56 protein-coding genes and 7 tRNA genes (2 of these 63 running past the window's edge) are annotated in these 56135 nt (G+C 60.9%); 40 read left to right on the top strand and 23 right to left on the bottom strand.

Annotated elements, in window-relative coordinates:
* The 15 genes from murG to osmB all read left to right on the top strand — a co-directional run.
* A protein-coding gene (murG, locus tag B6S08_RS13915; protein WP_094201409.1) for an undecaprenyldiphospho-muramoylpentapeptide beta-N-acetylglucosaminyltransferase crosses the window boundary here: on the top strand, window positions 1-225 show its final stretch. The gene continues 843 nt to the left of window position 1, outside the view; the window shows 225 of its 1068 coding nt (coding positions 844-1068); its start codon lies off the left edge, out of view; the stop codon is at window positions 223-225.
* A 13-nt stretch (window positions 226-238) separates the two neighbouring features.
* Window positions 239-1696, top strand: coding sequence for a UDP-N-acetylmuramate--L-alanine ligase (gene murC / locus B6S08_RS13910; RefSeq protein ID WP_094201408.1), 1458 nt, complete (start codon window positions 239-241; stop codon window positions 1694-1696).
* Window positions 1693-2613: a D-alanine--D-alanine ligase gene (locus B6S08_RS13905; protein ID WP_240919718.1), complete on the top strand. Its 921-nt coding sequence runs from the start codon at window positions 1693-1695 to the stop codon at window positions 2611-2613. The genes murC and B6S08_RS13905 overlap by 4 nt, the downstream gene beginning before the upstream one ends.
* A gap of 1 nt (window position 2614) precedes the next feature.
* Window positions 2615-3385: a cell division protein FtsQ/DivIB gene (locus B6S08_RS13900; protein WP_094201406.1), complete on the top strand. Its 771-nt coding sequence runs from the start codon at window positions 2615-2617 to the stop codon at window positions 3383-3385.
* Window positions 3345-4601 (top strand): cell division protein FtsA, encoded by a 1257-nt coding sequence (gene ftsA / locus B6S08_RS13895; protein ID WP_094201405.1) that lies wholly within the window; start codon window positions 3345-3347, stop codon window positions 4599-4601. The genes B6S08_RS13900 and ftsA overlap by 41 nt, the downstream gene beginning before the upstream one ends.
* A gap of 47 nt (window positions 4602-4648) precedes the next feature.
* A complete protein-coding gene (gene ftsZ / locus B6S08_RS13890) occupies window positions 4649-5785 on the top strand; it encodes a cell division protein FtsZ (RefSeq protein ID WP_094201404.1) in 1137 nt (378 codons plus the stop codon).
* Window positions 5786-5892: 107 nt separating this feature from the next.
* Window positions 5893-6816 carry a UDP-3-O-acyl-N-acetylglucosamine deacetylase gene (gene lpxC, locus B6S08_RS13885; RefSeq protein ID WP_094201403.1) on the top strand — a complete coding sequence of 308 codons (924 nt, stop codon included), beginning with the start codon at window positions 5893-5895 and terminating at the stop codon, window positions 6814-6816.
* Between the two features lie 409 nt (window positions 6817-7225).
* On the top strand, window positions 7226-9958 hold the full coding sequence (gene secA / locus B6S08_RS13875) for a preprotein translocase subunit SecA (protein WP_094201401.1): 2733 nt from the start codon (window positions 7226-7228) through the stop codon (window positions 9956-9958).
* Between the two features lie 231 nt (window positions 9959-10189).
* Window positions 10190-10885, top strand: a complete 696-nt coding sequence (locus tag B6S08_RS13865; protein ID WP_094201399.1) for a chemotaxis protein — start codon at window positions 10190-10192, stop codon at window positions 10883-10885.
* A 148-nt stretch (window positions 10886-11033) separates the two neighbouring features.
* The gene (locus B6S08_RS13860) at window positions 11034-12692 is read left to right on the top strand and encodes a methyl-accepting chemotaxis protein (protein WP_245849869.1); all 1659 of its coding nucleotides are present in this window, start codon (window positions 11034-11036) and stop codon (window positions 12690-12692) included.
* Between the two features lie 86 nt (window positions 12693-12778).
* Window positions 12779-13528 carry a 1-acylglycerol-3-phosphate O-acyltransferase gene (locus B6S08_RS13855; RefSeq protein ID WP_094201397.1) on the top strand — a complete coding sequence of 250 codons (750 nt, stop codon included), beginning with the start codon at window positions 12779-12781 and terminating at the stop codon, window positions 13526-13528.
* Window positions 13525-13878 carry a ribonuclease E inhibitor RraB gene (rraB, locus tag B6S08_RS13850; RefSeq protein ID WP_094201396.1) on the top strand — a complete coding sequence of 118 codons (354 nt, stop codon included), beginning with the start codon at window positions 13525-13527 and terminating at the stop codon, window positions 13876-13878. The genes B6S08_RS13855 and rraB overlap by 4 nt, the downstream gene beginning before the upstream one ends.
* Before the next feature lie 69 nt (window positions 13879-13947).
* Entirely contained in the window at window positions 13948-16212 is a 2265-nt protein-coding gene (locus B6S08_RS13845) for a DUF6351 family protein (protein WP_094201395.1), read from the top strand.
* Between the two features lie 29 nt (window positions 16213-16241).
* The gene (locus B6S08_RS13840; protein ID WP_094201394.1) at window positions 16242-16643 is read left to right on the top strand and encodes a hypothetical protein; all 402 of its coding nucleotides are present in this window, start codon (window positions 16242-16244) and stop codon (window positions 16641-16643) included.
* A gap of 110 nt (window positions 16644-16753) precedes the next feature.
* Window positions 16754-16981, top strand: coding sequence for an osmotically-inducible lipoprotein OsmB (gene osmB / locus B6S08_RS13835; RefSeq protein WP_094201393.1), 228 nt, complete (start codon window positions 16754-16756; stop codon window positions 16979-16981).
* 29 nt (window positions 16982-17010) lie between these two features.
* On the opposite strand, the gene B6S08_RS13830 is transcribed toward osmB, so the two are convergent.
* Window positions 17011-17490 (bottom strand): CAP domain-containing protein, encoded by a 480-nt coding sequence (locus tag B6S08_RS13830; RefSeq protein ID WP_245849868.1) that lies wholly within the window; start codon window positions 17488-17490, stop codon window positions 17011-17013.
* 207 nt (window positions 17491-17697) lie between these two features.
* Here B6S08_RS13830 and B6S08_RS13825 point away from each other — a divergent pair, with 207 nt between their 5' ends.
* A complete protein-coding gene (locus B6S08_RS13825) occupies window positions 17698-18996 on the top strand; it encodes a methyl-accepting chemotaxis protein (protein WP_094201392.1) in 1299 nt (432 codons plus the stop codon).
* Between the two features lie 75 nt (window positions 18997-19071).
* On the opposite strand, the gene B6S08_RS13820 is transcribed toward B6S08_RS13825, so the two are convergent.
* The 3 genes from B6S08_RS13820 to pepA are packed head-to-tail and all read right to left on the bottom strand — an operon-like array spanning window position 19072 to window position 23885.
* Complete coding sequence (locus tag B6S08_RS13820; RefSeq protein WP_094201391.1) at window positions 19072-21924, bottom strand: valine--tRNA ligase; 2853 nt, start codon at window positions 21922-21924, stop codon at window positions 19072-19074.
* A 4-nt stretch (window positions 21925-21928) separates the two neighbouring features.
* Window positions 21929-22372, bottom strand: coding sequence for a DNA polymerase III subunit chi (locus B6S08_RS13815; protein ID WP_094201390.1), 444 nt, complete (start codon window positions 22370-22372; stop codon window positions 21929-21931).
* Window position 22373: 1 nt separating this feature from the next.
* Window positions 22374-23885, bottom strand: coding sequence for a leucyl aminopeptidase (gene pepA, locus B6S08_RS13810; RefSeq protein WP_094201389.1), 1512 nt, complete (start codon window positions 23883-23885; stop codon window positions 22374-22376).
* A 160-nt stretch (window positions 23886-24045) separates the two neighbouring features.
* Between pepA and lptF the strand changes: the two genes are divergently transcribed.
* Together lptF and lptG are read left to right on the top strand one after the other, a co-directional pair.
* The gene (gene lptF / locus B6S08_RS13805) at window positions 24046-25155 is read left to right on the top strand and encodes an LPS export ABC transporter permease LptF (protein ID WP_211284238.1); all 1110 of its coding nucleotides are present in this window, start codon (window positions 24046-24048) and stop codon (window positions 25153-25155) included.
* Window positions 25155-26225, top strand: a complete 1071-nt coding sequence (gene lptG / locus B6S08_RS13800; protein WP_094201388.1) for an LPS export ABC transporter permease LptG — start codon at window positions 25155-25157, stop codon at window positions 26223-26225. Before lptF ends, lptG begins: the two co-directional genes overlap by 1 nt.
* Window positions 26226-26297: 72 nt before the next feature.
* Here the strand turns inward: lptG and B6S08_RS13795 are convergent, their stop codons facing one another.
* Entirely contained in the window at window positions 26298-26789 is a 492-nt protein-coding gene (locus tag B6S08_RS13795; protein WP_094201387.1) for an RDD family protein, read from the bottom strand.
* 175 nt (window positions 26790-26964) lie between these two features.
* On the opposite strand from B6S08_RS13795, the gene B6S08_RS13790 reads away from it, so the two are divergent.
* From B6S08_RS13790 to B6S08_RS13775, 4 genes are all read left to right on the top strand, one after another.
* Window positions 26965-27049, top strand: a tRNA-Leu gene (locus B6S08_RS13790).
* Between the two features lie 132 nt (window positions 27050-27181).
* Entirely contained in the window at window positions 27182-27682 is a 501-nt protein-coding gene (locus B6S08_RS13785; protein WP_094201386.1) for a pyrimidine dimer DNA glycosylase/endonuclease V, read from the top strand.
* A gap of 88 nt (window positions 27683-27770) precedes the next feature.
* Window positions 27771-29111 carry a 23S rRNA (uracil(1939)-C(5))-methyltransferase RlmD gene (rlmD, locus tag B6S08_RS13780; protein ID WP_094201385.1) on the top strand — a complete coding sequence of 447 codons (1341 nt, stop codon included), beginning with the start codon at window positions 27771-27773 and terminating at the stop codon, window positions 29109-29111.
* A gap of 56 nt (window positions 29112-29167) precedes the next feature.
* Window positions 29168-29374, top strand: a complete 207-nt coding sequence (locus B6S08_RS13775) for a hypothetical protein (protein WP_094201384.1) — start codon at window positions 29168-29170, stop codon at window positions 29372-29374.
* 95 nt (window positions 29375-29469) lie between these two features.
* On the opposite strand, the gene B6S08_RS13770 is transcribed toward B6S08_RS13775, so the two are convergent.
* The 4 genes from B6S08_RS13770 to rsmC form a co-directional block, all read right to left on the bottom strand.
* Window positions 29470-29555 (bottom strand) — tRNA-Leu (locus tag B6S08_RS13770).
* 71 nt (window positions 29556-29626) lie between these two features.
* Window positions 29627-29712: transfer RNA gene (locus B6S08_RS13765), tRNA-Leu, on the bottom strand.
* Between the two features lie 47 nt (window positions 29713-29759).
* Window positions 29760-29845, bottom strand: a tRNA-Leu gene (locus tag B6S08_RS13760).
* Window positions 29846-29967: 122 nt separating this feature from the next.
* Window positions 29968-30987 (bottom strand): 16S rRNA (guanine(1207)-N(2))-methyltransferase RsmC, encoded by a 1020-nt coding sequence (gene rsmC, locus B6S08_RS13755; RefSeq protein WP_094201383.1) that lies wholly within the window; start codon window positions 30985-30987, stop codon window positions 29968-29970.
* Between the two features lie 290 nt (window positions 30988-31277).
* Here rsmC and dapA point away from each other — a divergent pair, with 290 nt between their 5' ends.
* Window positions 31278-32150 carry a 4-hydroxy-tetrahydrodipicolinate synthase gene (gene dapA, locus B6S08_RS13750; RefSeq protein WP_094201382.1) on the top strand — a complete coding sequence of 291 codons (873 nt, stop codon included), beginning with the start codon at window positions 31278-31280 and terminating at the stop codon, window positions 32148-32150.
* Window positions 32151-32203: 53 nt separating this feature from the next.
* Here the strand turns inward: dapA and hfq are convergent, their stop codons facing one another.
* Window positions 32204-32572 carry an RNA chaperone Hfq gene (gene hfq / locus B6S08_RS13745; RefSeq protein WP_094201381.1) on the bottom strand — a complete coding sequence of 123 codons (369 nt, stop codon included), beginning with the start codon at window positions 32570-32572 and terminating at the stop codon, window positions 32204-32206.
* Between the two features lie 130 nt (window positions 32573-32702).
* Between hfq and B6S08_RS13740 the strand changes: the two genes are divergently transcribed.
* Entirely contained in the window at window positions 32703-33875 is a 1173-nt protein-coding gene (locus tag B6S08_RS13740) for an MFS transporter (protein ID WP_094201380.1), read from the top strand.
* A 67-nt stretch (window positions 33876-33942) separates the two neighbouring features.
* Here the strand turns inward: B6S08_RS13740 and B6S08_RS13735 are convergent, their stop codons facing one another.
* The 7 genes from B6S08_RS13735 to mutY form a co-directional block, all read right to left on the bottom strand.
* On the bottom strand, window positions 33943-34152 hold the full coding sequence (locus B6S08_RS13735; protein WP_014291396.1) for a cold-shock protein: 210 nt from the start codon (window positions 34150-34152) through the stop codon (window positions 33943-33945).
* Between the two features lie 256 nt (window positions 34153-34408).
* Window positions 34409-35386, bottom strand: coding sequence for a hypothetical protein (locus tag B6S08_RS13730; protein WP_094201379.1), 978 nt, complete (start codon window positions 35384-35386; stop codon window positions 34409-34411).
* Between the two features lie 132 nt (window positions 35387-35518).
* Window positions 35519-35594, bottom strand: a tRNA-Phe gene (locus B6S08_RS13725).
* Between the two features lie 33 nt (window positions 35595-35627).
* Window positions 35628-35703: transfer RNA gene (locus tag B6S08_RS13720), tRNA-Phe, on the bottom strand.
* 32 nt (window positions 35704-35735) lie between these two features.
* A tRNA-Phe gene (locus B6S08_RS13715) sits at window positions 35736-35811 on the bottom strand.
* 94 nt (window positions 35812-35905) lie between these two features.
* Window positions 35906-36181, bottom strand: a complete 276-nt coding sequence (locus B6S08_RS13710) for an oxidative damage protection protein (RefSeq protein ID WP_094201378.1) — start codon at window positions 36179-36181, stop codon at window positions 35906-35908.
* Window positions 36181-37245, bottom strand: coding sequence for an A/G-specific adenine glycosylase (mutY, locus tag B6S08_RS13705; RefSeq protein ID WP_245849871.1), 1065 nt, complete (start codon window positions 37243-37245; stop codon window positions 36181-36183). The genes B6S08_RS13710 and mutY overlap by 1 nt, the downstream gene beginning before the upstream one ends.
* A 147-nt stretch (window positions 37246-37392) precedes the next feature.
* Between mutY and B6S08_RS13700 the strand changes: the two genes are divergently transcribed.
* A complete protein-coding gene (locus B6S08_RS13700) occupies window positions 37393-38571 on the top strand; it encodes an aminotransferase-like domain-containing protein (RefSeq protein WP_094201377.1) in 1179 nt (392 codons plus the stop codon).
* Window positions 38572-38612: 41 nt separating this feature from the next.
* Here B6S08_RS13700 and B6S08_RS13695 read toward each other — a convergent pair whose 3' ends face one another.
* Complete coding sequence (locus B6S08_RS13695) at window positions 38613-39080, bottom strand: Lrp/AsnC family transcriptional regulator (protein ID WP_094201376.1); 468 nt, start codon at window positions 39078-39080, stop codon at window positions 38613-38615.
* 24 nt (window positions 39081-39104) lie between these two features.
* Complete coding sequence (locus B6S08_RS13690; RefSeq protein ID WP_094201375.1) at window positions 39105-40292, bottom strand: M24 family metallopeptidase; 1188 nt, start codon at window positions 40290-40292, stop codon at window positions 39105-39107.
* A gap of 36 nt (window positions 40293-40328) precedes the next feature.
* Here B6S08_RS13690 and B6S08_RS13685 point away from each other — a divergent pair, with 36 nt between their 5' ends.
* Window positions 40329-40544: a hypothetical protein gene (locus B6S08_RS13685; protein ID WP_094201374.1), complete on the top strand. Its 216-nt coding sequence runs from the start codon at window positions 40329-40331 to the stop codon at window positions 40542-40544.
* A gap of 67 nt (window positions 40545-40611) precedes the next feature.
* Complete coding sequence (locus tag B6S08_RS13680) at window positions 40612-41877, top strand: dicarboxylate/amino acid:cation symporter (RefSeq protein ID WP_094201373.1); 1266 nt, start codon at window positions 40612-40614, stop codon at window positions 41875-41877.
* 61 nt (window positions 41878-41938) lie between these two features.
* Here B6S08_RS13680 and B6S08_RS13675 read toward each other — a convergent pair whose 3' ends face one another.
* Window positions 41939-42370: a PACE efflux transporter gene (locus tag B6S08_RS13675; RefSeq protein WP_094201372.1), complete on the bottom strand. Its 432-nt coding sequence runs from the start codon at window positions 42368-42370 to the stop codon at window positions 41939-41941.
* Window positions 42371-42461: 91 nt separating this feature from the next.
* Between B6S08_RS13675 and B6S08_RS13670 the strand changes: the two genes are divergently transcribed.
* Window positions 42462-43352 carry a LysR family transcriptional regulator gene (locus B6S08_RS13670; protein ID WP_094201371.1) on the top strand — a complete coding sequence of 297 codons (891 nt, stop codon included), beginning with the start codon at window positions 42462-42464 and terminating at the stop codon, window positions 43350-43352.
* Here the strand turns inward: B6S08_RS13670 and ygfZ are convergent.
* Complete coding sequence (ygfZ, locus tag B6S08_RS13665) at window positions 43334-44275, bottom strand: CAF17-like 4Fe-4S cluster assembly/insertion protein YgfZ (RefSeq protein ID WP_169716408.1); 942 nt, start codon at window positions 44273-44275, stop codon at window positions 43334-43336. The two genes, B6S08_RS13670 and ygfZ, sit on opposite strands and share 19 nt — an antisense overlap.
* Before the next feature lie 78 nt (window positions 44276-44353).
* Here ygfZ and B6S08_RS13660 point away from each other — a divergent pair, with 78 nt between their 5' ends.
* Complete coding sequence (locus tag B6S08_RS13660; RefSeq protein WP_094201480.1) at window positions 44354-44617, top strand: FAD assembly factor SdhE; 264 nt, start codon at window positions 44354-44356, stop codon at window positions 44615-44617.
* Window positions 44586-44969, top strand: a complete 384-nt coding sequence (locus B6S08_RS13655; RefSeq protein WP_094201369.1) for a protein YgfX — start codon at window positions 44586-44588, stop codon at window positions 44967-44969. The genes B6S08_RS13660 and B6S08_RS13655 overlap by 32 nt, the downstream gene beginning before the upstream one ends.
* Here B6S08_RS13655 and nadB read toward each other — a convergent pair.
* A complete protein-coding gene (gene nadB, locus B6S08_RS13650) occupies window positions 44957-46582 on the bottom strand; it encodes an L-aspartate oxidase (RefSeq protein ID WP_094201368.1) in 1626 nt (541 codons plus the stop codon). The genes B6S08_RS13655 and nadB overlap by 13 nt on opposite strands.
* Before the next feature lie 181 nt (window positions 46583-46763).
* On the opposite strand from nadB, the gene rpoE reads away from it, so the two are divergent.
* The 10 genes from rpoE (at window position 46764) to pdxJ (ending at window position 55188) form a co-directional block, all read left to right on the top strand.
* Entirely contained in the window at window positions 46764-47342 is a 579-nt protein-coding gene (gene rpoE, locus B6S08_RS13645) for an RNA polymerase sigma factor RpoE (RefSeq protein ID WP_094201367.1), read from the top strand.
* Window positions 47343-47355: 13 nt separating this feature from the next.
* The gene (locus B6S08_RS13640; RefSeq protein ID WP_094201366.1) at window positions 47356-47919 is read left to right on the top strand and encodes a sigma-E factor negative regulatory protein; all 564 of its coding nucleotides are present in this window, start codon (window positions 47356-47358) and stop codon (window positions 47917-47919) included.
* 9 nt (window positions 47920-47928) lie between these two features.
* Window positions 47929-48924 (top strand): MucB/RseB C-terminal domain-containing protein, encoded by a 996-nt coding sequence (locus B6S08_RS13635; RefSeq protein WP_245849867.1) that lies wholly within the window; start codon window positions 47929-47931, stop codon window positions 48922-48924.
* Entirely contained in the window at window positions 48921-49367 is a 447-nt protein-coding gene (locus B6S08_RS13630; protein ID WP_094201365.1) for a SoxR reducing system RseC family protein, read from the top strand. The genes B6S08_RS13635 and B6S08_RS13630 overlap by 4 nt, the downstream gene beginning before the upstream one ends.
* A 97-nt stretch (window positions 49368-49464) precedes the next feature.
* The gene (lepA, locus tag B6S08_RS13625; protein WP_094201364.1) at window positions 49465-51261 is read left to right on the top strand and encodes a translation elongation factor 4; all 1797 of its coding nucleotides are present in this window, start codon (window positions 49465-49467) and stop codon (window positions 51259-51261) included.
* A 2-nt stretch (window positions 51262-51263) separates the two neighbouring features.
* Window positions 51264-52178 carry a signal peptidase I gene (gene lepB, locus B6S08_RS13620; protein ID WP_094201363.1) on the top strand — a complete coding sequence of 305 codons (915 nt, stop codon included), beginning with the start codon at window positions 51264-51266 and terminating at the stop codon, window positions 52176-52178.
* On the top strand, window positions 52178-52846 hold the full coding sequence (rnc, locus tag B6S08_RS13615) for a ribonuclease III (RefSeq protein ID WP_094201362.1): 669 nt from the start codon (window positions 52178-52180) through the stop codon (window positions 52844-52846). The genes lepB and rnc overlap by 1 nt, the downstream gene beginning before the upstream one ends.
* Window positions 52843-53748: a GTPase Era gene (gene era / locus B6S08_RS13610; RefSeq protein WP_094201361.1), complete on the top strand. Its 906-nt coding sequence runs from the start codon at window positions 52843-52845 to the stop codon at window positions 53746-53748. The genes rnc and era overlap by 4 nt, the downstream gene beginning before the upstream one ends.
* A 2-nt stretch (window positions 53749-53750) precedes the next feature.
* Window positions 53751-54458: a DNA repair protein RecO gene (gene recO, locus B6S08_RS13605; RefSeq protein WP_094201360.1), complete on the top strand. Its 708-nt coding sequence runs from the start codon at window positions 53751-53753 to the stop codon at window positions 54456-54458.
* Window positions 54451-55188 (top strand): pyridoxine 5'-phosphate synthase, encoded by a 738-nt coding sequence (gene pdxJ, locus B6S08_RS13600; RefSeq protein WP_094201359.1) that lies wholly within the window; start codon window positions 54451-54453, stop codon window positions 55186-55188. Before recO ends, pdxJ begins: the two co-directional genes overlap by 8 nt.
* A gap of 51 nt (window positions 55189-55239) precedes the next feature.
* On the opposite strand, the gene barA is transcribed toward pdxJ, so the two are convergent.
* Window positions 55240-56135, bottom strand: partial view of a two-component sensor histidine kinase BarA gene (barA, locus tag B6S08_RS13595; protein WP_094201358.1) — the 3' end only. The gene runs 1801 nt beyond the window's last position; the window shows 896 of its 2697 coding nt (coding positions 1802-2697); its start codon lies beyond the right edge, outside the window; it ends in the stop codon at window positions 55240-55242.

The following is a 56135-nucleotide window of genomic DNA, read 5'->3' as shown; positions in this document are numbered from 1 at the left end:
GCGGTGGACGACCACCAGACCAAAAACGCGCAGGCGCTGGTGAGCGAAGGCGCGGCCCTGCTGATGCCACAACAAGCCCTGACCCCGGCGGCACTGGCGCAGCAACTGGAACAACTGGCCGGCAACCGGGAGCGGCTGCGGGACATGGCCGGCAGGGCCCGGCAACTGGCAATTACCGATGCGGCGGCGCGGGTGGCGGACTGCCTGCGCGGCCTGGCGACATAAACGAGAGACTGGCATGACCAAGGTTGAACTGGCAAAACTGAGAAGCATGATTCCGGAGATGAGACGGGTCAGACGCATTCATTTTATCGGCATTGGCGGTGCCGGTATGGGCGGTATTGCCGAAGTGCTCGCCAATGAAGGCTATGCCATTACCGGCTCCGACATCGCCTACAACCCGGTCACCGACCGGCTGCAGGCCATGGGCGCCACCATTTTCCTGGGCCATGACGCCCAGCAGGTGGCCGGGGCCAGCGTGGTGGTGGTGTCCACCGCCATTCAGGCCGACAACCCCGAGCTGCTGGCGGCACGGGATCTGCGCATTCCGGTGGTGCGCCGAGCCGAGATGCTGGCGGAGCTGATGCGTTTTCGCCACGGCGTGGCGGTGGCCGGTACTCACGGCAAGACCACCACCACCAGTCTGGTGGCCAGCATCTACGGTGAGGCCGAGCTGGATCCCACCTTTGTTATCGGTGGCCTGCTCAATAGCGCCGGCTGCAACGCCCGCCTGGGCTCCAGTCGTTACCTGATCGCCGAGGCGGACGAAAGCGATGCGTCCTTCCTGCACCTGCAGCCCATGGTGTCGATCGTCACCAATATCGAAGCGGATCACATGGACACCTATGGCGGCGACTTCAGCAAGCTGGAAGGTACCTTCGTCGACTTTCTGCACAATCTGCCCTTCTATGGCCTGGCGGTGCTGTGTATCGACGACAGCGTGGTGCGGGGCCTGTTGCCGCGCATCGGCCGCCAGTTCGTCACCTATGGCTTCAATCCCGAGGCCGATTACCGGGTGGAAGACTTTCAACAGAGCGCCGATCACAGCACCTTTCGCGTGTGCCGCCCCGACGGCAGCTGCCTGGACGTTCAGCTCAACCTGCCGGGCCGGCACAATGCCCAAAACGCGGCGGCGGCCATCGCCGTGGCCTGTGAAGACGGCATCGAAGACGGGGCCATTCTGGCGGCGCTGAAAAAATTCGAGGGGGTGGGCCGGCGCTTTCAACAGTATGGCGAGTTCGACACCGGTCGTGGCCGGGTCAAGCTGGTGGACGACTACGGCCATCACCCGAGTGAAGTGCGCGCCACCCAGAATGCGGTGCGGGCCGGCTGGCCCGAGCGCCGGCTGGTGACCATCTACCAGCCTCACCGTTATACCCGCACAAGGGACCTGTATGAGGATTTTGTCGACGTACTGTCAAAAAGCGATGTGCTGATCCTGCTGGAAGTGTACAGTGCTGGCGAATCACCCATTCCCGGCGCCGACAGCCGGGCGTTGTGCCGCAGCATTCGCAGCCGGGGTCAGGAGCCTATCTATGTGGCCACTCCCGACGAGGTGCCGGCCGTGCTGGCGGAGCTGATGCAGGAAGGTGACATTGTACTGACCCAGGGGGCCGGCAACGTGGGCGCCCTGGCGCGCAAACTGGGCGGCCTGAAACTCTCGGCCGAGGCGATGAAGCTGCAAGGGGAGCAATGATGGAACAATTCGGCAAGGTTGCTGTGCTCTTTGGCGGACGCTCCGCCGAGCGGGAAGTGTCACTGCGCTCCGGTGCCGCCGTGCTCGCCGGCCTGCAGCGCGCCGGGGTCGATGCCCATGGCGTTGACACCAAAGACTATCCGCTGGCACGGCTGAAGGAAGAGGGCTTTGACCGAGCCTTTATTGTGGTGCATGGCCGAGGCGGTGAAGACGGCACCCTGCAGGGCGCCCTGGAACATCTGGGCATTCCCTATACCGGCTCCCGAGTGCTGGGCGCGGCCCTGGCCATGGACAAGATTCGCACCAAGCAGGTGTGGCGGGCCATGGGGCTGCCCACCGCCGACTTTGACATCGTGCGCCGTAAGGACTTTCAGCCCGCCATGGCCGATGCGCTGATGGCGCGTTTTGGCGGGCCCGTGTTCGTCAAGCCGTCTCACGAAGGTTCCAGCATCGGCATGGCCCGGGCGGAAAGCGCCGCCGAGCTGCGCGCGGCCATTGATGCCGCCTTTGAGTTTGACGACGAAGTGCTGCTGGAGCGCTTTATCGACGGCGACGAATATACCGTCAGCATTCTGGGAGAGCGCGCGCTGCCGGCCATTCGCCTGCGCACGCCCCATACCTTTTACGATTATTCGGCCAAGTACCAGTCCGGCGACACCGAGTATCTCTGCCCCTGTGGCCTGAGCGAGCCGGAAGAGCAGGCGCTGGGCGAGCTGTGCCTTCAGGCCTTTGACGCCGTGGCCGCCAGCGGCTGGGGCCGGGTGGATCTGATGCGGGGTCGCAGCGGCCAGTGGTGGCTGCTGGAGGTCAATACGGTGCCGGGCATGACCGAGACCAGCCTGGTGCCCAAGGCGGCTCGAGTGGCCGGACTCGATTTTGATCAGCTGGTGGTGCGCGTGCTGGGAATGGCGGACTGAAATGAGCGAGGTCGTGGCCACCCGTACCCGGCTGGGTTTTTTGTCCGGCCTGGTGTTTTTTCTGCTGGTACTGGGCACCTTGCTGTGGGGCCTGTGGCAGCTGGTGATGTGGGCGACGGCGGCCAATCAGGTGCCGGTGAACAGCCTGATTATTCAGGGCGAGCACCGTTTCGTGAGCCGTGATGACATGCGCGAATCGGTGCTGGCGCTGCCCGAGGTGGGCAACTTTTTTGCCCTGGAGGTGGATCGGGTGCAGCAGCAGCTGCAGGCACTGCCCTGGGTATACAGCGCCTCGGTACGCAAGCAGTGGCCCGACACCCTGCGGGTCTACATAGTGGAGCAGCCGGTGGCGGCGTTCTGGAACGAGCAGGATCTGGTCAACCGCCACGGCGAGGTGTTTCACGCCGATAGGGGCGAGCTAGAGCTGGTGAGCCTGTCGGGACCGGATGAAGAAGCGCCCAGGGTGCTGGAAGAATATCAGCGCCTGCGCATGTTGTTGGGTGAGCAGGGGTACCGTATCAGCCGCGTTCACCTGACGCCGCGCTTTTCCTGGGAGCTGACCCTGAGTGACGGGGTGCGGCTGATACTGGGGCGGGACGATATTGAAGCCCGTCTGCAACGATTTGTGAATGTCTATCCGGGCATTGCTGGACGCGAGCGAGTGGCCTATCTCGACCTGCGTTACGATACCGGGTTGGCAGTGGGATGGAAGCAGGACGAAGAGACAGAGAATGACCAAGAGCGCGGAACGAAATCTGATCGTCGGGCTTGATATCGGCACGGCCAAGGTCACTGCCCTGGTGGGCGAAGTGCTGCCGGACGGTGATCTCAATATCATCGGCCTCGGCAGCCATGCGGCAAAAGGCATGGACAAGGGCGGCGTGAACGATCTTGAGTCGGTGGTCAAGTCCCTGAAACGGGCGGTGGATGAGGCCGAAATGATGGCCGACTGCCAGATCACCTCCGTTTACCTGGGCTTGTCGGGCAAGCACATCGAATGCCGCAACGAAACCGGCATGGTGCCCATTTCCGACGAGGAAGTGACCCAGGAAGACATGGACAATGTCATCCACACCGCCAAGTCGGTGCGGTTGTCCGACGAGCACCGGGTGTTGCACGTGATTCCCCAGGAGTACTCCATCGATTTTCAGGAGGGGATTCGCAATCCCATTGGCTTGTCCGGTGTGCGCATGCACGCCAAGGTGCACCTGATTACCTGTCACAACGACATGGCGCGCAATATTGAGAAGTGCGTGGAACGCCTTGGCCTGCGGGTGGATCAACTGATTTTCAGCGCCCTGGCGTCCAGCTATGCGGTGCTGACCGAGGACGAGAAGGAGCTGGGCGTGTGTGTGGTCGACATCGGCGGCGGCACCATGGACATGGCGGTGTTCACCGGCGGCGCCCTGCGCCACACCAAGGTGATTCCCTATGCCGGCAGCACGGTGACCAGTGACATCGCCTACGCCTTTGGCACGCCGCCGCTGGATGCGGAAGCCATCAAGGTACGTCACGGCTGCGCCTTCAGTCGCCTGGTGAGCAAGGAAGACAGCATAGAGGTGCCAAGCGTGGGCGGGCGACCGGCCCGTAGCCTGCAGCGCCAGACCCTGGCCGAGGTGATCGAGCCCCGCTACAGCGAGCTGCTCGGCATGATCAACCAGGAGCTGGCCAAGGTGCAGGGCGAGCTGAAAAAGGCCGGGGTCAAGCATCAGCTGGCCGCCGGCCTGGTGCTGACCGGCGGCGCCGCCCAGATCGAAGGACTGGTGGAATGCGCCGAGCAGATTTTTCAGTGCCAGGTACGGGTGGGCCAGCCCGGCGGTATCAAGGGATTATCGGATTATGTTGAGACACCGGTGTACTCCACCGCCGTGGGGCTGCTGCAATACGGCAAGGAGCACCAGTCGATGCCTCAGCAGGAATACAGCGGCAAGTCCAGCGTCACCGGCCTGTTCCGGCGGGTGGGCAACTGGCTGCGTGGCGAATTTTAAGTCCGGCACAAGCACGCCGGAACCAAAGCGGAGAGAGGGTGAATCCTATGTTTGAACTGATGAATGATCACGAGCAGGAAGCCGTCATTAAAGTGGTCGGTGTAGGCGGCGGCGGCGGTAACGCCGTGGAGCACATGGTGCGTGAAAACCTGGAAGGCGTGGAATTCCTGGCGATCAACACCGATGCCCAGGCATTGCGCAACGCCAGCGCCCATCACACCCTGCAGGTCGGCAGCGCCATTACGAAGGGCCTGGGCGCGGGAGCCAATCCGGAAGTAGGGCGCGATGCGGCACTGGAAGACAAGGATGCCATTCGCGATCTGCTCGACGGCGCCGACATGGTGTTTATCGCCGCCGGCATGGGTGGTGGTACCGGCACCGGTGCCGCCCCCGTGGTGGCCGAAGTGGCCAAGGAGCTGGGCATTCTGACCGTGGCGGTGGTGACCAAGCCATTCGCCTTTGAAGGCAAGAAGCGCATGAACTACGCCCAGCAGGGCATCAACGAGCTGGCCAAGCACGTCGACTCGCTGATCACCATTCCCAACGACAAGCTGCTCAAGGTGCTGGGCCGGGGCATTTCCCTGCTGGACGCCTTCAAGGCCGCCAACAACGTGCTGCTGGGCGCGGTACAGGGCATTGCCGAACTGATCACCCGCCCGGGTCTGATTAACGTCGACTTCGCCGACGTTCGCACCGTGATGCGGGAAATGGGTACCGCCATGATGGGTACCGGCCACGCCACCGGTGAAGACCGGGCCGAGGAAGCCGCCGAGAAGGCCATCTCCAGCCCGCTGCTGGAAGACGTGGATCTGGCCGGTGCCCGTGGCATTCTGGTCAACATCACCGCCGGTCTCGACATGAGCATCGAGGAGTTCGAAACCGTGGGCAACGCGGTCAAGGCCTTTGCCTCCGAGAACGCCACCGTGGTGGTGGGTACCGTACTGGATCCGGAAATCACCGACGAGCTGCGGGTAACCGTGGTGGCCACCGGTATCGGTGCCGAGCGCAAGCCCGACATCACCCTGGTGAAATCCGGCAACAGCCAGGAAAGCAGCCCCCGTCGCCCCGATCTGGGCCACGAGGAGCAGTCCGGCAAGCTGGCGGTGAACGCCGACAATACTCAGGTCAAGACCGATCTGGACTACCTGGATATTCCGGCCTTCCTGCGCAAGCAAGCCGACTGAGCCTGGTTGAAAAAGCGCCTCATTGGCGCCGGCGGGCAAAGCTGTGTTAGGATGTATGGCCATTTTAATATGGTTCGAATCGTGCTATCTGACTGACGGACAATTCCATGATTAGACAACGAACTCTGAAAAATACCGTGCAGGCCACCGGAATCGGCCTGCATTCCGGTCACAAGGTGCAGATGCGCTTTGTACCCGCGCCGGCCAACACAGGTATTGTGTTTCGTCGTACCGATCTGGAGCCGCAGGTTGAGATTCGGGCCGACGCCGATCTGGTGAAGGACACCATGCTGTGCACCGCGCTGGTCAACGACGCCGGTGTGCGGGTGTCCACCATTGAGCACCTGTCTGCCGCCCTGGCGGGTCTCGGCATCGACAACCTCTATATCGAGGTGGATGCGCCCGAGGTGCCGGTGATGGACGGCAGTTCCCATCCTTTTATTTACCTGCTGCAGTCCGGCGGCATTCACGAACTAAACGCGCTCAAGCGGTTTATTCGTATCAAGCAGCCGGTGCGGGTAGAGGACGGCGACAAGTGGGCCGAACTGCGTCCCTTCAACAAGGGCTTTCGAATGGATCTGACCATCGACTTCAAACACCCGGTGTTTGAAGGCCAGAGCCAGCACCTGGTGCTGGATTTCTCCGGCGCTTCCTTTGTGAAGGAACTGAGCCGGGCCAGAACCTTTGGCTTTATGCGTGACATCGAGTACCTGCATTCCCAGAACCTGGCCTTGGGCGGCAGCCTGGAAAACGCCGTGGTACTGGATGACTACAAGGTGCTCAACGACGACGGCCTGCGTTACCCCAACGAGTTTGTGAAGCACAAGATGCTGGACGCCATCGGCGACCTGTACATGTGCAACCACAGCATTCTGGGCGAGTTCCGGGCCTACAAGACCGGTCACGCCCTGAACAACAACCTGTTGCGGGCGCTGCTGGCCCAGACCGAAGCCTGGGAAATGGTCACCTTTGGCGACGAGCGCGCCGAGTCGCCCATTCGTTACTACGACACCGCTTTTCAGCCCGCCTGATAAACCTGGCTTGCACGCCGGCATCTCTCCGCGCCGGTGTGCACCTTGCTCACGGGCCCGGTAACGGGCCCGTGTTGTTTTTGTGTCAGGCGCGTCGGTTTTCTCCGCACCCAAAGCCTGATTGTGTCGCTTTTGGCACCCACACCCTTGAATCCCGGCACTTTCAACACCATATCAATTCCGTTTCGAGCATGCTTCGGTGAACCTGGATTCGAAAGCGCGGGCCCGAAGAGCCATGCGTTCACGGCGACCAGCCCTTTTACCTGACGCCTTGTCGGGTTACATTGACATACTCAACCGCCCAAAGTCCGGGGCCGGCAGGAAGGCGTCATGTGCTTTCCGCCCATGTTATCGTTATGGCCTCGCCGGCGCGCGGGGCGTCTTTTTTCAACATCACTATTGGCCAAGCATGATTACCAGACTTTTCACTCGCATCATTGGCAGCCGCAACGACCGAACCCTCAAGCGACTGCGCAAGGTAGTAAACGAAATCAACGCCATGGAGCCGAAGTTCGAGGCCCTGTCGGACGCCGAGCTCCAGGGCAAAACGGTGGAATTCCGTGCCCGCCTGGAGCAGGGCGAAAGCCTGGAGCAGATTTTGCCCGAAGCCTTTGCGGTGGTGCGCGAGGCGTCCAAGCGAGTGTTTGGCATGCGCCACTTTGACGTGCAGATGATCGGTGGCATGGTGCTCAACAACAACCAGATTGCCGAAATGAAGACCGGTGAGGGCAAGACCCTGACCGGTACCCTGCCGGTGTACCTGAACGCCCTCAGCGGCCGGGGCGTGCACGTGGTGACGGTGAACGACTACCTGGCCCGGCGGGACGCCGAAGGCAACCGGCCGCTGTTTGAATTCCTGGGCCTGACCGTGGGCTGCAACCTGCCCGGCATGAGCCATCAGGAAAAACAGGCCGCCTACGCCTGCGACATTACCTACGGCACCAACAATGAATTCGGTTTCGACTACCTGCGCGACAACATGGCGTTTTCGCCCCAGCAGCGGGTGCAGCGGCCGCTCAACTACGCCCTGGTGGACGAGGTGGACTCGGTGCTGATCGACGAAGCCCGTACCCCGCTGATCATCTCGGGGCCGGCAGAAGACAGCTCCGAGCTGTATATGCGCATCAACACCCTGATCCCCAAGCTGGTGAAGCAGGACAAGGAAGATACCGAGGAATACACCGGCGACGGTCACTACACCGTGGACGAAAAGAACAAACAGGCGCTGCTGACCGAAAACGGCCAGATCTTCGTGGAAGACGAGCTCAAGCGCATGGGCCTGCTGCAGGAGGACGACTCGCTGTTCTCCGCCGGCAATATTACCCTGCTGGCCCACGTCAACGCCGGCCTGCGGGCCCACACCCTGTTTGAGCGCAACGTCGACTACATCGTGCAGAACGACGAGGTGGTGATCGTCGATGAGCACACCGGCCGTACCATGGCGGGTCGACGCTGGTCCGAAGGCCTGCACCAGGCGGTGGAAGCCAAGGAAGGGGTGAAGATTCAGAACGAAAACCAGACCCTGGCCTCGATTACCTTTCAGAACTACTTCCGTCTTTACGACAAGCTGGCGGGCATGACCGGCACCGCCGATACCGAAGCCTTTGAATTTCAGCATATCTACGGCCTCGACACCGTGGTGATCCCCACCAACAAGCCGATGATCCGTAAGGACATGGGTGATCTGGTATACCTGACCGCCGCCGAGAAATACCAGGCCATCGTCGCCGACATCAAGGACTGCGTGGAGCGGGGCCAGCCGGTGCTGGTGGGTACGGTTTCCATCGAAAACTCCGAGCTGATTTCCACCATTCTCGACAAGCAGGGCATTCGGCACCAGGTGCTCAACGCCAAGTTCCACCAGAAGGAAGCGGAGATCATCGCTCAGGCCGGCCGTGCCGGCACCGTGACCATCGCCACCAACATGGCCGGCCGCGGAACCGACATCGTGCTCGGCGGCAGCTGGCAGGCCGAGATTGAAACCCTGGGCGATGGGGCTACCGATGCTCAGATTGCCGCTATCAAGGCAGACTGGCAGCAGCGCCACAAGGCGGTGCTGGCCGCCGGTGGCCTGCATATTATCGGCACCGAACGCCACGAGTCCCGTCGCATCGACAACCAGTTGCGCGGCCGGGCCGGTCGTCAGGGCGATGCCGGCTCCAGCCGCTTCTACCTGTCGATGGAAGATGCCTTGATGCGCATCTTTGCCTCGGATCGGGTGACCGGCATGATGAAGAAGCTGGGCATGGAAGAAGGTGAGGCCATCGAGCACCCCTGGGTGACCCGGGCCATTGAAAACGCCCAGCGCAAGGTGGAAACCCGCAACTTCGACATTCGTAAAAACCTGCTTGAATTTGATGACGTCGCCAACGATCAGCGCAAGGTGGTGTATGAGCAGCGTAACGAGCTGCTCGACTCCGGTGACATTCGCGACACCATCGCGGTGATTCGGGAAGACGTGCTGACCGACGTGGTCAACGAATACATTCCGCCCCAATCGCTGGAGGAAATGTGGGACGTGCCCGGCCTGGAGCAGCGCCTGCAGAGCGACTTTGCCCTGGAGCTGCCCATCGGTGAGTGGCTCCAGCAGGACGACAAGCTGCACGACGAGCAGATCCTGGAGCGGGTGCTGGCCGCGGCGACCCAGGCCTACGAAGAAAAAGAAGCCGTGGTCGGCGCAGAGGTGCTGCGCCAGTTTGAAACCTCGGTGATGCTGCAAACCCTCGACAACCTGTGGAAGGAGCACCTGGCGGCCATGGATCACCTGCGTCAGGGTATTCACCTGCGTGGTTATGCCCAGAAGAACCCCAAACAGGAGTACAAGCGCGAGTCCTACGAACTGTTCACCCAGATGCTGGAAAACCTCAAGCGTGAGGTGGTGAGCATTCTCAGCCGAGTGCGGGTGCAATCCCAGGAAGAAGTAGAAGAGGTCGAGGCCAAACGCCGTGAGGCCGCCGAGCGTCAGCCCCAGAGCTACAGCCACGCCGAGGCGGAGAATCCGCTGGCCGGTGAGCAGCAGGCCGCCACCACCGAAGGCGAGGCCACGCCCTTTGTACGGGAAGGCCAGAAGGTGGGGCGCAACGACCCTTGCCCCTGTGGTTCGGGCAAGAAATACAAGCAGTGTCACGGCAAGCTCAGCTGAGCCGTACCCCGCCATGATGCAGGGCCGCCCTTTGGGCGGCCCTTTCATTTTGTACTGCCTTTTGGTGGTTGCTGTGAACGATGTGACTGCCAAATGTGAACGGTGCGGGCTTTTCTTGCATATTGTCCTGCCGGCCCTCCCTTCGGTTCCCCTGCTGCGGTTCTTGGCCCATAATTTTCCTCCTCGTGCGCGGGGAACAATAACAACAACACGGGACAAGAAGAGGGCGAAATGAAACACAACGTCATAGGGCGGCTGGCCGCCGTGGTGCTGCCGGCGCTGACGCTGATCGGTGCCGCGGCGCTGTGGCTGCTGCTACAGTCTCAGCAGCAGCTGGTGCTGGCGCAGCAAACACGGTTTGATTATTTCGAATCGGCCAACCAGATTCGGCTGCTGTCGGGCCAGCTCAGTGCCCGCATTCGCAATTATGTCACCACGGGTTCGGAGCGGGATCTGTCACTCTATTACCATGTGCTGGCCGTGACCGAAGGGCGTCATGCCCGTCTCAATGGCAAGACCCTGTCCAATGAGCAAATGCTGCAGAATATGGAGCTGACCCGGGAAGAGCTGAGCTTGCTGGAACGGGCGCGGCAGGCCACCCTGACCCTGGCCCGGCTGGAAGAGGAGGCGGTTCGGCTGATGGCGTCGGGGCGCGAGCACCAGGCACGGCAAAAGGTGTTCAATCCCGATTACGATCGCTACAGCGAGATCATGAGCGATTCGGTCAACCAGTTTATCACCCTGCTTTTGGAACGGCTGGAGCGCAATATTCAGCGGGAGCAACGGCACAACCGGCTGACCATGGCGGTGCTGGCGGGGTTGCTGCTGTTGATGATGGCGGCCAGCCTGTGGCTGGGCTGGCGCCTTTGTGAGCGGGGGGAGACACGGCGGCGACTGTCTCTGGCCGGCCATCGCGGCCGGGATTGAGAGGGATGTCGCAACCGAAGACAGAGATTAAATGGTTCCATGTGAGCCTTTTTGTTTTCAATTCCGCTTCATTTAAAGCAAAATTCCGCCGTCTTGAATAAATGGGTGCGGCATGATTGCGAGAGGGGATGAAAGAATGAAGGGCAAAATGACCCTGAAGAGCGTGATTCGTCAGATCATAGGGGTGGCCCTGGGGTTTGCACTGATACTGGCCGGCGCGCTCTTTTTTTTGTTACAGGCGCAGAGCGAGCTGGGCTCGGCACAGGAAAAGCGTTACGACTATTTTAACTCGGCCAACCAGATGCGCATGATGTCAACCGAGCTGACCGGGCGCATTCGCAATTATGTTTCCACGGGCGCGGAGCTGGAGCTGAGTGCCTATCAACGGGTGATGGACATCACCGAAGGGCGGGCGGCCCGTATCGATGGCCGGCTCCTGTCCAACAAGGACATGATCGGTGGCCTAGCGCTGACTCGGGACGAGTTGAGCACGCTGGAGCAAGGCCGTCAGGGCACCGTCACCATGGCCCGACTGGAAACCCAGGCCATGGAGCTGATGGCGGCAGGTCGACAGCAGGAAGCCGCGCAGGTCGTGTTTGGTCCCACCTATGAGCAGGCGCGCAGCCAGATGCAGGAGTCGGTCAACACGTTCACCAAGTTGCTGCTGGAGCGGCTGGAGCGTGAAGTCAGGCATGCCGAGGCACAAAAACAGAACATGGTGATCGTCATGGTCATCATGTCGGTGCTGCTGGTGCTGCTCAGTCTGCTGCTGGGCTGGGTGCTGCGGCGGACCGTGTTGCAGCCACTGGGGGCCGAGCCGGCGGAAATGGAACGGATCGCCAGCGCCATTGCCGCCGGTGATCTCGGGGTGCAATTCATGCCCAACGCCAGTGGCGTCTATGCCCGGTTGCAGCACATGAGCGACAAGCTGCGTGAGTTGATCGGCCAGATCAACATGTCCAGTTCGGGGCTGGCCTCGGCCGCCGAGGAGACCTCGGCGGTGTCGCTGCAGACCAGCACCAACCTGGAGCGTCAGCAGCAGGATACCGAGCAGGTGGCCACCGCCATCAATCAGATGTCCGCCACGGTGCAGGAAGTCTCGCAAAATACCACCCAGGCCGCCGAGTCGGCGAAGTCGGCGTTTGAAGCCGCCGAACAGGGACGGCGAGTGGTGCTGCAGACGGTGGAGCACATTCAAACCCTGTCGGAAAATGTCGGCAACACCAGCCTGGTGGTGCAGTCACTGGCCGACAGCAGCACGCAAATCAGCACCGTCGTCGAGGTGATTCAGGAAATTGCCGATAGAACCAACCTGCTGGCACTCAACGCCGCCATTGAGGCGGCCCGGGCCGGTGAGCAGGGCCGAGGCTTTGCGGTGGTGGCGGCCGAGGTGCGCAACCTGGCCGAACAGACCCAGCAGTCTTCCCAGGAAATTGTGGCCACCGTGGCCCGGCTGCAGGGAGACGCGGAAAAAGCCAGGATGGCCATGGACAGCGGCCGTCAACGGGCCGAGAACACCGTAAGCCGTGCCCGTGAGGCGGAGCAGGCACTGGAGCTCATCAGCTCCGCCGTGCAGATTATTCACGATATGAACACGCAAATTGCCAGTGCGGTGGAAGAGCAGGCCTCGGTCACCGAAAACATCAGCCGCAACGTCACCAGTATTCACGGCATGGGCGTCGAAAACGCCGCCGGCGCCGATCAGACCGCCAGCGCCAGCCGAGAGCTGGCAACCCTGGCGGAACAACTGCAACTGGCGGTGAGCGGCTTCAGGCTGGAACAGGGAGGCGGCCCCCGACTCAGATAGGGGCCCGCCGGCGGCTGAGTCCTCCGGCCTTGTTCCCTTGAGGGGCGGTCAGTATACTGCCGTGTCTCAAATTGCGAGGAAAGTTCATGTTAAAGCTGTTGCGGATACTGTTGCTGGGCCTGGCCATGGTCGTTGTGTTTGTGCTCGGTACCCTGGTGTGCCTGGTGCGCCCCCGCCACCCGAACAACGTGCATCTGCTCGGTCGCCTGTTTCATCTGGCCTGCCCGATTATCGGGCTCAAGGTGCGCATTCGCGGGCGTGAAAATGTGAAGGGGCTTGAGTCCGCCATCTATATCGCCAATCACCAGACCAACTGGGATATCATTACCCATCCGGGGGTGGTCATGCCCCGTACCGTGGCCATCGGCAAGAACAGCCTGTTCTGGATTCCCCTGTTTGGCCAGCTGTTCTGGCTCAGTGGCAACCTGCTGATCAACCGTGAAAACAAGGCCAAGGCCGCCAGCACCATCGGCAAGGTAGTGGACAAGGTGCGCCACAACCGGCTGTCAATCTGGATGTTTCCGGAAGGCACCCGCAGCAAGGGCAAGGGGCTGCTGCCGTTCAAGACCGGCGCCTTTCACATTGCCCTGCAGGCTCAGGTGCCGCTGGTGCCCATTGCCTGCTCCAGCTATTTTGGCCAGGTGGATCTCAACCGTTGGGACAACGGCGAGGTGCTGATCGACATCATGCCGCCGGTGGATGTCAGCGCCTGGGAGCCCGCCCAGATGCGGGATCTGCTCAAGCATTGCCGCAAGCAGATTGCCGATCGTATCATTGAGCTGGACCGGCAGGCCCGCCGCCCCGAAACACTGACTCAACCCGGAGCCGAATCATGAGCCAAGCCAACGACTGGCGTGCGGAAACCCGCGAGATCATCGAATCCCTGCTGAGCGACGGCAGCAATCCCGACGCCGAATACATCATAGAGCACCATTTTTCCGGCCAGAATTTTGCCAAACTGGAAAAGGCGGCAGTGGACTGTTTCAAGGCCGGCTACGAAGTGACCGACGCCGAGGAGCTGACCCTGGAGCGGGGCCAGACCCTGCTGTGCTTTGACGCCGTGGCCGACAGCGCCCTGGACGAGGAGCAGATCATGCAGCAGGTGGCCGAGCTGCTGCCCATCGCCGAGAAATACGGCATCGATTACGATGGCTGGGGCACCTACTTCGAGGAAGCCGAAGAATAACAACGGCGGGCGGGGGCTGACGGGCTCGGCTAAGCTTGATCCATATATGCATGGATCAAGGAGAGTACCATGTTCCGTAGTCGCCCCCCCCTGTTGTTATTCCTGCCTGTTCTGATTTTCCTTTCCGGCTGCAGCGAGCTTCAGGCCCGTCTGGGCCGGCACCTGTTGCCGGATCCGCCCGAGGTGGTCGTTGAAGCGCTGCCCCCGGGCTATGATCCCGCTCACCCGCGGCCGCCTTATGCCGGCCCCCATGCCTCACTGGTGCAGCTCGATCTTGCCGCCTTTGACTTTCCGGTGCAGCCCGGTGAAACCGGCCCCATCGATACTTCCCTCGGCCCGCTGCAATATCCGTTTTCCTGCAATACCGAAGAATCGGGCCTGGGCCAGCCGCTGGTAGATAATCAGGAGGGCATCGGCACGCCGGTGTACGCCGAGGAAAACGGCGTCAAGAACACGCAAAAGCTGCTGGGCCACAGCAAAGACTGTTTGCTTAATACCCGTCTCGACTACTACTACCGGGTCAAGGACAAGAATGATTTCCGGTTATTGCCCGAAGGTGATTACCCGGAGAACATGGACTGGATAGAGCACAATGGCGAGCGCATTCCCTTTGTGCTCAGGGTAGAGCAGGGCACCATCAACCGCTTCGTGTATGTGCTCGCCATGCTGGCGGACCCCAGCGCGCCGGTGACCGACACCCACAGCCCCTACTGGAACAACAAGCTTATTTTCCACTTCAAGGGCGGGGTCGGCATCGGCAAGCGCCAGGGCAAGATGAGCCTGGGGCGGGTGGGCAGCCGGCTGATCACCCAGCTGGCCCAGGGTTATGCCATGGCCGGCTCCAGTGGCAACGTCACCAGTAACCACTACAACATGTGGCTGGCGGCCAATACCGCCGAAATGGTCAAGGCGCAGTTTGTGGCCCGTTATGGCCGGCCCGATTACACCGTGGGCATTGGCGGCTCCGGTGGCGCCGTGCAGCAATACCTGTTTGCCCAGAACAAGCCCGGCCTGCTCGACGCCCTCATTCCCCAGTACAGCTACCCGGACATGATCACCCAGAGCATCTGGGCGCTGGACTGCGAACTGTTTGAGTATTACTTCGACGTAACCGCCCGGGAGAACAAGCGTTGGCGGGTGCAGGAAAACCGTGGCCTGGTGATGGGCGTGGCGGCCAGCAGCGAGGTGGAACACGAGTTCAAGAAGTATTACCGCTGGGCGCGCATGGCCGGGCTGGGACTACGCCTGCCCGGGCTGCCACCGGGGGCGACCGAGTGCTCCAAAAGCTGGCGCGGGCTGGCGCCGTTGACCAACAACCCTCATTACTCCCATCGGACCCATTACTATGCGCCGGCGGTGGTGGCCAGGGAACGCTTCAGCCACTGGCACGATCTGGGCCATGTATACGGGGTGGATGAAAACGGCTATGCCAACCGAACCCACGACAACACCGGGGTGCAGTATGGCCTGGAGGCCCTGAAACAGGGGGACATCTCGTTTGCCGAATTCTTTCACCTCAATGCCAATATCGGCAGCTGGAAACCGCCGGTGCAGATGGTGCAGGAAAGGCTGTGGGTGCTGACCGGCGACGACAGCCTGTCCGGGGTATCCATCTGGAGCGATCACAACATGCAGAAAACCCCCGGCAGCCCGGTGCCGCTGTGGGTGTTTGAGCGCAACCGGGCCGATCTGGTGAAAACCGCTCCGCGCAGCCGGGGCAATCACGACGCCATTGCCGCCGCCTACCGCTCCGGCCACGTGTTCCTGGGCAATATCAACATTCCGGTGATCGATCTGCGCCATTACCTGGATCCCGAGCTCGACATGCATCACTCCTATGCCAGCCAGTCGGTGTGGCTGCGCATGAAGGCGGCCAGGGGCAATGTTGACAACATGGTGATCTGGCAAAGCGGCAAACCCTACAACCCCAGCGATCGGGCCTTTGAGGTGCTGGATGAATGGCTTACCAGCGGCCAGCGCCCCGCCAGTGCCCAGGATGCCTGCTGGACCGACACCGGTGAGCTGATCGCCGCGGGCGATGGCGTATGGAATGGCCCCTGGCGCGGTGATGCCGACATGGGCGCCTGTCTGCAGCGTTACCCGGCCTATCGTTCGCCCCGCAACGTGGCCGGTGCCCCGCTCACCGGCGAGGTGTTCCAGTGTGCCCTGATCCCGGTTAGCGCCGCCGTGGAGCGGGGTTTGTATGGCGGTCTCGACTTGCGCCCGCACCTGACCATGTTGCAGACGGTCTTTCCCGACGGGGTCTGTGACTTCACCCAGGGCGATCAGGGACGCCCCGGCAATGAAGAGATGGGACTCAAGGCCATGCTATAGTGGCGCAAATCGTTGCCGGGAGCGCCGCCATGTATCCACCGCCGGATCCCCACATGCAGTTGTGGGACGAGTACAAGTACCGCCACGACCACATCTGGCAAAAGCTGTTTCGCATTACCGTGGCCGTGGTGTTGCTGGGCGCCGTGCCTTACCTCAAGCCCGAAATCACCCAGGTGCTCAAGGGCTGGATACTGATAGCGCCATTGCTCGGCACCGTGCTGAGCCTGATCAGCCTGGCGCTGATGCACTTTGAGCTGACGTTGTTTGCCAAGATCGCCCAGGCTCACCGGGCCCACCAGGAGGAGCTGGGCCTGGTACGGCACAGCCGGCATAACTATTTTCGTTATCTGGTGATGACCTATGTCGGTTTTCTACTGCTGGTCAGCATGGCCAACGTGGTTGTGGTGCGGTTGTTGTGGCTGGCCCTCTGACTGCTGCGACAACCTTCAGCATACGGCCGGAGTGTCATCATGAAAGGGGAGCGTTCAGCGCTTACACTGAAAGTGAGGACAGTGACCCTAACCTACAGAGGTAAAGTACCATGATGATCGATGGCAAAATGAAGGCGGCCACACTGGCGACCGTGCTGTTGCTGGGGCTGGCGGGCTGCAGCAATATGTCCCAGCGGGATCGCAATACCGCCATTGGCGCCGGTGCCGGCGCCGTGGGCGGCTCGGTACTGACCGGCGGCAGCACCATGGGAACCCTGGGCGGGGCCGTGGTGGGCGGAGTGATCGGTAACCAAGTGGATACCGACGACGATGATTAATCCGAAGTAAAGGGGCCAGTCGGCCCCATTTACCAGGCGCTTTCCCCCAGGTAGTTGCCTGGCGGATAGTAATTGCATACCAGTATCATCATGTTGTTGCAGGTGGCGGTGGCACAACCCAGCTCTCGAGTATCGGGCCAGACCATCTGGGTGTAGTGGCCCACCAGCGGCACCAGCTCGCGGCTCAGGGGCTGTCCGGAATAATGGCGCTGTTCATCCTTCCAGCTTTGCACCCCGTCCAGCTCATCGTAAAACCCCAGCGTGCCCATAAACAGGTTTTCGCCAAAGCCCGAACCCCGGCTGTGCTCAATATCGCAGCGCCGGCTCAGCACTTGTGCCCAACCCGCTGCCTGTTGTTCGGCCCGGGACGACCATGCCAGCGAACCAGCACCCACCTCGGCCCGGGCTCTGTTGTGGGCGTCCAGCAGGGCCTGTTTCATGTTGTTGGGCAGCCCCGGCATACTGACGGTCAACAGTAGCCAACACCAGCCATACTTCAGATAACCCATGGTACTTACTCCCGTCTCAAGTTATCAGGGTAAGTGCCAGCGGAATAAAGTTCCAGCGGCCGAGGACGTGCGTCAAATGAAACGTTATGGAGGATGGGCTATCGGGTTTTGTTCTATCCTGTAAACTCGGAAACAAAAGGATTGATATGAGTCTGCAAGATGCCACCTTTCGATATATCGATATATTGGTCTCGGGGGAGAGTGCCCATGTTCAGCAATGGAAAGCTAAAGCAGGAACTGCTGCAGTACAAAGAGCAAAATCAGCATTTTAGCGCTTTACTGCGGGCCATTCGGGCTCATGTGGCCGTCATTGAGTTCACGCCAGATGGCGAGGTGCTTAATGTCAATGAGGATTTTTTGAAGGTGGTGGGCTATACCCTGGAGCAGGTGAAAGGCAAACATCATCAGATGTTCTGTGAACCTGGGCTGGTCGCATCACCGGAATATCAGACGTTCTGGCAGCGCCTGCGGGCAGGAGAACACCAGCAGGGCACGTTCCCGCGGATAACCCATGATGGCCGTAAAATCTGGCTTCAGGCAACCTACTTTCCGGTACAGGATGAAACGGGGCGGGTGCTGAAAATTCTGAAGATCGCCAGTGACATTACCGAAAAGCAGCATCAGTTGATTCGGCAGCAGGCGGTACTGACGGCGCTGGACAGATCCATGGCGGTGATCGAGTTCAAGGTGGATGGCACCGTCCTCAGCGCCAACGACAACTTTCTGTCGTTGATGGGCTATCATCTCGAGCAGGTGGTGGGTCAGCATCATCGTCTGTTTTGCGATGAGGACTTCTACCGGGATCACCCTCATTTCTGGCAGGAGCTGGCGGCCTGTGAGCACAAGTCGGGTCGCTTCAAGCGGGTCAACGCCAGCGGTGAGGAGATCTGGCTGGAGGCCACCTACAACCCCATTCTGGATGAGCAGGGGCGGGTCGAACGGGTGGTCAAGTTCGCCAGCGACATCACTCGGCGAGTACTGCAGTCCCGCCGCAATCAACAGGCTTCGGAGCAGGCCTGCGAGATTGCGGTGAAGACCTCCAACATAGTGGAGCAGGGCAGTAATACCCTGCAGACCTCGGTGCACCTCTCCACCCGCGTGTCCCAGGATCTGGAGCAGGCCATGGGGATCATCAGCCGGCTCAATGAACAGGCGCGCAATATCGAGGACATAGTGGCCACTATCAGCAGCGTGGCGGATCAGACCAACCTGTTGGCGTTGAATGCGGCCATAGAGGCGGCCCGGGCCGGCGAGCAGGGGCGGGGCTTTGCGGTGGTGGCCGACGAGGTACGCCAGTTGGCGGGCCGCACCAGCCGGGCCACGGCGGAAATCGCCCAGGTGGTGCAACAAAACCGGGAGCTGACCGCCCAGGTGTCCGAGGCCATCCTGGAGGTCAGTGGGGTGGCAGAGCAGGGCAAGCAGCAGGCCCAGGAGGTGGAAAGCTTTATGCATGAGATCCACCAGGGCGCGTTGGCGGTGCAACAGACGGTGGCGGTGTTGTCCTGATCCCGGGCGGAAAAACCTCATAAAAAAAGCCCCGGCCACGGCCGGGGCTTTTACATTAGGGCATGGTTGCCATGATCACAGGCTGGCGATCTGTTCCTGCTGCTGTTGCAGCTTGGCCAGGGTGGCCTGGTAGTCGGCCAGTTTTTCCTGCTCCTTGGCCACCACGTCGGCGGGGGCCTTGGCCACAAAGCCCTGGTTGTTGAGCTTGCCTTCCAGACGCTTGATCTCGCCCTGTACCTTGCCCAGCTCCTTTTGCAGGCGCGCCAGCTCGGCGTCCTTGTCGATCAGGCCGGCCATGGGCAGCAGCAGCTCGGTGTCGCCGATCAACTGCTTGGTGGACACCGGCGCTTCCTCGTCGGCGGCCAGCAGGGTGATGGACTCCAGCTTGGCCATGGCCTTGAGGAAGGCATCGTTGTCGGTGGCACGGCGGGCGTCATCCCCGGCGGGGCGCAGCAGCACGCTCAGGGCCTGGCCCGGGGGAATGTTCATCTCGGCGCGCAGGTTGCGAATGGACACGATAAAACGCTTCACCCACTCCAGATCGGCCATGGCTTGCTCGTCCTGCTCGGCGGCATTCACCTCCGGGTAGGCGGCCAGCATGATGCTGTCGCCACCGCGACCGGCCAAGGGGGCAACCCGCTGCCAGATCTCCTCGGTGATGTAGGGCATGATCGGATGGGCCAGACGCAGCAGGGTTTCCAGCACCTCGATCAGGGTCTTGCGGGTGGCGCGCTGCTCGGCCTCGGAGCCGTGCCACAGCACCGGCTTGGTGAGCTCCAGATACCAGTCGCAGAACTGGTTCCAGATAAACTCGTACAGGGCGCTGGCGGCGCGGTCAAAGCGGTAACCGTCGAGGGCGCTGCGCACGTCGGTTATGGTGGCCTGCAGCTGGGCGCGAATCCAGCGATCCGCCAGGGAGTATTGCAGTTCGCCGCCGTTCTGGCCGCAGTCCTGCTCTTCGGTGTTCATCAGCACGTAGCGTGACGCGTTCCACAGCTTGTTGCAGAAGTTGCGGTAACCGTCCAGGCGCTTCATGTCCCAGTTGATGTCACGGCCGGTGGACGCCATGGCGCACAGGGTAAAGCGCAGGGCGTCGGTGCCGTGGGCCTCGATGCCGTCGGCGAATTCCTTGCGGGTGCGCTTTTCGATCTTGGCGGCCAGCTGGGGCTGCATCATGTTACCGGTGCGCTTGGTGACCAGGGACTCCAGGTCTATGCCGTCGATCATGTCGAGGGGATCGAGCACGTTGCCCTTGGACTTGGACATCTTGTCGCCGTTCTCGTCGCGAATCAGGCCGGTGACGTAAACGGTCTTGAAGGGTACCTGGGGCTTGCCGTTTTCGTCCTTGATGAAGTGCATGGTCATCATGATCATGCGCGCCACCCAGAAGAAGATGATGTCAAAGCCGGTGACCAGCACGCTGGACGGATGGAAGGTGGCCAGCTCCGGGGTCTTGTCCGGCCAGCCCAGGGTGGAGAAGGTCCACAGCGCCGAGCTGAACCAGGTGTCGAGCACGTCGTCGTCCTGGCTCAGCACCATATCATCACCCAGGTTGTGGGTGGCGCGCACTTCGGCCTCGTCCCGGCCCACATAGACCTTGCCGGACTCGTCGTACCAGGCGGGAATGCGGTGTCCCCACCACAGCTGGCGGGAGATACACCAGTCCTGAATATCGCGCATCCAGGAGAAATACATGTTTTCGTACTGCTTGGGTACGAACTGAATGTCACCGTTTTCTACCGCCTCGGTGGCTACCTTGGCCAGGGGCGCGGCCCGCACGTACCACTGGTCGGTGAGCATGGGTTCGATCACCACGCCGCCACGATCACCGTAGGGCACGGTGAGATCGTGATCCTTGATGCTGTCGAGCAGCCCAAGGGTTTCCAGCTCGGCCACCACGGCGGTGCGGGCTTCAAAGCGGTCCAGACCCTGATAGGCGGCGGGTAGCTCGGGGCTGTAGACGTCGCTCGGCTCGCCGGTGGTGGTAAATACCTCGGCTTCGTTGCGAATGGCGGCGTCAAAGGTGAGCACGTTGATCATCGGCAACTGATGACGCTTGCCCACCTCATAGTCGTTGAAGTCGTGGGCCGGGGTGATCTTCACGCAGCCGGTGCCCTTTTCCATGTCGGCGTGATCGTCGCCCACGATGGGAATGCGGCGGTTGACGATGGGTAGGATAATGTCCTTGCCGATCAGATCCTTGTAGCGGGGATCTTCCGGATTCACCGCCACCGCGGTGTCGCCCAGCATGGTTTCCGGGCGGGTGGTAGCCACCACCAGGTAGTCCTTGCCATCGGCGGTCTTGACGCCGTCGGCGAGGGGATAGCGGAAGTGCCACATGTGGCCCTTCTTGTCCTTGTTTTCCACTTCCAGATCGGAGATGGCGGTGTGCAGCTTGGGATCCCAGTTCACCAGGCGCTTGCCACGGTAGATGAGGTCGTCTTCATACAGACGCACGAACACTTCCTTGACCGCGTTGGACAGGCCGTCATCCATGGTAAAGCGCTCACGGTCCCAGTCCACCGAGGCGCCCAGGCGACGCAACTGCTGGGTGATGGTGCCGCCGGATTCCTTTTTCCAGTCCCAGATCTTGTCGATAAAGGCGTCACGGCCATAGTCGTGGCGGGTCTTGCCTTCCTCGGCGGCAATCTTGCGCTCCACCACCATCTGGGTGGCGATGCCGGCGTGGTCGGTGCCCACCTGCCACAGGGTGTTTTTGCCCTGCATGCGCTGGTAACGGATCAGGGTGTCCATGATGGAGTCCTGAAAGGCGTGCCCCATGTGCAGGCTGCCGGTGACATTGGGGGGCGGAATCATGATGCTGTAGGCATCTTTGCTGGTGTCGCCATGGGGCTTGAAGTAGCCCTTGTTTTCCCATTGCTGGTACAGGGCCTGCTCGATGGCGTTGGGATTAAAAGTCTTTTCCATGGTGTTATACATCTTGAGTTGGAAGTGGTACCGGCTTGGTGGTCAGCTCAAAGCCGGCCTGACGGTAGGCCTTGAAGCGCTCCCGAGCCTGCTGTTTTCCGGGGTCGGAGGCCGGCACAAAGTCGTGCAGCTGACCAAAGCGGCGGGCAAAGGCGGGGGCCTCGGGCGCCAGGTTGATCAGCACGGCACGGCCGCCCTGGGGCGGTTGCCAGCCAATCACCACGGGTGCGCCCTGGCGCGGGCCTTCGCCCTGCAGGTTGTGAGCCACAAAGCTGTCGGCTTCCTGTTGCCACAGGCGCTCGTCAATGGCTTCGGCCTGGGCCTGATCTGTGGTGTGAATAAACACTCCCAGGCCCTGGCGGTAGCAGTCGGTGGCCAACTGGCACACCCACTGCTCCAGCAGGCCGGCGTCGTCGTTGGGCAACAGGTGAAAACAGCCGGTGCTCATTTTATTCTTCGACGTTCAGGGCGCCGGCGCGGTTCAGCAGAAACTGGGTCAGCAGGGGCACCGGACGGCCTGTGGCGCCCTTTTGCTTGCCGCTTTGCCAGGCGGTGCCGGCTACATCCAGGTGGGCCCAGTTGTATTTCTTGGTGAACCGGCTCAGGAAGCAGGCGGCGGTAATGGTGCCCGCCGGCCGGCCGCCGATGTTGGCCATGTCGGCAAAGGGGCTTTCCAGCTGCTCCTGGTATTCATCGCTCATGGGCAGGCGCCAGGCTCTGTCACCGGCTTGATCGGAGGCATTGAGCAGCTCGTGGGCCAGGGGGTTGTGGTTGGCCAGCAGTCCTGAGGTGTGGTGCCCAAGAGCGATGATGCAGGCCCCGGTGAGGGTGGCCACGTCGATCACCGCTTCCGGCTCAAAACGTTCCACAAAGGTGAGGGCGTCGCACAGCACCAGCCGGCCTTCGGCGTCGGTGTTGAGCACTTCCACGGTTTGGCCGGACATGGTGGTGAGAATGTCGCCGGGGCGATAGGCGTTGCCGTCGGGCATGTTTTCACAGCCGGCCAGTATCGCCACCACGTTCACCGGCAGCTGCAGTTCGGCCAGGGCGTGCATGGTGCCCAGCACCGAGGCGGCGCCGCCCATGTCGTATTTCATTTCGTCCATGCCTTCGGCCGGCTTGAGCGAAATGCCGCCGGCGTCAAAGGTAAGCCCCTTGCCCACCAGGGCTATGGGGCGGGCGCTGGGGTCAGGGTGCCCCTTGTATTCGATCACCGACATCATGGCTTCGTTATGGGAGCCCCGGGCCACCGCCAGGTAGGCGTTCATACCCAGTTCGGCCATTTCTTCCTCGCCGATCACCCGGGTGCTGATATTGTCCCAGGCGTCGGCCAGCTGGCGCGCCTGAGAGGCCAGGTAGGCCGGGTTGCACACATTGGGCGGCATGTTGGCCACGTCGCGGCATACGCGCACGCCCCTGGCCACGGCCTGGCCGTGGGCAATGGCACGTTCGCCTATGGTCAGCTCTCGTCGCGTGGGCACGTTGAACACCAGCTTGCGCAGCGGGCGGCGTGGTTCGGCCTTGTTGGTCTTAAACTGATCGAAGCTGTACAGGCTGGCGAGAGTGGTTTCTACCGCCTGGCGCACCTTCCAGTAGGTGTCGCGGCCTTTGACGTGCAGCTCGGTCAGAAAGCACACCGCTTCCATGGAGCCGGTCTCGTTCAGGGTGCTGATGGTCTTGCGAATGATCTGCTTATACTGGCGTTCGTCGAGCTCACGCTCCTTGCCGCATCCCACCAGCAGCACCCGTTCGCCCAGTACGCCGGGTACCTGATGCAGCAGCAGGGTCTGGCCGGCCTTGCCTTCCAGATCGCCGCGGCGCAGCAGCGAGCTGAGGTAGCCGTCGCTGACCTTGTCGAGCTGCTCGGCCACCGGCGACAGCCGGCGCGGTTCAAATACGCCCACTACTATGCAGGCACTGCGCTGTTTCTCGGGACTACCGCTTTTTACACTGAACTCCATGGATTCTCCTGAGCCTGAAGACAATGGGCGCCGAATGAACGATAATGACGGGCATCGCTGAAGGCGCCGGATTTCGCACAGTTAATATGCGAAAATCGTGATTTTACGCTTATTGTTAAGCGTTTCCATTAAAAAAGACAAGTTTACACTGGGATTAACGGTGATTGCATTCCGCTATTTGTTTCGGGAAACCCTGAAGACTCAGCTGGCCGTGCTGTTTGTGCTCTTGCTCATCTTTATCAGCCAGAATTTTATCGACGTGTTGGGCAAGGCTGCCAGCGGTGAGATTCCCGGCGCGCTGGTGGGCAGGCTGCTGCTGCTTAACCTGCCGGAGATGGCCACCCTGATGCTGCCGGTCAGCCTGTTTATCGGCATTCTGTTCGCCCATGGCCGGCTTTACGCCGAAAGCGAGATGACGGTGATGAAGGCGGTGGGCATGGGCCCTCGCAGCATCATGCGCGCTACCCTGGTACTGGCCCTGCTGTGGACGGCGGTGGCGCTGTTCAATTCGCTCTGGCTCAACCCCTGGGCCAAGACTCAGGTCTATCAGCTGCGGGAAGAGGTCAAGGCCGATCCGGGTTTTGCGGTGTTGCGCGAGGCCCGCTTCATGAGCCTGGATGGCGGCCGTATCGTGGGATATGTGGAAGAGCTGGAAGAAGGTGAGGAAGGCAACCGGCTTAACCGGCTGTTTGTGGTGCAGCAGGGGCAGGCCCAGCGCGCCCCGGCCATAGTGGTGGCCGACGGCGGCCGCCTGCACGAGCGGGATGACGGCCAGTGGCTGACCCTGGAACAGGGCTATCGCTATAGCGGTACCCCTGGCAACCGGGAGTTCGACGTGGCCGAGTTTGATGAATACAGCGCCTATATTCGGCCTTCTGAGGTGGAAGCGGTGCAAAGCCGGATTGAGGCCATGCCCAGCCTTGCCTTGCTGGGCATGGAAGAGTTGCCTCAGCGCGCCGAGCTGCAATGGCGGCTGGCGCTGCCGCTATCGATGCTGGTACTGACCCTGGTGGTGGTGCCGCTGGCGGTGGTCAATCCCCGCCAGGGGCGCTATGCCAAGCTGCTGCCGGCCATTCTGCTGTATCTGGCTTACTTTCTGCTGCAAAGTGCGTCTCGTTCGGCGATGGAGGGGGGCAGTCTGCCGCCGACGCCCGGCCTCTATACGGTACCGCTGGCGTTTCTGCTGCTGGTGGCGGTTCCCCTTAATCTGGCGGAAACCGCCTGGTGGAACCGCACGCGGGAAAAACTCACACGGAGCAAGGCTGCCTGATGTTCAATATTCTCGATCGTTACATTGGCCGCACCGTGTTGATGGCCATGCTGTTGTGTGAGTTTTTGCTAGTGGGCCTGTCGGCCATTATTCGTTACGTGGAGCAGTTACGCAGCGTGGGTGAGGGCAGTTATACCCTGCTTTCCGCCTTCTACTATGTGCTGTTGTCCATGCCCAAGGAAATTGTGCTGTTCTTTCCCATCGCCGCCCTGCTGGGCGGGCTGATCGGCCTGGGCCAGCTGGCCAGTTCCAGCGAACTGGTGGTGATGCAGGCGGCAGGCAATTCCCGTTTCAACATCGTCACCAGTGCCCTGAAAACCGCGGTACCTATGATGCTGGTGATCATGCTTATCGGTGAATACCTGGCCCCGGCCACCAAGCTGGCGGCGGACGACCTGCGTACCCAGGCACGCTCCGACGGCCAGGTGGTGTTGTCGGTGAACGGTGTCTGGGCCCGGGACAGCGAGGCCTATATCAATATTGGCCAGGCCCGGCGCGATGGTACCCTGAGCAACATTACCCTGTATTATTTCGACGATGACCTGCGCCTGCAGCGCATTACCCAGGCCGCCACCGCCGACTATCAAAACGGTGAATGGACCCTGCTTAACCTGACCGACACCATCTTCAACCACGGTGAGTCGGTCCTCACCGAGCAGCAGGCCAGCCGGCGCTGGCAAACTACCCTGACCCCCGACAAACTGGGCGTGGTGGCGATAGAGCCCGACGAGCTGTCGATGCGAGGGTTGTGGGAATATCAGGACTACCTGGAAGACAACGGTCAGGACGGCAGCCTCTATGAGCTGGCATTCTGGCGCAAGGCGTTGCAGCCGGTGATGGTGGTGGCCATGATGTTGCTGGCCTCTTCCTTTGTGTTCGGCGCCCTGCGCAGCGTGACCATGGGGGCCAGGCTGCTGATGGGCATTCTGTTCGGCTTTGGCTTTTATGTGGCCAACGAGGTGTTTGGCCCCATCAGCCTGGTCTATGAAGTGCCGCCGGTGCTGGGCGCACTGGGCCCCAGCCTGCTGTTTATCGGTGTGGCGCTGTTTCTGCTTAACCGCCGGGCTTAAAAGTGAGGGGTGAGGAGGCAGGGGAGAGGCGTGTTTTTGCTCCTCACCCCTTACCCTTCACCCCTCACAACATCAGCGGCTCAGCAGTTCCTTGTTCTGCTCCTTGGTGAGCACCACCGTCTCACAGTGGGCGAGCTTGTCCTGCAGTGCCAGTTTACTGCCCGGATTCAGCCACACCCAGAAATTGCCCAGACCCAGCAGCGCCGTGACGGCGCGTACCAGACACTGGCCCAGGCGCAACCGTGAGCCGTCGGTATTCTGCACCCTGAGGCGCCATGCACGCATGCCCAGGGTCTGGCCGCTGGTGCGCCAGAACCAGCAGTAAAAGCCCAGCACCACTCCCAGCAAAATCAGCTGATAGCCGCGGCTGGCGCTCAGCAGGGCGGCGGTATCTTCGTGCTCACCCAGGCCAATCCAGCCCAGGTGCAGCGCCAGGGCGGTAAGCCCGAAACAGATAAACCCCGCCACCATCAACAGCGCCACCACTACCAGAAAATCGTACAGCCAGGCACCCAGGCGACGCATCACCCCCGCCCGGGGCAAACCCGCATAAGAAGAAGCCACCAGTCATGTTCCTTTGATGAATCAAGGTGGGCATTCTAGCAAAAGCGGCGGCGTGGAAAAGCCAAAGCGTGGCGCACAAATAATGCTCACTCGACACCGGCCGGTGCACAATCCGGTTGCGGGGCGAAGGGGGACGGGTATAATGCAACCGCTCACTCATGGTGAGTCTACCGGTGGCAGTGTGATGGAATTGGTAGACATGAGTGATTCAAAATCACTTGCCTTCGGGCGTGCCGGTTCGAGTCCGGCCACTGCTACCAACAAATAACCCGATATCATCGGGTTTTTTTGTGCCCGTTTTTCCGCTTTTGCTGACCACCTCGTGCTATCAAGCGTTGCACCACCGGCCCTTCGCTCTCACAATGGTTTTGTGTTCAAGCGGGACCATACTTGTGAATATTTTCATCCTGGACAATGACATAGAGCGCTGCGCCCGGTATCACTGCGATCAGCATGTGGTCAAGATGATACTGGAAAGCGTGCAAATCCTGTGCACGGCCCTCAACAAGAAAGGCTTTGAGACTCCCTATAAGTCCACCCATGTGAAGCACCCCAGCGTGCTCTGGGTTGAAGCATCGTACGACAATTTTCAGTGGCTGAGCCAGCTCACTCTTGCGCTGAATGCCGAATACCGCTATCGCTACCGCAAAGAGCAGGATCACAAGTCGATGCCGGTGCTGGCGCAAATACAGCAATTGAAATATCCGGCCATTGGCCTGACCGAATTTGCTCAGGCCATGCCGGATCAGTACAAGGTTCCCAATGATGCGGTACAGGCCTATCGCAACTTCTATCTGGGCGAAAAGATGAAATTTGCCCGCTGGACCCGGCGGGACATTCCCCACTGGGTGCAGATGGCAGATGGCCAAGCCAGGGTGAATCGGTATTGGTAACCGGCGGGCTGTTGCACGAGCGGCGGCTCGGGTAAAATTGCCCGCTGTCCGGCGTCGGCCGGTTTTCGTAGTTACCAGAGTGCATATCATGTTCAAGACCGGCCAGTTGCTTACCCTTTCCGTTCACAGCCTTACCGACAAGGGGGATGGCATTGCAACCCATGACGGCAGACCCGTTTACGTGGCCGGTGCCCTGCCCGGCGACGAGGTGGAGGCAAGGGTCACCCTGGCCAAACCCCGTTACGCCCAGGCCGAGATCAGGCGCGTACTGACCCCGGCGCCGGGGCGGCGCGCCGACTTTTGCCCGCACACCGAGTGCGGAGGCTGCCAGCTCAGGGTGATGGACTACGCCACTCAGCGCGAGCTCAAGCGGGAGCTGCTGCTCGGTGCGCTGCAGGAGCAGGGGCTGACCTGCCCGGTGGGGGAGACCCTGGGCATGAGCGAGCCCTTTCATTACCGCAACAAGGCGCAATATGCGGTGCAGCCCGGTCCGACCATCGGCTTTTACGCCAAGCACAGTCACCGGCTGGTGGAAGTGGATCAGTGCCGGGTGCAGGCACCGGTAACCGCCGAGATTACCGCCCTGGTGCATCAGTGGATGCGGGATTTGGCGGTGCCGGCCTTTAATGAAGCCCATCACAGTGGCTGTGTGCGTTATGTGATGGTGCGGGACGGCGTGCACAGCGGTGAGCTGATGGTGGTGCTGGTGGTGGCGGAAGAGCCGGCAGCGAAGGCGCTGACGGCGCTGGTTGAGCAGCTTGCTCAGGTTCCGCGCATGGCCAGCATTCAGCTGTGCCTGAACGATGCCGCCGGCAACCGCATACTGAGCGAGCAGGTACGCACCCTGTGGGGCAAAGAGACCATCAGCGATCGTCTCGGCGAGCTGGATTTCGATATTTCGGCGTTGTCGTTTTACCAGATCAATCCGCGCCAGACCGAAACCCTGTACCGGGAAGCGGTGCGGCTGGCGGCGCTGTCCGGCAGCGAAACCGTGTTTGATCTCTACAGCGGCATCGGCACCATCAGCCTGTTTCTGGCGCCCCATGCCGCACATGTGCACGGCATCGAGATCGTGCCCGAGGCGGTGGCCGATGCCGAGCGCAATGCCGCGCGCAATGACATCGACAATGTCAGCTTTCACTGCGGGGCCGCCGAGCAGCTGGTGCCGGCGCTTTATGCACAGGGAACCGGCGCCGATGTGGTGGTGGTGGATCCGCCGCGCAAGGGCTGTGATCAGGTGCTGCTCAACACCTTGGCGCAGATGCGTCCGGCGCGGCTGGTGTATGTGTCGTGCAACCCCAAAAGCCTGGCGCGGGATGGGGCCTGGCTGAGGGAACATGGTTTTACCCTGGCCGAAGCCACTCCGGTGGACATGTTCCCCCATACCATGCATGTGGAAACCGTGGCCCTGTTCACATTGCACAAATAACCCCTTGCCAGTAACGCAACTGATAACTATTATCACCTTAAATAAAGGAGGTGGTCATGGTGGTGTTACTGGTTTTGGGGTGGTTAACCATGGTGTGGTGGGTGCCGGCGTCGTCACTCACCCTGTGGCTGAGTGCGGGCTTTGCGTTGTTTGCGCTGGTGCTGGCCATGCCGTCGGTGAGCAGGCACTGGTACTGGTTGCCGGTGGGTGGTCTGGCCGGGCTGGGAATGACCCTGGGGATGATGCTGAGCGATTACGCCTGAACGACTAACAGCAAGGGTGCGAGAAACAGAACGATGTTTCAGAAGATAATAAAATCAGGGGAGATATTAAGAAATAATTACTGAAGCAACAATCGTGGTGCGAAGGGGGGGACTTGAACCCCCACGTCCGAAGGACACTAACACCTGAAGCTAGCGCGTCTACCAATTCCGCCACCCTCGCATACCTGATTGTTCGGCTGTTTTACATGGGCCACCATGCTGATATTTGAGCCGTTCGCAAGCCGTTAAGCTTGGTGCGAAGGGGGGGACTTGAACCCCCACGTCCGAAGGACACTAACACCTGAAGCTAGCGCGTCTACCAATTCCGCCACCCTCGCATGCTCAAATTGTTCGGCTGTTTTAAATGAGGCCGTCATTTTCTCAGTGGTGCGAAGGGGGGGACTTGAACCCCCACGTCCGAAGGACACTAACACCTGAAGCTAGCGCGTCTACCAATTCCGCCACCCTCGCCCGTGCTGAGGACTGCGAATTCTATAGATTTTTTACCGGTCGTCAATACGCTTTTTTTAGAAAAAACATAAAAAAACGGCCTTGCCGGCCGTTTGTATAAAAAAGTGTCAGTTTTGCCATGTTCAGGCTGTTGCCCGATAGATTTTGAAGCGGCCGTTGGCGGCCAGGGTTTCGCAGTGGCCAAAGCCCTGTTCAATCAGATCCGGGTAGGGCAAAAAGGCGTTGGCCACCAGCAGTAGGCTGCCACCGGGTTTGAGGTAACGTTTGGCGTCACACAGCAGGGTTTCGGTGGTGTCGTAAAAGGTCTTTAAGCCGGCATGAAAGGGCGGATTGCTGATAATGCAGTCAAAGTGGCCTTGCACTTCACCAAGGCCATCGGAAGGGTATACCTTTGCCTGCAGGCCGTTTTCGGCCAGGGTCAGTCGGCTGGCTGCCAGCGCCAGGGCATTGATGTCGATCTGCTCCAGCTCTATGCCGGGATTGCGCTTGAGCAGGCTGGCGCCAATCACCCCGGCGCCGCAGCCAAAGTCCAGCACTCGGCCGTGAAGGGCGCCGGCATTGTTCAGCAGCAGCCGAGTACCCGCATCCAGGTGGTCTGCACTGAACACCCCGGGCAGGGTGCACACGGTCAGGTGCTCTTCCTCCAGTGGGTAGCGGCCGACCCAGTCGTCGGCGGCAAAGGCCGGGGCAGGGCGGCTCAGCACCGCCTGGTAGAGGCTGGCGCGACGAGCGCTGTCGACCTTGTTAACCTGTTCACACCAGGGTGCCAGCAGCTTGGGGGCCGCCTTGACGCCGCCCTTGTTGTCACCGGCAATAAATACCGGGGCGCCGGGGGGCAGCAGGGGCAGGCAGGCGGCCAGCAGATAGTGCGCCTCGGCCTTGGCCTTGGGCATCAGCAGCAGCAGGCCGGCGGCTGGGGTGGCCGTGGGCGCGGCGCCAAATTCCGGCTGCATGTCATTATGGCTGCTCAGCCACTGAAAATAGCGAAAGTCGGTGGTAAACACACGGGGGGCCGGACCGTGCGCTGCCAGCAGCCCCGGCAGATCGTCTTCCAGCAGGCCGCACACCAGCAGCGGCTGGTGGCAAAGCATGTCCAGATTGCGGCTCAGCATTTCGCTGACCGGGGTCAGGGCCTCATACATGTGGTGTTCCTGCTTTAATTGGCAAAATCCGCATTATACATGGGGAGTCCCCCCTTGACATTTGCCGGTGGTTGGCAAAAGATGCAGTTCAAGGTTCATACAGGTGTTATTCATGGTGTCCATCGTCAAACGCATACCGGCAAAACCGCTTAAACGTAAAGCGGCCCTTTTCCCTGCGTGACCGACGCCTGACTTGCCCAGACCCGTCTTTGTCAAAACCCCGGTTACGCACATGCGCCCGGGGTTTTTTAATTCAAAATTCAATCCTCTGCTCAGGAGAAGGAGTTTCCATGTTTCGCGGTTCTTTAGTTGCCCTGCTTACCCCCTTTGACGGTGACCGTCTCGACGAGGCAGCCCTGCGCCGCCTGGTTGACTGGCACATCGAGGAGGGTACTCACGGCCTTGTGCCGGTGGGCACCACCGGGGAAAGTCCTACCCTGACTCACGATGAGCACTGCCGTGTGATCGAAATCGTGGCCGAGCAGGCCGCGGGTCGAGTACCGGTCATTGCCGGCGCCGGCTCCAACAACCCGGTTGAAGCCATTGAGTACAGCATTTGTGCCCAGGAGGCCGGTGCCAATGCTACCCTGCATGTGGCCGGTTACTACAACCGCCCGAATCAGGACGGTCTGTATGCCCACTTCAAAATGCTGCACGACGCCACCGAACTGCCGATTATCGTGTACAACATTCCGCCCCGTGCCGTGGTCGACATTCAGCCCGCTACCCTGGCGCGCATGGCCGAACTGCCGCGTATTGTGGGTGTGAAGGACGCCACCGGCGATCTGAGCCGTCCCTGGGCCGAACGGCAGCTGATTAAAAAGCCCTTTGCCTGGCTGTCGGGTGAAGACGGCACCGCCGTATCCTATAACGTGGGTGGGGGGCAGGGCTGTATTTCGGTCACCGCCAATGTGGCTCCCCGACAGTGTGCCCAGTTGCAGGAGCTGACCCTGGCCGGCAAGTGGGAAGAGGCCCGCGCCCTGCAGGACCGGCTGCTGCCGCTGCACCAGGTGCTGTTTGCCGAGCCCAACCCGGCCTGTCCCAAATATGCCCTGTCCTTGCTGGGGCTGGCCAGTGAGCACTGCCGCATTCCGGTGGTCCCGCTGCAGCAAGATACCAAGGCGCGTATTCGCCGAGTGATGGAAGAGCTGGAACTGATATAAAAAATGGCCGCGCAAGCGGCCATTTTTTTGGTCTGAACAACCCCGCTGACGTATTACTGATCGTCGCTGCCGTTGTCGTGGCCGGCGTGATCGTCCCGCTGGCCATGGTGATCATGGTGGTTGTCGTAGCGCGGGCGACGGGGCTTGTTGATGATAACGCCGGTGCGCGGCGGACGGCGGCTGGCCGGAGAAATGGTGGAAATCTTGGCCTTGTAGATCAGCTGTTGCTGGCCACGGGGATCGGACAGCAGAATGCTGTACTGGTCAAAGGCACTGATCATCCCTTCAAGTTTGATACCATTGGTAAGGAAAATGGCGCAGTGGGTCTGGTTCTTGCGCAACCAGTTCAGTGCCGCATCCTGCCCGTTACCCAATGAAAAGGCTTGTTGCAGCGATTGGGGGTTCGATGATGGGGCGGTCATGTCGGTCAGTCCTTTTTGTTATTTTTCAACCTTGATTGTGCTTAATGAACGGCCGCCTTGTCAAAGCAAAGCGCAAATTAAATGCCCGCTGTCGGCGGCATTTGCAACGATTTTCTCAAAAGGAGTCAAAGTGCCCTCTTCTGTTTCCGGCACCACCATCATGGTGCTGGCCTGCCTGATTGTCAGCATTGGCCAGTTCAGCCTCGGGCTGGTGTTTCCCATTCTGCCCGGTATCAGCCAGGCCCTGGCCGAGGATCCGGAGCGGGTGCAGTGGCTGATCTCCGCCTATCTGCTGGCCTTTGGCCCGGTGCAATTGCTCTATGGGCCGCTCAGCGATGCGCGAGGCCGGCGCCCGGTGCTGCTGGGAGGCCTGGCCTTGTCTCTGGGCGGGGTGGGATTGTGTCTGTTGCCCGGCGTCAACTTTGAATGGCTGCTGGCGGGGCGGCTGCTGCAGGGGCTGGGGGCGGGGTGTGGGGCCGTGGTGTCCCGGGCCATGTTGCGTGACAGTTTTGAAGGGCCGGCACTGCGCAATGCATTGTCGTACATGGCCATGGCGGCGGCCATTACCCCGGTAGTGGCGCCGGCGCTGGGAGGCATCTTGGGTGATCTGAACGGTTGGCAAAGTGTGTTTGCCGCCATGCTGCTTTATATCGGCCTGCTGTGGCTGGTGCTGCTGGCGCGCTTTCGGGAGACCCATCAAGGGCCACGTCTTGAACTGCACCCTGGGCGCATTCTGGCCGGCTATGGCCGATTGCTGACAGAGCGTCACTTTCTCGGACACGGCGGCATGCTCTGGGGCCAGTTCGCCCTGATGATGACCTCGATTTCTGTGCTGCCCTATGTGATGCAGCATCAAATCGGCATGAGTGCGGCGGAATATGGCCGCTGGGCACTGCTGCCGGCATTGGGGCTGCTGCTTGGCGGCATTATCAACAACCGTATTCAGTTCTGGGTTCGGGCTGAACAGGTGCTGCGCATCAGCCCCTTTATTCAGTTGGGGGCGGGGCTGTGGATCATGCTGATGCCTCTTGAGCCCTGGCTGATGGTGGCCGGGGTCTTTATTCAGGCGCTGGGTAACGGCATGGCCTTTCCCAATGCCATGAGCCGGCTGCTTGAGCCCTACCGTGATCTGGCCGGATCGGCGGCGGCGTTGTCGGGGGCGCTGCAGATGTTGTCGGCCAGCCTGCTGACGGCGGCACTGACCTATGCCGGAGTGGATTCCGCCTTTGCCCTGGGGGTGTGCGTGATGCTGGGAGCCTTGGTACTGAAAGGGCTGTCGGTGTTTGCGGTGGGCCGGTTCTGAGAAAAAATGCGCACATAAAAAAGCCGCGCCCTTGGGCGCGGCTTTGGAATTTTTTTGACGCAGACTCTTACAGAGGAACTACGTTCTCAGCCTGAGGACCTTTCTGGCCTTGGGCTACGGTGAACTCAACGGACTGACCTTCAGCCAGGGTCTTGAAGCCCGGAGTCTGGATGGCGCTGAAGTGTACGAATACGTCAGGGCCTTGCTCTTGCTCGATGAAACCGAAACCTTTGGCTTCATTGAAGAACTTTACTTTACCTTTAACAGTGTTAGACATACCTAAATCCTGTAAACAATCTTGCTTGAGAAATCGACTTCAAAAATACAGCCTTGACTTATGAAATACAGGACGAGGTACTACTAGGAACTTCGTAATGAACATAAATTCAGCGGTATTTTCAGAGCCGAAATCACTCTAACCGGTTACCTGATGGGGGTCAACAGGTATTTTTGTGACCGGGAGTGGGTTCATCAAAGTTTCATCCTGACGCCGAAGCGGAAAGGGGAAGGCTTGCTGTGGTGCGGCTGAAACGTCAGCGGCCCCAGGACAAATCCCCCCGGAACAGCAGCTCCAGGCGCAGGGTGATGCCGAACTCGGCATCGTAATTCTGCTCTCGGGGAAAGTGCACTTCGGGGATTACATCCACGAACAGTATTTCCCGGTGCAGGTTGCGGCGGTACTGGCTGAGCAGGTAGTAATCGTGCAGATGCGGATCGGACGCGCTGCGGCCGACGGCGACGGCGGCGTAACGGATGATGCTGCGGCTGCCGAGCAGCTGATCGAGTTCAATGCCTTCGGAGTATTCCAGGGTGTCGACCTCTTCCTGCCACTGCACATTGGTGATGAAGCGCAGGTGGTAAGTGTCGCTGAGGGGGCGGCCCAGATCCCAGCGGCTGCGTACCGAGTAACCTTCTTCATTGAACCATGAGGCCCGGTTCCAGGACTCGAGTTGCCAGGGGCTGTCGCCCAGTTGCCACAGCCGCTCACCGGTAAAACGCACATAAGGATCCAGGGGCAGCTTTACTTTGATACCGGCGCCCGCATCCAGGCGCCAGTCTGTCCGCTTGTCCCGATCGCCCAGGCGGCGCAGGCCGATCAGAAAGTCCTCGGTTCTGAAGCGATCGTCCCGGGCGGTGTTGGCGCCCTGTTCGGCCAGGGTACCCTGGCTCTCTTCCGGATCGCTTTCTATCAGTATGCGCAACCGCTCTTCGGTGGTGGGCAGATCAAGCTTCAGGCGCAGGGTGGTGTCCGAGCTGAACCTGTCCCGTTCATGCCAGAACAGCTCTTGGCTGAAACGCAGGTAAGAGCCGTTTTCTATGGTGAGGCTGTCGTCGGTGCCGAAGAAGTTGTCGATATTGCGTGTGCTGTTGTCGAGCCAGCGGGTAACGTTGTCGTGCATGGGGGTGATTTTGTCCACCGCCCAGTGGGGCAGGTCGGAGTCGTCATGTTCGTGGTTGGCGTGGGCGGGTCCCAGTGCCAGCAACAGTAGCGGCAGAATTATATGTTTCATGGCAGCATCCCTTGCCTGTTTCTCTTAATCCTAGGAAATCGAGCGGGGGAATACTATGTGTTGCCGGCTTTTCGTGAACAGGGCAGGGTGGGGCGAATACAAAAAAGCCCCGCTTATGCGAGGCTTTCAAGATGGTGCCCAGAGGCGGAATCGAACCACCGACACGGGGATTTTCAATCCCCTGCTCTACCGACTGAGCTATCTGGGCGTTGGGCTTTTGCTTTGAAAAGGCACCGAAAAATGGTGCCCAGAGGCGGAATCGAACCACCGACACGGGGATTTTCAATCCCCTGCTCTACCGACTGAGCTATCTGGGCGTTGGGCTTTTGCTTTGAAAAGGCACCGAAAATGGTGCCCAGAGGCGGAATCGAACCACCGACACGGGGATTTTCAATCCCCTGCTCTACCGACTGAGCTATCTGGGCAACGGGGCGTCATTTAAATCGATCGCCCCAGGCAAGTCAACCGCTTTTTCCTGGCCTTCAGCGTGTTCGCTCAAGGCTTGAGCAAAGCGGTGAATTAGTTGCCGGAAGGGGGAGTGTAGCCTTCAATATCGACGTTGGCGCCTTCAAACAGGTAGGCGATCATTTCCTGCTCGAGCAGCTTACGATGATCGGCGTTCATCATGTTCAGCTTTTTCTCATTGATCAGCATGGTCTGCTTCTTCTGCCACTCGGACCAGGCTTCCTTGGAAATATTGTCGTAAATGCGCTTGCCGAGTTCGCCCGGATACATCTGAAAGTCCAGGCCTTCGGCTTCCTTGTTTAAACGCTGGCAAAAAATGGTTCGGCTCATCATGTCCTCTTGTGCAGTTGCGGGTAGGCGAGCAGCTTTTTGGTGGCGGCTGCCAGGCCTACCGATGCCGGTTGACGCAAGTTATACCAAAGACGCTCATCCCCCGCCATGACCTCGGCGGGAATCTGTGGCAATTGTACCCGCCAGGGAGCAATGTCCAGGTGAAAGTGGCTGAAGGTGTGGCGAAAGCCGGGCAGGGGTTCGGGCTCGCCGGCTTCGGGAAAGCGTTTGAGCCAGCGGCGCATCTCGTCTTCGTCGGCAAACTCCGGAAAACAGTAGAGGCCGCCCCACAGGCCCTGGGGGGGGCGTTGCACCAGTAGCAGTTGCTCTCCGTTTTGCAGCAGCACAAAACAGGCCCGTTTTTCCGGCTGCACGGTTTTTTTCGGTTTGGATTCGGGAAAGGCGGTGGGGGTGCCAAGCTGGTTCGCCTGGCAGTCGTCGCTGACCGGGCAGCGCTCGCAGGCGGGCTTGCTGCGAGTGCAGATGGTGGCGCCCATGTCCATCATGGCCTGGTTGTACTGGCTGACACCCTCGCCGGGGGTCAGCTCGCCCACCTTGTCCCAGAGCGCATTCTCCACCTCTTTTTTTCCCGGCCAGCCCCGTTGGCCCAGCCAGCGGGTGAGCACCCGCTTGACGTTGCCATCGAGAATGCCGTGATGCTGCCCTAAAGACAGCGACAACACGGCGCCGGCGGTGGAGCGGCCGATACCGGGCAGCCCCAGCACCTCCTCAAAGCGCTCGGGAAAACACCCGTCATAGTGATCGCGAATGACTTGGGCGGCCTTGTGCAGGTTGCGGGCCCGGGCGTAGTAACCCAGGCCGGTCCAGAGATGCAGCACCTCGTCCTGTTCGGCATCGGCCAGGCTGACCACATCGGGAAAGCGTTCCATAAAACGCTGGTAGTAAGGGATGACGGTGGTGACCTGGGTTTGCTGCAGCATGATTTCCGACACCCACACACGGTAGGGGGTCTTGTTTTGCTGCCAGGGCAGGGTCTTGCGGCCGTGGCGGTCGTACCAGGCCAGAATGCGCCGGGAAAAGGAATGGCTGTTCACTGAAGTGATAAGGTCGTTTGGCATGGGCGCATTCGACCACAAGGCCGGCCCCGGCGCAAACCATGTGTTGTTTATGGTTTGTTATTGTGATGTTTTCTGATACAAAAGAAAGGTTTTGTTGGCGCCCGCCACGCGTAGTAATTCAGAGAGACCCCTATGCAGCCGTTTTTTGCCAAGCGCTTTGCCAAGGTAGAGCCTTCCTTTATTCGAGAAATACTCAAAGTCGCCGTCAACCCGGAAGTGATCTCCTTTGCCGGCGGCCTGCCCAATCCGGCTTTTTTCCCTAACGAAGAGCTGGAAGCCGCCACCGCCAGCGTGTTGCGCGACAAGGGCAACGGCGCGCTGCAATACGCCGCCACCGAGGGCTTCGGGCCGCTGCGCGACTATATTGCCGCCCGTTACCGCGCCCAGCACGGCATGGAGGTGGATCCCAACAACATTCTGATCACCAACGGCTCCCAGCAGGCGCTGGATCTTATCGGCAAGGTGCTGGTAGACGAGGGCTCCAAACTTATCATCGAGGAGCCGGGCTACCTGGGCGCCATTCAGGCACTGTCGGTGTACCAACCCGATTTTCAGGGCGTGTCGCTGAATGATGACGGTCCCGATCTGAATGAACTCGACGCCCTGCTGGCCGAGCCCAATCACGCCCGGCTGATGTATGGGGTTACCAACTTTCAGAATCCGTCGGGTCTGAGCTACAGCCTGGAAAAGCGCAAGGCCGTGGCCGAGCGACTGGTGCGTCACAATGTACTGATGGTGGAAGACAACCCCTATGGCGAGTTGCGCTTTGAAGGCGAGCACCTGCCGCCCATCGCCAAGCTGGCGCCGGAAAATGTGGTGCTGCTGGGCTCTTTCTCCAAGGTGGTAGTGCCGTCCTTCCGTCTGGGCTGGATGCTGGTGCCCGGCTGGCTGCGCCAGAAGATCACCATCGCCAAGCAGGCGTCGGATCTGCATACTAACGGTTTCGTGCAGCAGGTGCTGCACCGCTATCTGCAGGACAACTGCCTGGACGCCCATATCGATCGCATTCGCAGTGTCTACGGCGAGCAGAAAAATGCCATGGAGCAGGCGCTGCTGCGTCACTGCCCGGGACTGGACTTTACCCGTCCGGAAGGCGGTATGTTCCTGTGGCTGCGCCTGCCCGAGCACATCAGCGCCATGGATTTGTTCAACCTGTCCATTAAGGAAAACGTGGCCTTTGTGCCCGGTCAGCCCTTCTACGTGCGCCCGGATATTCTCAATACCGCCCGCTTCAGTTACTCCGGCTCCGATGCCGCCACCATTGAAGAAGGCATTGGCCGCTTTGGCCGGGTGATCCGCCAGATCCTGTAATTCGAATACAGTCACCAAAAGGGGCCGTCAGGCTCCTTTTTTCATTTCTGCCCCGCCGGCATCAGCGGCTGCTGCTTGATGGTTTTGGTTACTATGTAGGTGTAGTAGCGCTCAATGCCGAGATCCTGCTCAAGCCAGCGGTCGATCAGGCGCTGGTACTGATCGATGTCGTCACACATGATTTTCAGCACATAATCCACGCCGCCGCCGGTGGCGTAGCAGTCGGTAACGCGGTCGCAGTCCTGCATGGCCTGCTCAAAGCGGCGCATGGCGTCGGCGCTGTGCCGGTGCAGGCTTATCTCCACCAGCACCGAGGTGCGTCCGTGCAGCAGGCCGGCGTCGATCACGGCGCCATAGCCGCGAATGATACCGGCCTGCTCCAGCCGTTTTACTCGCTCCCAGCAGGGACTGACCGAGAGGTTGATGGCCTCGGCCAGGGCCGACTTGGTAATACGCCCCCTGCGCTGCAGGATTTGCAGTATGTGAAGGTCATAACGATCCAGCTGCATGTCCGCTTTCCGGTTTCAGGGTGTTCAATGTTTCACAAACAGGCGACGAGGGTAGTTGCACAGGGGCTCGGCGCCATTCTCGGTGATCACTATGCTTTCGGTGGTTTCCATGCCCCAGTCTTCCAGCCACAGGCCGGGCATAAAATGAAAGGTCATGCCCGGCTTCAGCAGGGTGTTGTCGGTATTGCGCAGGCTCATGCTCTGCTCGCCCCAGTCGGGAGGGTAGCCAAGGCCGATGGGATAGCCGCAGCGGGCACCTTCCCGATCAAAGCCGTGGCGGGCCAGGGCGGCGTTGAGGGCATTGGCAACGTCGGCGCAGCGGTTGCCTGGTTGTGCCGCCGCCAGACCGGCTTCCAGGCCGGCATTGAGCGCCTCTTCGGCCCGTAGAAAGTTGTCGGTGGGCCGGCCCAGGTAAATGGTGCGTGACAAAATGCAGTGATAGCGGCGATGGCACCCGGCCAGCTCGAAAAAGGTGCCCTGATCCCGGCAAAAGGGGCGTTCGTCCCAGGTCAGGTGGGGCGCCGAGGCGTCCGGACCCGAGGGCAGCATGGGTACCATGGAAGGGTAGTCGCCAAAGTGGCCATCGTGACCCTCCATGGCTACCCGGTAGATCTCCGCCACCAGCAGATGCTTGGGCAGGCCCGGCTCTATCATTTCCAGGGCGGCGGCGTGCATGCGCTCCACAATACGGGCGGCGATGCGCATGTAGCGCAGCTCGGTATCCGACTTGACCGCCCGGCACCAGTTGACCAGGGCACTGGCGTCCACCAGCTCGGCGTCGGGCAGGTTGTCGCACAAGGCCAGCCAGGAGGAGGGAGGAAAATAGCAGCTGTCCATTTCCAGGCCGATGCGGCCATAGGCCCAGTCCCGGGGCTTGAGCAACTGGTTGGCCAGGTACTCCATGGCGTTCATCGGCGGGTTCATCACGTAGTAATCCGGATACCAGTGTATGTTTTCTTCCTGCAGCCAAACGGTGCGGCGGGCACCGTTGGCATCCATCTGGCGCCCGAACCATAACGGCTCACCGGCCATGGTCACCACCGCTACCTGAGGGGTGTAAAAGGACCAGCCATCATAACCGGTCAGCCAGGCGATATTGGCCGGGTCGTGCACGATCAGGGTTTGTATATCCTGAGTCAGCATGGCGGCCCTGACCCTTGCCAGGCGTTGCTGGTATTCCTCCAGTGAAAAGCCGGGGATCTGTGTATGCATGGCGTTCTCCCCTGTGATGGCCGAAAGGCGGCGCCCTTGGCGGTGATGATGGGACTCACCCCAGTACAGTCCAGCTTTGCAGAGGGTGTCAACCCGGGGCCACAAGGTGGCTACAAACGGCACCTTTCGCTCGATTCGAGTCCTTTCTTATCATGGCTGTTTGTGATCCTGATCACACGCGGTGCCATGCAGTTGATCATTATGGTTGCTGCCCTGTTTTTTGAATGTAAAATCCGCTCGCTTACAGAGTGACTGGTTAACATATCTACAAAAATAACAAACAACAGATACATTATTTGCTTTTTCTGAGGATGTTAAAATGAAAGGCTCTCTTTCCGCCCGCATTTTTACCGGGTTGTTTATCGGTTTGCTGATCGGCAGTGCCATTCAGTACCTGTTCAAGGATGTGTCCCTGCTTAACGACGGCGTCGTCGGCCTGGCCGAGGGCCTGGGCGGCATGTTCGTATCGCTGATTAAGCTGATGGTAGTGCCCCTGGTATACATCTCCATCGTTACCGGTATCTGCGAGCTGCGCGACATCGCCAGCTTCGGCCGCCTGGGTGGAAGAACCTTTGGTCTTTACATCATCAACACCATGCTGTCGATTGCCGCGGCCATTCTGGTGGGTGTGATCCTGCAGCCGGGCATGGGTGCAACCCTGCCCCACGGCGCCACCGGTGCGGTGGAGCTGAGCACCACCGAAACCCCGGATCTGGGTGCCATGCTGGTGAACATTGTGCCCAGCAACCCGGTACAGGCCTTTGCCTCCGGCGACATGCTGCAGATCATCTTTATGGCGATTCTGACCGGCCTGGCCATTCAGGGCCTGGGCGCCACCGCCGCCCCGGCGGCCCGTGCCTTCCGCATGGCCAACGAGGTGATGATGAAGCTGGTTGGCCTGGTAATGACCCTGGCCCCCTACGGTGTGTTTGCGCTGATGATAAGCCTGGGCGCGACCCTGGAAGCCGCTACCCTGATGTCGGTGGCCGGTTATGTGGCCATGGTGGTGATGGTGCTGGCGTTCTGGATCCTGGTGGTGTATCCGCTGGCCGTGTGGATGACTACCGGCATCAAGCCGGGCGTATTCCGCAAGGCCACCCGTGAGCAGCTGCTGTTCTCCCTGTCTACCGCCAGCTCCAACGCCACCATTCCGGTGACCATGCGCACCCTGACCGAGAAACTGGGTGTGTCCCGGGCCATTGCCGGCTTTGGTGTGCCCCTGGGTGCCACCATCAACATGTCCGGTTCGGCCATCTACATCACCCTGGCCGCCTTCTTTGCCGCCAATATCTCCGGTACTCCCATTCCTACCGGCGATCTGCTGACCGTGGGCATTACCGTGCTGCTGATGTCGGTGGGTGTGGGCGGCGTGCCCGGCGGTGCCGTGGTCATGGCCGGTGTACTGCTGCACCAGATGGGTCTGCCGGTTGAAGCCATGGCCATTATCATGGCGGTGGATCGCATCAACGACATGTTCTGTACTTCCTCCAACGTGGTGGGCGACACCGCCGTCAACACCATAGTGGCGAAGATGGAAGGCAACCGCGACGCCCTGGACGAGGCCGAGCCGGCTCAAGGCAAGTAACAAACACCGACAGTGGTTTCGACCGCAGAAGATAAAAAACCGCCCTCGGGCGGTTTTTTTGTCAGCAGCCCTGGGCGGCGGGGTGGGGCACGGGAAACAGTCGATCGTAGGCCAGGTTGTAGAGAAAGGCGTAGCAGAGATAAAACGCCGACATGGCGATGTCCATCATAAAGGCCTCCCACAGGCTGATACCCAGGTGCCAGGCGATCATCGGCAAAAACAGGATCAGCAGGCCACCTTCAAACAGCAGGGCATGCAACACGCGAACCGGCGTGGTCTTGCGTACATCGCCTCGCAGTCTCAGCATGGCGTGATCAAACAGCAGGTTGTACACATAGTTCCAGATGGTGGCAATCAGCGAGCCCACCAGGGCCATCAGGCCCATTTCCATGAGATCGTGATTGAATACCAGGCTGGCCAATGGCGCGAAGATCACCAGGCCGATGATTTCAAAGCCCAGGGTGTGGCGAATGCGATCTTTGGTGGTGCGCATGGAAACTCCTTTCAGCAAGTGCGTGTTCGAAGCGCCATTCTATCTGCTATTGTTCACTACCAAAGTTGGTAAGTATCGGTTTTGAAGATAGATGAGTTTCTCTCTGGAGCAGTTACAGGCCTTTGTGACCACGGTGGATACCGGCTCGTTCTCGGCCGCGGCCCGGCGCCTGGGCAAGGCCCAGTCGGTGGTGAGCACCGCCGTGGCCAACCTGGAAATCGATCTCGACAATCCGCTGTTCGCACGCAGCGGTCGCTACCCGCGGCTGACTCCGGCCGGGGAACGGCTGCTGGCGGAGGCTCGAGTGATCCTGGAGCGCTGCGAGCACTTTCGCGGGGTGGCCAAAAGCCTGGGGGAAGGAGTGGAAAGCCGGCTGGTGCTGGCGGTGGATGAACTCTATCCGTCCGAGCAGCTGGGGGCCCTGATGGATGAATTTGCCCGCCGCTTTCCGACCGTGGAGCTGGAGCTGCTGTTTCCCTTGATGGAAGACGTCAGCCGCATGGTGTTGGAGGAGCGGGTCGATCTGGGCATTATGTGGCGCCAGGAAATTTTGCCTTCGGCGCTGAACTTTCATGCCCTGGGGCGGGTGCCGCTGAAACTGGTGTGCGCCCCCGACCATGCCCTGGCCGGCCAGCGGGTGGGTTGGGAAGAGCTCAAGCGTTACCGTCAGCTGATGGTGGCCACCCGTAATGACAGTGAAGAAAAGGTGCGGCTGCGGGTGGCGGCGGATGTCTGGTGGGTGGAAAGCCAGTGGGTGATCGTGGAGCTGGTACAGCGCAACCTGGGCTGGGCCTTTGTGCCCGAACATGTGGTGGCGGAGGCCCTGTCCCGCGGCCTGCTGGTGTCACCGGAGCTGGAATTTGACGATCAGGACTGGCCGGTGGCGCTGGAGTTGGTGTGGCACAAGCAGCGCCCCCTGGGCAAGGCCGCCGCCTGGCTGAAGGCGGCGGCCATAGGTGCGGCTCAGTCGGTCAGTTCATAGGGCAGGGGGCGCAGTCGCAGCCGGCTGTCGGGCTGCTCCTTGATGCGGAACAGGGTATCGGCATCCAGATCCTTGTTCAGCACGGTGAGCAGCATGCACTCATTGCCCTGCCGGCACGCGCTCAGCACGGTGCCGGCCCGGCGCCAGTTGTCACCCAGCTGCATTTCCAGATCCTGGTTGACGGCCACCTCGTCCTCAACCTCGCCTTCCAGAATAAACATGGCCTTTTTGTTGGCACCCCGGTATTTGGCCCTGGCCACGGTCTCCTGACCCATATAGCAGCCCTTGTTGAAGCTGATGCCGCCAATGGCCTGCAGGTTGAGCATCTGGGGAATGTAGTCGCCCTGGTGCTCGGCACTCATGTCGGGCAGCCCGGCATGGATCATCAGCCCGCGCCATTCCTGCTCGTCGCCTCGGGGCAGGTCCGGCAATTCGGCGTCTTTGGGCAACACCAGCAGCGCATGCTCGGCGGCCACCGGAATAATGACGCCGCCCTGCCACAGGTTGCCGTCGCCGACCTGATGGTTCAGCCAGTGGGACAGGCCTTCGCCGGCCAGGCCGCAGACCTGCCAATGGTCGCTGACATCGTCGATCTCGGTTTTGGCAAAGACCGCGAACTTCTTCAGCTCGGGCAGCTGGCGCGCCACCAGCGACTGGTTCATCACCAGCAGCAGTTGCTCGCCCAGATTGGCCAGCCAGAATGAGGCCCACAGTTTGCCCTTGCTGTCGCAATGACCGCCGGCACAGGCGTCGCCGGGGCCGAGCCGGTCGATGTCGGCGGTCACCTGGCCCTGCAGGTATTTGACCCGCTCTGCTCCGGTCAGGGCGACAACGGCCCTGTCGGTCAGCGGATAGAGTTGGGGGGTAGAGGCGATGGTAAACACGAAAGCACCCTCAGTTTCAGTCCGAAATGTGACCCTCATGGTAAAGACGGCCAAGTAATTTGTCAGTATTCATTCCACCTTATACCATGAGCTTTGTTTTGTTACATGGAAGCCGACATGCTCACTAGCACCGACAAACCCCGCCTGATCTGGGCATGCCGCCGGGGCATGCTGGAGTTGGATGTGATTCTAGCCCCCTTTGTGGAGCACGAATACGACGCCCTTGATGAGCCGCAACAGGCCACCTTCCGGCGCCTGCTGGAATGCGACGACCCGGATTTGTTTGCCTGGTTTATGGGCCATGAGCGTTCAAAGGACGCCGCCCTGCAGGCCATGGTGGGCTACATTCTTGAACGCAACCAGGTTCGCAATCAACGCTGAGCCTTCGCGGCTGCACCGGCTCTACCTGCTCGGGCTGGCCCTGCTGTTGTGGTTACCGGCGGCGTTGTTGCTCGACGCCGACCGCCTGCCCTGGTTTGCACCGGGCTGGTTGCTGGCCTCGGGGCTGGCCTGGCACCGGGCCGGTCGTTACCGTCTGGTCGGCGAATTCAATGCCGGCGTGCTTAGCCTTAATGGCCGCAGCGGTACACTTTCCCATCACAGCCGGGCCGGGCCCGGCTTTTTGCTGCTGGTGCTGGAGGGAAATCCCTGGCCGCCGCTGTGGTTGTTTCAGGATGCGGTGCCCGACGCCGTATACCGGCGCCTGGCACGGCAGCTGCTTTACGCGGGTTGACGAGGGTTGTAGTTGGCGGGGGTGAGCACCGTGGGCTGCGGATTGTCGAGCTGATTTGGATAATCCAGGGTGTAGTGCAGGCCACGGGATTCCTTGCGGTCCATGGCCGACAACACAATCAGCTCTGCCACCTGCACCAGGTTGCGCAGCTCCAGCAAATTGTTGCTGACCCTGAAGTTGGCGTAATACTCCTGAATTTCCTGCTGCAGCAGTTCAATACGGCGCTTGGCCCGCTCCAGTCGCTTGTTCGAGCGCACTATGCCGACGTAGTCCCACATAAACAGCCGCAGCTCGTGCCAGTTGTGGTGGATCACCACTTCCTCGTCGGAGTCGGTCACCTTGCTTTCATCCCACAGTGGTAGCATGGGCGGCTCCGGGGTGGTAGCCAGGCCGGCCAGCATGTCTTCCCCGGCGGCTCGGGCGAACACGATGCACTCCAGCAGCGAGTTTGACGCCATGCGGTTGGCGCCGTGCAGGCCGGTGTAGGACACCTCGCCAATGGCGTAGAGACCGTCGATGTCGGTACGGCCCTTGTGATCCACCATGACTCCGCCGCAGGTGTAGTGAGCGGCGGGCACCACCGGCATGGCCTGCCTGGTGATGTCGATGCCCACCTTGAGGCAACGTTCGTAAATGGTGGGAAAGTGCTTGATGATGAAGTCCGCCGGCTTGTGGCTGATGTCGAGATACATGCAGTCGGCGCCCAGGCGCTTCATTTCGTGGTCGATGGCGCGGGCCACTATGTCCCGGGGGGCCAGCTCGCCGCGCTGATCAAAGTCGGGCATAAAGCGGCTGCCGTCCGGGCGCAGCAGGTGGGCGCCTTCACCGCGCAGGGCCTCGGTGAGCAGAAAGTTGTTGTCGTCCGGGTGATACAAGCTGGTGGGGTGGAACTGGTTGAATTCCATATTGGCCACTCGGCAGCCGGCGCGCCAGGCCATGGCGATGCCGTCGCCGGAGCTGACGTCCGGGTTGGAAGTGTACTGGTAAACCTTAGACGCACCGCCGGTGGCCATGGCCACGAAACGGGCACGCACGGTTTCCACCCGCTCCTTGTTGCGGTTCCACACATAGGCGCCCAGCACCCGGTTGCCGGGCAGGCCGAGCTTGGCCGTGGTAATCAAATCCAGGGCGTTGACCCGTTCCAGCACATGAATGTTGGGGTGGCGTTGCACCTGCTCGATAAGAGTGGTCTGTACCGCCCGGCCGGTGGCGTCGGCGGCGTGAAAAATGCGCCTGTGGCTGTGGCCGCCCTCCCGGGTCAGGTGATAGCTGGGTTCGCCCTGTCCGGTTTCTTCTGTGTCAAAGGGCACGCCCTGGCCGATCAGCCACTGAATGGCGTCGGGCGCGTTGCGGGCGGTGAACTCGACCACGGCTTCGTCGCACAGGCCGGCACCGGCCACCAGGGTGTCGGCCACGTGGGATTCGATGCTGTCGGTTTCATCAAAGACGGCGGCAATGCCCCCCTGGGCATACAGGGTGGCACCTTCGGCGAGCGGTCCCTTGCACAGCACATGCACGCGGGCATGGCTGGCCAGTTTCAGCGCCAGGGACAGGCCGGCGGCACCGCTGCCAATGATGAGCACGTCGCAGAGGTATTCAACGGGATCTTTCATAAAGTATCATTGGCCCGAAAAAAAGAGGGGCTTCATGTTAGCGCATGCGTCCACCGTGCGCAGCCGGAATCGGCTTTTCCAAATGAGTTCAGAACTTTTTGCCGCCGTTGAAGTCCATTAAGGTACGCTTGTGACGGGCTGGTTGTCAGGCACCGGAAGAATCGGAGGGTATGCGGCTCGTATGAGCGAGAATTTGACGGATCAGCAAGTGATCGAGCGGGTTCAGCGGGGAGACAAGAATGCATACAACCTGCTGGTGAAAAAATATCAGTACAAAGTGGCGAACCTGGTGTCTCGTTACGTGTCCAATCCTGGAGACGTACCCGATGTGACCCAGGAGGCCTTTATCAAGGCCTACCGGGCATTGTCCGGCTTTCGCGGCGAGAGTGCGTTTTTCACCTGGCTGTATCGCATCGCGGTCAATACCGCCAAGAATCATCTGGTATCGCAGCGACGACGCCCGCCGGGTTCGGATGTGGAGATCGACGACGCCGAGTATTACGGTGGTGGTGAGGCCCTGAAGGAGCTGGCCTCACCGGAAAGCCTGATACTGACGGAGGAAATCCGCCAGGCCGTGTTTGAAACCATAGACGGCTTGCCGGACGATCTGAAAACGGCGATCACCCTGCGGGAATTGGAAGGAATGAGCTACGAAGACATCGCGAGTGTCATGGATTGCCCGGTGGGAACCGTGCGTTCACGCATTTTTCGGGCTCGGGAAGCAATAGACAAGCGGGTCACCCCCTTGCTTCGGAGTTGAACGGGGAAGTGTTATGGCTAACAAAGAGCGAATTTCGGCACTGGTCGACGGAGAAATCCAGGATAGGGTGCTGCTGGAGCATGTCTTCAGCGACAGGGAACTGGCCGATACCTTTGGCCGCTATCACCTTTACGGCGACGTGATGCGCAATGAATTGCCCGAACGCCTGCCGCTTGATCTGAGCGACAGTATAGCGGCGGCGCTGGAGCAGGAAGCCCCGCTGACCGCCGCCAATGACAGCCATGCCGAGTCCGGTGCGGCCAGGGTGGTGCGGCCGACGTTCGGGCGTGCCCTGAGTCGCATCAAGCCGGCCCTGCGCCATGCAGGTCAGTTCGCCATTGCCGCCTCGGTATCGGCGGCGGTGATCTTCGGGGTGCAACAATACAGTCAGCCTGCAGCCACCCAGTCGCCGGTGCTGAATACCGTGCCCCTGAGCGGTGGTGCCGCGCCGGTCAGCCTGAACTATCAGGTGGATCAGCAGCAGCGGGTCAGCGAACAGCAGCTGCTGGAGCAGGAACGGCGCATTCATGCCCTGCTGATGGATCACGAGCTGCAGCAACGGCTGCGCCAGAACTGAGGTTGCTGTTTGTTGAGTACCAACGTATTGCGGGCCACCCTGGCCCTGCTGCTGGTGGCGGTCTGGCCGGCACCGGCCGCCAGTGCTGACGAAACCGGCGATACCCGGGCCCTGTTGCAGAAAATGCAGCAGGCCTATCACCAGCTCAACTTCGAGCTGACCCTGGTGGAGGCCGGGCAGGGGGAACCCGAGCCCAAGCGGCTGACCCGGGGTCAACTGGATGGGCAGCCCCTTACTCACCTTGTTCACCTCAATGGTCGCCCCCGGGAATTTGTTCAGCGCAATGATCAGACCAGTTATTTCGATCTGGGGCCGGGGGGCTATACCCTGCGTCAGTCCCGGTTGCCTGGCCTGTTCAGCCGATTGCAGCATGCCTCCCTCGACCAGTTGTTGGCCCGCTACGATGCCGTTGTGGCCGGCCGCAGCCGCGTGCTTGGGCGCGTTGCCGAGGTGGTGCGACTGGTGCCCAAAGACGAGCATTGCTATGGCTACGTATTGTGGCTGGATCAGGATACCGGTCTGTTGCTGCGTCTGGACACCCTGGATCAGCAGTCCGGCCTGATGGAGCAGGTGATGGGCGTGGCGCTGCAGGTGAGCGAAGAGCCTTCGGCGTTGCTGCGCGAACTCAGTGGCGCCCGGCTGCCACCGGCCATGTCGGTGGGCGAGCGCCAGCCCGAAGCCGAGTCCGACTCGGCCTGGCGAGTGACCTGGTTGCCGCCGGGCTTTGACATTCGCTCCCGCAATCAGCACCGTTTGCCGCTGACCGAGCAGGCGGTGGACTACCTGATGGCGTCAAACGGCGTGGTTGATGTCTCCGTCTATGTGACCGAAGCGGCAGGCGGCGAGCCCCGCCAGCAACTGGTGCGCCAGGGCGCCACTCACCTGGTCAGCCTGACCAGCCCCGCCAGAATGGAAGTGACCGTGGTGGGGGATGTGCCCGCCGATACCGCCCGCCGCATTGCCGAGTCGGTGGCCGCGGGCGAGCAGGGAGCCGCCGCGCCATGATTGAGGAAATCGCCACCGTGACCGCGGTGCATGCCGGCCGGGTCGAGGTCAGCTGTTTCAGCAAGTCGGCCTGTGGCCAGTGCCGGCAAAGCAGCAGCTGTGGCACCGGCCTGGTGTCAAAGGCATTGCCGGCCCGCAGCCATGACTTTGCGATCGCCACCGAACTGGCGTTGCGGCCCGGTCAGCAGGTACGCATTGGCATTCCCGAGCACAGCCTGATTGGCGGCGCCCTGCTGGTGTATTTGCTGCCGTTGTTGTGCCTGCTGGCGGGGGGCTCGCTGGCGGCCTGGGCCGGCCTGCCGGAAGTCGGCAGCATTCTGGGGGCACTGGCCGGTGGCGGCCTGGGCTTTGGTCTGGCCGCCAGGTGGGCCCGGCGGCGTGGCCGGTTCGATCAGCCGGTGATCCTGGGACCCCTGATCGACGTGGTTCGCGCAGAAGATTAGTGCAGGCCGGCACAGACTAAGGATTGGTCACTGTGCCGTGAATCCGGTAGAATCTCGCCTTTATTGTCGCCATTGACTACGGACGCCTTATCGCATCATGAAGCATATTCGTAATTTCTCCGTCATCGCTCACATCGACCACGGCAAATCGACCCTGTCCGATCGCCTGATCCAGGTATGCGGTGGCCTGACCGACAGGGAAATGCAGCAGCAGGTACTCGACTCCATGGATCTGGAGCGCGAGCGCGGCATTACCATTAAGGCTCAGAGTGTGACCCTGAACTACCAGGCGCAGGACGGCAACCAGTACCAGCTCAACTTCATCGACACGCCCGGGCACGTGGATTTCTCCTACGAGGTATCCCGCTCGCTGGCCGCCTGCGAAGGGGCGCTGCTGGTGGTGGATGCCGGTCAGGGGGTTGAGGCACAGACTCTGGCCAACTGTTACACCGCCCTCGACATGAACCTGGAAGTGGTGCCGGTGCTGAACAAGATCGATCTGCCCCAGGCCGAGCCGGAGCGGGTGGCGGAAGAGATCGAAGACATCGTCGGCATCGACGCCATCGATGCGGTGCGTTGCTCCGCCAAGACCGGCCTGGGCGTGGATCAGGTGCTGGAAACCATAGTGCAGAAGATTCCGTCGCCCGTGGGTGAGCCGGAAGGGCCGCTGCAGGCACTGATCATCGACTCCTGGTTTGACTCCTACCTGGGCGTGGTGTCGCTGGTACGCATCAAGCACGGCAGCCTGAAGAAGAACGACAAGATCAAGGTGATGAGCACCGGTCAGGTCTGGGGTGTGGATCGCATCGGCATCTTTACCCCCAAGCAGAAGGACACCGACGGCCTTAACTGCGGCGAAGTGGGCTGGGTGGTGTGCGGCATCAAGGACATTCACGGCGCGCCCGTGGGGGATACCCTGACCCATGCCAAACATGGTGCCGAGAAGGCGCTGCCCGGCTTCCAGAAGGTCAAGCCCCAGGTGTATGCGGGCCTGTTCCCCATCTCCAGCGACGACTACGAGGCCTTCCGTGACGCCCTCGACAAGCTGGCGCTGAACGATGCCTCGCTGTTTTACGAACCGGAAACTTCCAACGCCCTTGGCTTTGGTTTCCGCTGTGGCTTCCTCGGCATGCTGCACATGGAGATCATTCAGGAGCGCCTGGAACGGGAATACGATCTGGATCTGATCACCACGGCACCCACTGTGGTGTACGAAGTGGTCAAGACCGACGGCAGTGTCATCTATATTGACAGCCCGTCCCAGCTGCCGGCGGTGAACAACATCGAGGAAATTCACGAGCCCATCGCCGAGTGCCACATTCTGGTGCCCCAGGAATACCTGGGCAACGTCATCACCCTGTGCATCGAAAAGCGTGGCGTGCAGACCAATATGGTTTACCACGGCAACCAGGTGGCGCTGACCTACGACATTCCCATGGCGGAAGTGGTGCTCGACTTCTTTGACCGGCTCAAGTCCACCAGCCGGGGCTATGCCTCGCTGGACTACGGCTTCAAGCGCTTTGAGGCCGCCGACATGGTCCGCCTCGACATCATGATCAATGGCGATCGGGTGGATGCCCTGGCGATCATTACCCACAAGGAAAATGCCCAGTTCCGGGGCCGCCAGCTGGTGGAAAAAATGCGTGAGCTGATCCCGCGGCAGATGTTCGACATCGCCATTCAGGCGGCCATCGGCAACCAGATCATCGCCCGCAGCACGGTCAAGGCCCTGCGCAAGGACGTGACCGCCAAGTGTTACGGCGGCGATGTGAGCCGTAAGAAAAAGCTGCTGGCCAAGCAGAAGGAAGGCAAGAAACGCATGAAGTCCCTGGGTCGGGTCGACATTCCTCAGGATGCCTTCCTCGCCATCCTCCATGTAGGTAAGGACAAGTAACCATGGCAAGTACCTTCGCGCTGATCCTGGTGCTGGTGACACTGGTCACCGGTATTATCTGGGCCTGTGACAAGTGGATCTGGGCGCCCCAACGGGGGCGCCGCCTGGCAGAGGCGCAAGCCAGCCACGGCAACAAGGTGGACGCGGCAGCGCTGGCAAAGGCCGCCGCCGTCCCGGGCTGGATTGAGCAGGCCAGGTCCATTTTTCCGGTGATCGCGGCGGTACTGGTGCTGCGTTCCTTTATCTATGAGCCGTTTCAGATCCCTTCCGGTTCCATGATGCCAACCCTGCTGGTGGGCGATTTTATTCTGGTGGAGAAGTTCTCCTACGGGCTGAAGGAGCCGGTGACCAACACCACCCTGATCCCCACCGGCCAGCCGGAGCGGGGTGATATCGCGGTGTTCAAATACCCGGAAAACCCGCGCATCGACTATATCAAGCGGGTGGTGGGCCTGCCTGGCGATCATATCGTCTACCGGGACAAGCAGCTCTACATTCGCCCCGCCTGCGAGGCCGGCGACTGTGGCGACTACGAGCCGGTGCCGCTCAAGTTCGAGCAAAGCGGTGAGTTCACTCAGATGGGCATTCCCCTGGCTCGCTTCAGCGAGGCCCTGACCGAGCGCGGTCATGACATTCTGCAAAATCCGCTGCTGCCGGATCGGATCTCAATGTACCACCGTCAGCCCGATACCGCCCTCAACGAGTGGGTGGTGCCCGAAGGGCACTACTTCGTGCTGGGAGACAACCGGGACAACAGCACCGACAGCCGCTTCTGGGGCTTTGTGCCCGAGGGCAACCTGGTGGGCAAGGCCGTCGCCATCTGGATAAGCTTTGAGTTTGAACGCAACGCCGACAGTTGGCTGCCTTCCTGGGTGCCCAGCAATGTGCGTTTTAGCCGAATAGGCGCAATTCACTAATGAAAAAACTGAATAACCTGCAAAAAAAACTGGGTCATACCTTTAACGATGAGGCACTGCTGGTGCGGGCGCTGACCCACCGCAGCGCCGGCTCCCGCCACAACGAGCGGCTGGAGTTTCTTGGTGATTCCATTCTCAGCATGGTGATCGCCGACGCCCTGTTTCACCGTTTTCCCAAGGTCAACGAAGGCGACATGTCACGCATGCGAGCCACCCTGGTGCGGGAAAAAACCCTGGCCGAGCTGGCCCGGGACTTCGAGTTGGGCGAATACCTGATCCTGGGCCCCGGTGAGTTGAAAAGCGGCGGCTACCGTCGAGAGTCGATCCTGGCCGACGCGGTAGAGGCCCTGATCGGTGCCATTTATCTCGACAGCGGCATCGAGCGTATTACCCAGCTGCTGCTGAGCTGGTACGACGGCCGGCTCAACGATATTCAGCCCGGCGTGGAGCAGAAGGATCCCAAGACCCGGCTGCAGGAACTGCTGCAGGGCAAGCGCAAGCCGCTGCCCAGCTATGAAGTGGTCAACGTTATCGGCGAAGCCCACAATCAGAAATTTACCGTGCACTGCATCGTGGACGGCCTGGTCGAGCCGGTGGTGGGTGTGGGTACCAGCCGTCGCAAGGCGGAGCAGGCGGCGGCGGAGCAGGCACTGGATACCTTGTTATGACAGAACAACAGCAAACCTATTGCGGCTTTGTGGCCATTGTCGGCCGTCCCAACGTGGGCAAGTCCACCCTGCTCAACCGGCTGCTGGGGCAGAAGGTCAGCATTACCTCGAAAAAACCGCAGACCACCCGGCACCGCATCATGGGCATCGACACCGACGGCGACCATCAGGTGGTCTATGTCGACACGCCCGGCCTGCACATCGAGGAAAAGCGGGCCATCAACCGGCTGATGAACCGGGCCGCATCCAGCTCCCTGGGGGATGTGGAAATGGTGGTGTTCGTGGTCGACGGCACCCAGTGGACCAAGGACGACGACATGGTGCTGAACAAGCTGCGCCGCATGAACTGTCCCGTGGTGCTGGCGATCAACAAGATCGACAACGTGGAAAGCAAGGAAGCCCTGCTGCCGCACATGCAGTGGCTGGCGCAGCAAATGGACTTTGCCGATATCGTGCCGATCTCGGCGGAAAAGGGCACCAATGTAGACACCATCGCCAAGCTGGCGAAGTCGCGGCTCAAGCCCTCGCTGCACTATTTTCCGGAAGACTACATCACCGATCGCTCTTCCCGCTTTATGGCGGCGGAGATCATTCGCGAGAAACTGATGCGCTTTACCGGTGACGAGCTGCCCTATTCGATCACCGTGGAGATCGAGCGCTACCAGGTGGATGAAAAGGGTGTGGTGCACATCAACGGCCTGATCCTGGTGGAGCGCAGTGGCCAGAAGCGCATGGTGATCGGCAACAAGGGCGACAAACTGCGTACCATCGGCACCGAAGCCCGGCTGGATCTGGAACGGTTGCTGGAGCAAAAGGTCTACCTGGAGCTCTGGGTCAAGGTCAAGTCCGGCTGGGCCGATGACGAGCGCGCCCTGCGCAGCCTGGGCTACGGCGACGACTGAGCATGGCGCATGCCGCCTTTGTCATTCACAGCCGCCCCTATCGGGAAACCAGCCAGCTGGTGGAGGTATTCACTCGAGAGCAGGGGCGGCAGAGTCTGGTGGCCCGGGGCAGTCGCCAGCCCCGCTCACCCCTCAAGGGGCTGTTGCAGCCCTTTGTGCCCCTGCGACTGACCTTTGGTGGCAAGGGCGAACTGAAAACCCTGTACGGCGCCGAAGCCACCGCTCCGGCCCTGACCCTGACCGGTACCGCCCTCTACAGCGGCCTCTATCTCAACGAACTGATCTATTACCTGCTGGAAGCACAGACGCCCTTTGACGAGGTATTTGACGTTTACTTCGATACCCTGCGACAGCTGGGATCAGGCAGCGGGATTGAGCCAGTACTGCGGCGTTTCGAGTTTTACATGCTGAATGTACTCGGTTACGGAGTGGATTTTACTCAAGATGCCGATACCGGGGCAGCGGTGGTTCTTCAAGGCTGGTATGCTTACCTGCCCGAAGCCGGCTTTATGGCGCTGGATGGCCCCGAGCCCGGCGCCTTTCGCGGCGACTGGCTGCATGCTCTGGCCGAGCTCGAACTGAGCAGCCCCGAGGTTCTGGCGGCGGCCAAGCGCTTCAGCCGCCTGGCGCTGGCGCCCTATCTGGAAGGGCGGGTACTGAAAAGCCGGGCCCTGTTTATCAAAGGAAAGAGAGGAAGTCCCAGTGAGTGAACTGTATTTGGGTGTGAACATCGACCATATCGCCACCTTGCGCAACGCCCGCGGCACCAGCTATCCGGATCCGGTGCAGGCGGCGGCGGTGGCCGAGCAGGCGGGTGCCGACGGCATTACCGTGCATCTGCGCGAGGATCGCCGCCACATCACCGACAGGGACGTGGAGATCCTGGCGCACACCATTCAGACCAGAATGAATCTGGAGATGGCGGTCACCGACGAGATGATCGACATCGCCTGCCGCATCAAGCCGGCCTTTGTCTGCCTGGTGCCGGAAAAGCGGGAAGAAGTGACCACGGAAGGGGGCCTGGATGTGGCCGGCCAGCTCGACAAAGTGACCGATGCCGTCACCCGGCTGCGTGAGGCGGGCATCAAGGTGTCGCTGTTTATCGACGCCGACAAGGCCCAGATCGACGCGGCGGTGGCCACGGGCGCACCCTATATCGAAATTCACACCGGCCACTACGCCGATGCCCCCGACGAGGCCGAGCGCCTGGCCGAGCTCAAGCGTATTGCCGCGTCGGCTTCCCATGCCCATGATCAGGGGCTCAAGGTCAACGGCGGTCACGGCCTGCACTACCACAACGTCAAGCCCATTGCCGCCATTCCCGAGATGCTGGAGCTGAACATCGGCCATGCCATCATCGCCCGTGCCGCCTTTGACGGCCTGGAAAAGGCGGTGCGCGATATGAAACGGCTGCTGCGTGAAGCCCGTCAGGGCGTCTGACCGTTTGTGAGGAGTGAGGGGACAGGAGTGTGTCTCCTCACCCCTCACCCCTCACAAAAAAGCTTTCGCTTCTTCCCTTACCTGTTCCATTCGCTCTTCCAGCTCCAGCAGCTCCGGCTCCAGGGCGTCCAGCGGCTGCTTGTCGAGTAGGGCCTGTTCCAGGCCGGCCAGCAATGACTGCAGCTGGGGCACGCCGCAGTAGACGGCGCCGCCGTGCAGTTTGTGCAACGAGGGATACAGCCCCTCGCCATTCAGCTTGCCGGTGAGGGCCGACTGCAGCATGGGGGTGAACTCGTCGAGGCTCTGCACCAGCAGGCCGAGCATTTCCCGGGCCAGTTCCTCCTTGCCCCCGGCCCGCTGCAGCGCCTGCGGCCAGTCGATCTGGCCGGGGGCCGGGGGACGGCTGGCAAAGCGCTGAATAATGCGTGCCAGCACCGCCTCGTCGATGGGCTTGGCCAGGTAATCGTCCATGCCCTGGCCCAGCAGCCGATCCCGCTCGCCGTCGATGGCATGGGCGGTGACGGCCACTATGGGGGTGGTGGCGTTGGGCCCCCCCTGGGCGCGAATGCCGCGGGTGGCCTGAATACCGTCCATCACCGGCATCTGAATGTCCATAAAGATGATGTCGTAGGGCTGGGAGGTAGCGGTATCGAGCGCCTCCTGGCCATTGCGACAGGTATCTACCCGGTTGACCAGCTCGCCCAGCATGGCGCTGATCAGCTTGAGGTTGGCCGGATTGTCATCCACCGCCAGTACCCTGAGCGGCTGACGGCGGGCGGGTGGGGGCAGGGCAATGGGCACCTGCGGCTGTTCGTCGCGTCCCTGGGGATCGCTCAGCGCTTGGGCCAGTTTCTGATAGTGGGCCGGCTTGCTCAGGCAATAGGCGGCACCGGCGGTCAGCAGGGAGTCGCTCAGGGTGGGATCGGTGGAGCTCAGCAGGATCACCG

The organism is Oceanimonas doudoroffii (assembly GCF_002242685.1).
Taxonomy (GTDB): domain Bacteria; phylum Pseudomonadota; class Gammaproteobacteria; order Enterobacterales; family Aeromonadaceae; genus Oceanimonas; species Oceanimonas doudoroffii.
Note: the sequence above shows the minus strand (reverse complement) of the source record. Positions and strands in the feature narration are given on the sequence as shown.

Bases quoted from the DNA above. Each gene is read 5' to 3' on its own strand.
- murC (WP_094201408.1), top strand. From the start codon at position 239: ATGACCAAGGTTGAACTGGCAAAACTGAGAAGCATGATTCCGGAGATG.
- B6S08_RS13905 (WP_240919718.1), top strand. From the start codon at position 1,693: ATGATGGAACAATTCGGCAAGGTTGCTGTGCTCTTTGGCGGACGCTCC.
- B6S08_RS13900 (WP_094201406.1), top strand. From the start codon at position 2,615: ATGAGCGAGGTCGTGGCCACCCGTACCCGGCTGGGTTTTTTGTCCGGC.
- ftsA (WP_094201405.1), top strand. From the start codon at position 3,345: ATGACCAAGAGCGCGGAACGAAATCTGATCGTCGGGCTTGATATCGGC.
- ftsZ (WP_094201404.1), top strand. From the start codon at position 4,649: ATGTTTGAACTGATGAATGATCACGAGCAGGAAGCCGTCATTAAAGTG.
- lpxC (WP_094201403.1), top strand. From the start codon at position 5,893: ATGATTAGACAACGAACTCTGAAAAATACCGTGCAGGCCACCGGAATC.
- secA (WP_094201401.1), top strand. From the start codon at position 7,226: ATGATTACCAGACTTTTCACTCGCATCATTGGCAGCCGCAACGACCGA.
- B6S08_RS13865 (WP_094201399.1), top strand. From the start codon at position 10,190: ATGAAACACAACGTCATAGGGCGGCTGGCCGCCGTGGTGCTGCCGGCG.
- B6S08_RS13860 (WP_245849869.1), top strand. From the start codon at position 11,034: ATGACCCTGAAGAGCGTGATTCGTCAGATCATAGGGGTGGCCCTGGGG.
- B6S08_RS13855 (WP_094201397.1), top strand. From the start codon at position 12,779: ATGTTAAAGCTGTTGCGGATACTGTTGCTGGGCCTGGCCATGGTCGTT.
- rraB (WP_094201396.1), top strand. From the start codon at position 13,525: ATGAGCCAAGCCAACGACTGGCGTGCGGAAACCCGCGAGATCATCGAA.
- B6S08_RS13845 (WP_094201395.1), top strand. From the start codon at position 13,948: ATGTTCCGTAGTCGCCCCCCCCTGTTGTTATTCCTGCCTGTTCTGATT.
- B6S08_RS13840 (WP_094201394.1), top strand. From the start codon at position 16,242: ATGTATCCACCGCCGGATCCCCACATGCAGTTGTGGGACGAGTACAAG.
- osmB (WP_094201393.1), top strand. From the start codon at position 16,754: ATGATGATCGATGGCAAAATGAAGGCGGCCACACTGGCGACCGTGCTG.
- B6S08_RS13830 (WP_245849868.1), bottom strand. From the start codon at position 17,490: ATGGGTTATCTGAAGTATGGCTGGTGTTGGCTACTGTTGACCGTCAGT.
- B6S08_RS13825 (WP_094201392.1), top strand. From the start codon at position 17,698: ATGTTCAGCAATGGAAAGCTAAAGCAGGAACTGCTGCAGTACAAAGAG.
- B6S08_RS13820 (WP_094201391.1), bottom strand. From the start codon at position 21,924: ATGGAAAAGACTTTTAATCCCAACGCCATCGAGCAGGCCCTGTACCAG.
- B6S08_RS13815 (WP_094201390.1), bottom strand. From the start codon at position 22,372: ATGAGCACCGGCTGTTTTCACCTGTTGCCCAACGACGACGCCGGCCTG.
- pepA (WP_094201389.1), bottom strand. From the start codon at position 23,885: ATGGAGTTCAGTGTAAAAAGCGGTAGTCCCGAGAAACAGCGCAGTGCC.
- lptG (WP_094201388.1), top strand. From the start codon at position 25,155: ATGTTCAATATTCTCGATCGTTACATTGGCCGCACCGTGTTGATGGCC.
- rlmD (WP_094201385.1), top strand. From the start codon at position 27,771: ATGTTCAAGACCGGCCAGTTGCTTACCCTTTCCGTTCACAGCCTTACC.
- B6S08_RS13775 (WP_094201384.1), top strand. From the start codon at position 29,168: ATGGTGGTGTTACTGGTTTTGGGGTGGTTAACCATGGTGTGGTGGGTG.
- rsmC (WP_094201383.1), bottom strand. From the start codon at position 30,987: ATGTATGAGGCCCTGACCCCGGTCAGCGAAATGCTGAGCCGCAATCTG.
- dapA (WP_094201382.1), top strand. From the start codon at position 31,278: ATGTTTCGCGGTTCTTTAGTTGCCCTGCTTACCCCCTTTGACGGTGAC.
- hfq (WP_094201381.1), bottom strand. From the start codon at position 32,572: ATGACCGCCCCATCATCGAACCCCCAATCGCTGCAACAAGCCTTTTCA.
- B6S08_RS13735 (WP_014291396.1), bottom strand. From the start codon at position 34,152: ATGTCTAACACTGTTAAAGGTAAAGTAAAGTTCTTCAATGAAGCCAAA.
- B6S08_RS13730 (WP_094201379.1), bottom strand. From the start codon at position 35,386: ATGAAACATATAATTCTGCCGCTACTGTTGCTGGCACTGGGACCCGCC.
- B6S08_RS13710 (WP_094201378.1), bottom strand. From the start codon at position 36,181: ATGAGCCGAACCATTTTTTGCCAGCGTTTAAACAAGGAAGCCGAAGGC.
- B6S08_RS13700 (WP_094201377.1), top strand. From the start codon at position 37,393: ATGCAGCCGTTTTTTGCCAAGCGCTTTGCCAAGGTAGAGCCTTCCTTT.
- B6S08_RS13695 (WP_094201376.1), bottom strand. From the start codon at position 39,080: ATGCAGCTGGATCGTTATGACCTTCACATACTGCAAATCCTGCAGCGC.
- B6S08_RS13690 (WP_094201375.1), bottom strand. From the start codon at position 40,292: ATGCATACACAGATCCCCGGCTTTTCACTGGAGGAATACCAGCAACGC.
- B6S08_RS13680 (WP_094201373.1), top strand. From the start codon at position 40,612: ATGAAAGGCTCTCTTTCCGCCCGCATTTTTACCGGGTTGTTTATCGGT.
- B6S08_RS13675 (WP_094201372.1), bottom strand. From the start codon at position 42,370: ATGCGCACCACCAAAGATCGCATTCGCCACACCCTGGGCTTTGAAATC.
- B6S08_RS13670 (WP_094201371.1), top strand. From the start codon at position 42,462: ATGAGTTTCTCTCTGGAGCAGTTACAGGCCTTTGTGACCACGGTGGAT.
- ygfZ (WP_169716408.1), bottom strand. From the start codon at position 44,275: ATGAGGGTCACATTTCGGACTGAAACTGAGGGTGCTTTCGTGTTTACC.
- B6S08_RS13660 (WP_094201480.1), top strand. From the start codon at position 44,354: ATGCTCACTAGCACCGACAAACCCCGCCTGATCTGGGCATGCCGCCGG.
- nadB (WP_094201368.1), bottom strand. From the start codon at position 46,582: ATGAAAGATCCCGTTGAATACCTCTGCGACGTGCTCATCATTGGCAGC.
- rpoE (WP_094201367.1), top strand. From the start codon at position 46,764: ATGAGCGAGAATTTGACGGATCAGCAAGTGATCGAGCGGGTTCAGCGG.
- B6S08_RS13640 (WP_094201366.1), top strand. From the start codon at position 47,356: ATGGCTAACAAAGAGCGAATTTCGGCACTGGTCGACGGAGAAATCCAG.
- B6S08_RS13630 (WP_094201365.1), top strand. From the start codon at position 48,921: ATGATTGAGGAAATCGCCACCGTGACCGCGGTGCATGCCGGCCGGGTC.
- lepA (WP_094201364.1), top strand. From the start codon at position 49,465: ATGAAGCATATTCGTAATTTCTCCGTCATCGCTCACATCGACCACGGC.
- lepB (WP_094201363.1), top strand. From the start codon at position 51,264: ATGGCAAGTACCTTCGCGCTGATCCTGGTGCTGGTGACACTGGTCACC.
- rnc (WP_094201362.1), top strand. From the start codon at position 52,178: ATGAAAAAACTGAATAACCTGCAAAAAAAACTGGGTCATACCTTTAAC.
- era (WP_094201361.1), top strand. From the start codon at position 52,843: ATGACAGAACAACAGCAAACCTATTGCGGCTTTGTGGCCATTGTCGGC.
- recO (WP_094201360.1), top strand. From the start codon at position 53,751: ATGGCGCATGCCGCCTTTGTCATTCACAGCCGCCCCTATCGGGAAACC.